The 54,377-nt window shown below is 72.6% G+C and carries 51 protein-coding genes and 2 tRNA genes (1 of these 53 running past the window's edge); 18 read left to right on the forward strand and 35 right to left on the reverse strand.

What is annotated here, in order from left to right:
• Positions 1–213: 213 nt before the first annotated feature.
• Positions 214–2,436, forward strand: a complete 2,223-nt coding sequence (locus BCF33_RS14420) for a mechanosensitive ion channel domain-containing protein (protein WP_106158916.1) — start codon at positions 214–216, stop codon at positions 2,434–2,436.
• Positions 2,437–2,481: 45 nt separating this feature from the next.
• Here BCF33_RS14420 and BCF33_RS00015 read toward each other — a convergent pair whose 3' ends face one another.
• The 3 genes from BCF33_RS00015 to BCF33_RS00025 all read right to left on the reverse strand — a co-directional run bounded on the left by BCF33_RS00015 (position 2,482) and on the right by BCF33_RS00025 (position 5,619).
• On the reverse strand, positions 2,482–3,492 hold the full coding sequence (locus BCF33_RS00015; protein ID WP_106158917.1) for a cytochrome d ubiquinol oxidase subunit II: 1,011 nt from the start codon (positions 3,490–3,492) through the stop codon (positions 2,482–2,484).
• Between the two features lie 62 nt (positions 3,493–3,554).
• Positions 3,555–5,060, reverse strand: a complete 1,506-nt coding sequence (locus tag BCF33_RS00020; RefSeq protein ID WP_106158918.1) for a cytochrome ubiquinol oxidase subunit I — start codon at positions 5,058–5,060, stop codon at positions 3,555–3,557.
• A gap of 4 nt (positions 5,061–5,064) precedes the next feature.
• A complete protein-coding gene (locus BCF33_RS00025; RefSeq protein ID WP_245883665.1) occupies positions 5,065–5,619 on the reverse strand; it encodes a GbsR/MarR family transcriptional regulator in 555 nt (184 codons plus the stop codon).
• Between the two features lie 207 nt (positions 5,620–5,826).
• Here BCF33_RS00025 and BCF33_RS00030 point away from each other — a divergent pair, with 207 nt between their 5' ends.
• Both BCF33_RS00030 and BCF33_RS00035 read left to right on the forward strand, forming a co-directional pair.
• Entirely contained in the window at positions 5,827–6,498 is a 672-nt protein-coding gene (locus BCF33_RS00030; protein WP_106158919.1) for a molecular chaperone DjiA, read from the forward strand.
• A gap of 105 nt (positions 6,499–6,603) precedes the next feature.
• Positions 6,604–6,903 (forward strand): hypothetical protein, encoded by a 300-nt coding sequence (locus BCF33_RS00035; RefSeq protein WP_106158920.1) that lies wholly within the window; start codon positions 6,604–6,606, stop codon positions 6,901–6,903.
• A 33-nt stretch (positions 6,904–6,936) separates the two neighbouring features.
• Here BCF33_RS00035 and BCF33_RS00040 read toward each other — a convergent pair whose 3' ends face one another.
• Both BCF33_RS00040 and BCF33_RS00045 read right to left on the reverse strand, forming a co-directional pair.
• Positions 6,937–7,470 (reverse strand): adenine phosphoribosyltransferase, encoded by a 534-nt coding sequence (locus tag BCF33_RS00040; protein WP_106158921.1) that lies wholly within the window; start codon positions 7,468–7,470, stop codon positions 6,937–6,939.
• Positions 7,467–8,357, reverse strand: coding sequence for an S-methyl-5'-thioadenosine phosphorylase (locus tag BCF33_RS00045; RefSeq protein ID WP_106158922.1), 891 nt, complete (start codon positions 8,355–8,357; stop codon positions 7,467–7,469). The genes BCF33_RS00040 and BCF33_RS00045 overlap by 4 nt, the downstream gene beginning before the upstream one ends.
• A gap of 229 nt (positions 8,358–8,586) precedes the next feature.
• Here BCF33_RS00045 and BCF33_RS00050 point away from each other — a divergent pair, with 229 nt between their 5' ends.
• Complete coding sequence (locus tag BCF33_RS00050) at positions 8,587–10,254, forward strand: SulP family inorganic anion transporter (protein WP_106158923.1); 1,668 nt, start codon at positions 8,587–8,589, stop codon at positions 10,252–10,254.
• A 39-nt stretch (positions 10,255–10,293) separates the two neighbouring features.
• Here the strand turns inward: BCF33_RS00050 and BCF33_RS00055 are convergent, their stop codons facing one another.
• Positions 10,294–10,896 (reverse strand): flavin reductase family protein, encoded by a 603-nt coding sequence (locus BCF33_RS00055; RefSeq protein ID WP_106158924.1) that lies wholly within the window; start codon positions 10,894–10,896, stop codon positions 10,294–10,296.
• Positions 10,897–10,985: 89 nt separating this feature from the next.
• Between BCF33_RS00055 and BCF33_RS00060 the strand changes: the two genes are divergently transcribed.
• A complete protein-coding gene (locus BCF33_RS00060) occupies positions 10,986–11,495 on the forward strand; it encodes a GNAT family N-acetyltransferase (RefSeq protein ID WP_106158925.1) in 510 nt (169 codons plus the stop codon).
• A gap of 23 nt (positions 11,496–11,518) precedes the next feature.
• Positions 11,519–12,325, forward strand: coding sequence for an EcsC family protein (locus BCF33_RS00065; RefSeq protein WP_106158926.1), 807 nt, complete (start codon positions 11,519–11,521; stop codon positions 12,323–12,325).
• Between the two features lie 47 nt (positions 12,326–12,372).
• Here BCF33_RS00065 and ptsP read toward each other — a convergent pair whose 3' ends face one another.
• The 15 genes from ptsP to BCF33_RS00140 form a co-directional block, all read right to left on the reverse strand.
• On the reverse strand, positions 12,373–14,616 hold the full coding sequence (gene ptsP / locus BCF33_RS00070; RefSeq protein ID WP_106158927.1) for a phosphoenolpyruvate--protein phosphotransferase: 2,244 nt from the start codon (positions 14,614–14,616) through the stop codon (positions 12,373–12,375).
• Between the two features lie 111 nt (positions 14,617–14,727).
• Positions 14,728–14,931: a DUF202 domain-containing protein gene (locus BCF33_RS00075; RefSeq protein ID WP_106158928.1), complete on the reverse strand. Its 204-nt coding sequence runs from the start codon at positions 14,929–14,931 to the stop codon at positions 14,728–14,730.
• Positions 14,913–15,092 carry a cbb3-type cytochrome oxidase assembly protein CcoS gene (gene ccoS, locus BCF33_RS00080; RefSeq protein ID WP_106158929.1) on the reverse strand — a complete coding sequence of 60 codons (180 nt, stop codon included), beginning with the start codon at positions 15,090–15,092 and terminating at the stop codon, positions 14,913–14,915. Before ccoS ends, BCF33_RS00075 begins: the two co-directional genes overlap by 19 nt.
• Positions 15,089–17,206 (reverse strand): heavy metal translocating P-type ATPase, encoded by a 2,118-nt coding sequence (locus BCF33_RS00085; protein ID WP_106158930.1) that lies wholly within the window; start codon positions 17,204–17,206, stop codon positions 15,089–15,091. The genes ccoS and BCF33_RS00085 overlap by 4 nt, the downstream gene beginning before the upstream one ends.
• Positions 17,203–17,694 carry a FixH family protein gene (locus tag BCF33_RS00090; protein WP_106158931.1) on the reverse strand — a complete coding sequence of 164 codons (492 nt, stop codon included), beginning with the start codon at positions 17,692–17,694 and terminating at the stop codon, positions 17,203–17,205. Before BCF33_RS00090 ends, BCF33_RS00085 begins: the two co-directional genes overlap by 4 nt.
• Positions 17,691–19,346, reverse strand: coding sequence for a cytochrome c oxidase accessory protein CcoG (ccoG, locus tag BCF33_RS00095; RefSeq protein ID WP_106158932.1), 1,656 nt, complete (start codon positions 19,344–19,346; stop codon positions 17,691–17,693). Before ccoG ends, BCF33_RS00090 begins: the two co-directional genes overlap by 4 nt.
• A 95-nt stretch (positions 19,347–19,441) precedes the next feature.
• Complete coding sequence (gene ccoP / locus BCF33_RS00100) at positions 19,442–20,437, reverse strand: cytochrome-c oxidase, cbb3-type subunit III (RefSeq protein ID WP_106158933.1); 996 nt, start codon at positions 20,435–20,437, stop codon at positions 19,442–19,444.
• Positions 20,430–20,729: a cbb3-type cytochrome c oxidase subunit 3 gene (locus tag BCF33_RS14500; RefSeq protein WP_106158934.1), complete on the reverse strand. Its 300-nt coding sequence runs from the start codon at positions 20,727–20,729 to the stop codon at positions 20,430–20,432. The genes ccoP and BCF33_RS14500 overlap by 8 nt, the downstream gene beginning before the upstream one ends.
• Before the next feature lie 5 nt (positions 20,730–20,734).
• On the reverse strand, positions 20,735–21,592 hold the full coding sequence (gene ccoO, locus BCF33_RS00110) for a cytochrome-c oxidase, cbb3-type subunit II (RefSeq protein ID WP_106158935.1): 858 nt from the start codon (positions 21,590–21,592) through the stop codon (positions 20,735–20,737).
• 4 nt (positions 21,593–21,596) lie between these two features.
• A complete protein-coding gene (gene ccoN, locus BCF33_RS00115) occupies positions 21,597–23,207 on the reverse strand; it encodes a cytochrome-c oxidase, cbb3-type subunit I (protein ID WP_106158936.1) in 1,611 nt (536 codons plus the stop codon).
• A gap of 78 nt (positions 23,208–23,285) precedes the next feature.
• Positions 23,286–24,029: a transcriptional regulator FnrL gene (gene fnrL / locus BCF33_RS00120; RefSeq protein WP_106158937.1), complete on the reverse strand. Its 744-nt coding sequence runs from the start codon at positions 24,027–24,029 to the stop codon at positions 23,286–23,288.
• A 349-nt stretch (positions 24,030–24,378) separates the two neighbouring features.
• Entirely contained in the window at positions 24,379–25,617 is a 1,239-nt protein-coding gene (locus tag BCF33_RS00125) for an aspartate kinase (protein ID WP_106158938.1), read from the reverse strand.
• A gap of 44 nt (positions 25,618–25,661) precedes the next feature.
• Complete coding sequence (locus BCF33_RS00130) at positions 25,662–26,309, reverse strand: SDR family NAD(P)-dependent oxidoreductase (RefSeq protein ID WP_106158939.1); 648 nt, start codon at positions 26,307–26,309, stop codon at positions 25,662–25,664.
• Positions 26,306–26,770, reverse strand: coding sequence for a DUF1178 family protein (locus BCF33_RS00135; protein ID WP_106158940.1), 465 nt, complete (start codon positions 26,768–26,770; stop codon positions 26,306–26,308). The genes BCF33_RS00130 and BCF33_RS00135 overlap by 4 nt, the downstream gene beginning before the upstream one ends.
• Positions 26,771–26,810: 40 nt before the next feature.
• Positions 26,811–27,284, reverse strand: a complete 474-nt coding sequence (locus tag BCF33_RS00140) for an NUDIX hydrolase (protein ID WP_106158941.1) — start codon at positions 27,282–27,284, stop codon at positions 26,811–26,813.
• A 175-nt stretch (positions 27,285–27,459) separates the two neighbouring features.
• Here BCF33_RS00140 and BCF33_RS00145 point away from each other — a divergent pair, with 175 nt between their 5' ends.
• Positions 27,460–28,557 carry an arginase family protein gene (locus BCF33_RS00145; RefSeq protein WP_245883666.1) on the forward strand — a complete coding sequence of 366 codons (1,098 nt, stop codon included), beginning with the start codon at positions 27,460–27,462 and terminating at the stop codon, positions 28,555–28,557.
• Here the strand turns inward: BCF33_RS00145 and BCF33_RS00150 are convergent.
• Both BCF33_RS00150 and BCF33_RS00155 read right to left on the reverse strand, forming a co-directional pair.
• Complete coding sequence (locus BCF33_RS00150; RefSeq protein WP_158259319.1) at positions 28,554–29,771, reverse strand: 3-deoxy-D-manno-octulosonic acid transferase; 1,218 nt, start codon at positions 29,769–29,771, stop codon at positions 28,554–28,556. The two genes, BCF33_RS00145 and BCF33_RS00150, sit on opposite strands and share 4 nt — an antisense overlap.
• Positions 29,772–29,947: 176 nt before the next feature.
• Positions 29,948–30,021: transfer RNA gene (locus BCF33_RS00155), tRNA-Cys, on the reverse strand.
• A gap of 101 nt (positions 30,022–30,122) precedes the next feature.
• On the opposite strand from BCF33_RS00155, the gene BCF33_RS00160 reads away from it, so the two are divergent.
• The 3 genes from BCF33_RS00160 to BCF33_RS00170 all read left to right on the forward strand — a co-directional run bounded on the left by BCF33_RS00160 (position 30,123) and on the right by BCF33_RS00170 (position 32,926).
• Entirely contained in the window at positions 30,123–30,773 is a 651-nt protein-coding gene (locus BCF33_RS00160) for a protein-L-isoaspartate O-methyltransferase family protein (protein ID WP_106158943.1), read from the forward strand.
• A gap of 78 nt (positions 30,774–30,851) precedes the next feature.
• Positions 30,852–32,237: a TolC family outer membrane protein gene (locus tag BCF33_RS00165; RefSeq protein WP_245883667.1), complete on the forward strand. Its 1,386-nt coding sequence runs from the start codon at positions 30,852–30,854 to the stop codon at positions 32,235–32,237.
• Positions 32,238–32,368: 131 nt separating this feature from the next.
• Positions 32,369–32,926, forward strand: coding sequence for a hypothetical protein (locus BCF33_RS00170; RefSeq protein WP_106158945.1), 558 nt, complete (start codon positions 32,369–32,371; stop codon positions 32,924–32,926).
• 203 nt (positions 32,927–33,129) lie between these two features.
• Here the strand turns inward: BCF33_RS00170 and BCF33_RS00175 are convergent, their stop codons facing one another.
• On the reverse strand, positions 33,130–33,462 hold the full coding sequence (locus tag BCF33_RS00175) for a DUF6280 family protein (RefSeq protein WP_106158946.1): 333 nt from the start codon (positions 33,460–33,462) through the stop codon (positions 33,130–33,132).
• A gap of 297 nt (positions 33,463–33,759) precedes the next feature.
• Here BCF33_RS00175 and efp point away from each other — a divergent pair, with 297 nt between their 5' ends.
• Positions 33,760–34,323: an elongation factor P gene (gene efp, locus BCF33_RS00180; protein ID WP_106158947.1), complete on the forward strand. Its 564-nt coding sequence runs from the start codon at positions 33,760–33,762 to the stop codon at positions 34,321–34,323.
• 9 nt (positions 34,324–34,332) lie between these two features.
• On the opposite strand, the gene BCF33_RS00185 is transcribed toward efp, so the two are convergent.
• Complete coding sequence (locus tag BCF33_RS00185) at positions 34,333–34,644, reverse strand: NINE protein (RefSeq protein ID WP_106158948.1); 312 nt, start codon at positions 34,642–34,644, stop codon at positions 34,333–34,335.
• Between the two features lie 57 nt (positions 34,645–34,701).
• On the reverse strand, positions 34,702–35,427 hold the full coding sequence (ygfZ, locus tag BCF33_RS00190; RefSeq protein WP_106158949.1) for a CAF17-like 4Fe-4S cluster assembly/insertion protein YgfZ: 726 nt from the start codon (positions 35,425–35,427) through the stop codon (positions 34,702–34,704).
• Between the two features lie 41 nt (positions 35,428–35,468).
• On the opposite strand from ygfZ, the gene BCF33_RS00195 reads away from it, so the two are divergent.
• Positions 35,469–36,155: a glycosyltransferase gene (locus BCF33_RS00195; protein WP_106158950.1), complete on the forward strand. Its 687-nt coding sequence runs from the start codon at positions 35,469–35,471 to the stop codon at positions 36,153–36,155.
• A gap of 16 nt (positions 36,156–36,171) precedes the next feature.
• On the opposite strand, the gene BCF33_RS00200 is transcribed toward BCF33_RS00195, so the two are convergent.
• A complete protein-coding gene (locus BCF33_RS00200) occupies positions 36,172–37,938 on the reverse strand; it encodes an ABC transporter ATP-binding protein (protein WP_106158951.1) in 1,767 nt (588 codons plus the stop codon).
• A 97-nt stretch (positions 37,939–38,035) separates the two neighbouring features.
• Between BCF33_RS00200 and BCF33_RS00205 the strand changes: the two genes are divergently transcribed.
• Positions 38,036–39,223 (forward strand): pyridoxal-phosphate-dependent aminotransferase family protein, encoded by a 1,188-nt coding sequence (locus BCF33_RS00205; RefSeq protein ID WP_106158952.1) that lies wholly within the window; start codon positions 38,036–38,038, stop codon positions 39,221–39,223.
• Here the strand turns inward: BCF33_RS00205 and BCF33_RS00210 are convergent.
• The 4 genes from BCF33_RS00210 to BCF33_RS00225 form a co-directional block, all read right to left on the reverse strand.
• Positions 39,220–39,450 carry a hypothetical protein gene (locus BCF33_RS00210; RefSeq protein ID WP_106158953.1) on the reverse strand — a complete coding sequence of 77 codons (231 nt, stop codon included), beginning with the start codon at positions 39,448–39,450 and terminating at the stop codon, positions 39,220–39,222. The two genes, BCF33_RS00205 and BCF33_RS00210, sit on opposite strands and share 4 nt — an antisense overlap.
• Before the next feature lie 78 nt (positions 39,451–39,528).
• Positions 39,529–40,671 carry a pyridoxal phosphate-dependent aminotransferase gene (locus BCF33_RS00215; protein ID WP_245883668.1) on the reverse strand — a complete coding sequence of 381 codons (1,143 nt, stop codon included), beginning with the start codon at positions 40,669–40,671 and terminating at the stop codon, positions 39,529–39,531.
• Between the two features lie 55 nt (positions 40,672–40,726).
• Positions 40,727–43,885, reverse strand: coding sequence for a valine--tRNA ligase (locus BCF33_RS00220; protein WP_106158954.1), 3,159 nt, complete (start codon positions 43,883–43,885; stop codon positions 40,727–40,729).
• Positions 43,886–43,975: 90 nt separating this feature from the next.
• Positions 43,976–44,407 carry an Lrp/AsnC family transcriptional regulator gene (locus BCF33_RS00225; RefSeq protein ID WP_106158955.1) on the reverse strand — a complete coding sequence of 144 codons (432 nt, stop codon included), beginning with the start codon at positions 44,405–44,407 and terminating at the stop codon, positions 43,976–43,978.
• 129 nt (positions 44,408–44,536) lie between these two features.
• On the opposite strand from BCF33_RS00225, the gene BCF33_RS00230 reads away from it, so the two are divergent.
• Together BCF33_RS00230 and BCF33_RS00235 are read left to right on the forward strand one after the other, a co-directional pair.
• Complete coding sequence (locus tag BCF33_RS00230) at positions 44,537–45,655, forward strand: alanine racemase (RefSeq protein WP_106158956.1); 1,119 nt, start codon at positions 44,537–44,539, stop codon at positions 45,653–45,655.
• Between the two features lie 232 nt (positions 45,656–45,887).
• Positions 45,888–48,164: a xanthine dehydrogenase family protein molybdopterin-binding subunit gene (locus BCF33_RS00235; protein WP_106158957.1), complete on the forward strand. Its 2,277-nt coding sequence runs from the start codon at positions 45,888–45,890 to the stop codon at positions 48,162–48,164.
• 4 nt (positions 48,165–48,168) lie between these two features.
• On the opposite strand, the gene BCF33_RS00240 is transcribed toward BCF33_RS00235, so the two are convergent.
• Complete coding sequence (locus BCF33_RS00240) at positions 48,169–49,026, reverse strand: methylenetetrahydrofolate reductase (RefSeq protein ID WP_158259320.1); 858 nt, start codon at positions 49,024–49,026, stop codon at positions 48,169–48,171.
• A 106-nt stretch (positions 49,027–49,132) separates the two neighbouring features.
• Between BCF33_RS00240 and BCF33_RS00245 the strand changes: the two genes are divergently transcribed.
• A complete protein-coding gene (locus BCF33_RS00245) occupies positions 49,133–50,041 on the forward strand; it encodes a LysR family transcriptional regulator (protein WP_106158958.1) in 909 nt (302 codons plus the stop codon).
• Here BCF33_RS00245 and BCF33_RS00250 read toward each other — a convergent pair.
• Positions 50,038–50,589 (reverse strand): tetratricopeptide repeat protein, encoded by a 552-nt coding sequence (locus BCF33_RS00250; RefSeq protein ID WP_106158959.1) that lies wholly within the window; start codon positions 50,587–50,589, stop codon positions 50,038–50,040. The two genes, BCF33_RS00245 and BCF33_RS00250, sit on opposite strands and share 4 nt — an antisense overlap.
• 75 nt (positions 50,590–50,664) lie before the next feature.
• Here BCF33_RS00250 and BCF33_RS00255 point away from each other — a divergent pair, with 75 nt between their 5' ends.
• Positions 50,665–51,459 carry a rhomboid family intramembrane serine protease gene (locus BCF33_RS00255; protein WP_106158960.1) on the forward strand — a complete coding sequence of 265 codons (795 nt, stop codon included), beginning with the start codon at positions 50,665–50,667 and terminating at the stop codon, positions 51,457–51,459.
• Here the strand turns inward: BCF33_RS00255 and BCF33_RS00260 are convergent.
• Entirely contained in the window at positions 51,456–52,241 is a 786-nt protein-coding gene (locus BCF33_RS00260) for an inositol monophosphatase family protein (protein ID WP_106158961.1), read from the reverse strand. The two genes, BCF33_RS00255 and BCF33_RS00260, sit on opposite strands and share 4 nt — an antisense overlap.
• A gap of 246 nt (positions 52,242–52,487) precedes the next feature.
• Here BCF33_RS00260 and BCF33_RS00265 point away from each other — a divergent pair.
• Positions 52,488–52,572 (forward strand) — tRNA-Leu (locus BCF33_RS00265).
• Positions 52,573–52,798: 226 nt separating this feature from the next.
• Here BCF33_RS00265 and metG read toward each other — a convergent pair.
• On the reverse strand, positions 52,799–54,377 hold the 3' portion of the coding sequence (metG, locus tag BCF33_RS00270) for a methionine--tRNA ligase (protein ID WP_106158962.1). The gene runs 134 nt beyond the window's last position; only the last 1,579 of its 1,713 coding nucleotides appear in the window; the start codon falls outside the window, past its right edge — the gene reads right to left on this strand; it ends in the stop codon at positions 52,799–52,801.

Here is a 54,377-nt window from a genome sequence, read left to right on the forward strand (position 1 = left end):
ACCGAATACGCCTCCGTCAGCCGCGCACGGCCCGACAGAAGCTGCGACTGAGACGGCAAACCGCCATGCGGAGAGGAATAAGAGGTCATGGGCCGGGGCTAGGGCCCGGACGCCCCGGCGTCCAGCGCCGCATGTCCGGCGGGGGCTGACCGCGGGCCGCGGCCGGGCTAGGGCGTCGCGACAGGACATCGCCCCGAAGAGATCCCCCCCGCCGTGAAGCACGCCCTCCTCGCCTTTCTCGCCGTCATGCTGCCCTTGGGCGCGGCGGCGCAGATCCCCCTGGTGCCGCCCGCCGCGGAGGCCCCCGCCGAGACGGCCGCGCCCGAAGCGCCCGCCGCCGTCACGCTGGACGAGCTGATCGCCACCCTCTCGGACGACGCCTCGCGCGCGGACCTCCTGGCGCAGCTGGAGACGCTGCGCGAGGTGGAGACGGCGGACGAGGAGGTCGTCCCCGTGCCCCTCGCGCAGCGGCTGGCCGACCGGAGCGCCCGCGCCGTGGAGGAGGGCTGGCGCCGCGCCCGCATCCTCGCGGTGGAGGCGGCCCGCCTGCCGGGCCTGGCGGTCGGCTTCGGGCGCGCCCTGCTCGTGCCGGAGACGGCGGGGATGCTGTGGCGGCTGGTCGCGGTGATCGCGGCGACGCAGGTGGCGATGCGGCTGGCGCACCGGGGGATGCTGCGCTGGCTGGTGCGCCAGCCCCTGCGCCGGCAGGGCTTCGTGCTGCCCTTCCGCACGCGGCTGCGGCGGTTCGGGATGCGGATGCTGTCGGGCGTCCTGGCGGTGCTGCTGGGCTGGGTCGCGGGCTATGCCGTGGCGCTGGCGCTGGGCGGCGGCGACGTCCCGCAGGAGGCCGCGCTCTACCTCAATGCCTACGTCGTCGTCGGCCTCTTCGGGATCGGCCTGTCGGCGGTGGTCTCGCGGGTGCCGGGGACGATGACCCTCTCTGACCTTCCGCTCCACGCGCAGAAGATCATCGCGCGGCGGGTGCGGCTGGTCGTGGCGACGGCCGTGTACGGGATCATGGTCGCCGTGCCCGTGGCGCAGGCGCTGGGCGGGCTGCCGGCGCGCAACTCGGTCCGCACGCTGGTGATCGTCCTGTCGGCGGCGATCGCCCTCTACGCCGTGGCACGCATCCGGCGGGCGATGGGCGCGGTACTCGACCACGAGCAGGCCGAGGCCGAGGCCCGCCGCCGGCGCCGCAGGGGCGCCGAGGACGGCGACGTCGCCGCCGACATGGGCCGCGCCTCGGGGCGCGCCTGGCTCGCGATCTGGCCGTGGTTGGCCTACGCCTACGTGCTGGGCTGCTTCGTCATCGCGCTGACGCGCCCGGCGCTGATGGGCGCGCTGGTGATCCGGGGCACGGTGTTCACGGTGATCGCCCTCGTCCTCGTGACGGTGGGGCAGCGGCTGCTGCGGGGCGCGCGCTCGGCCGCCGCGCAGGCGCCTGCGCCGGAAGGGGCGGTGGGGTTCCGGGCGCGGCTGAAGGGCCTCGCGGGGCCGGCGCGGATCGTGCTGGCGCTGGTCGCCTTCGCCTCTGCCGTCCTCGTCCTGCTGGACGGGTGGCGGATCGTCGACCTGGGCGAGCTGCTCGAGCGGCCGGAGGTCGGCGCGCGGGTCTGGGGCCTCGTCAGCGCGGCGGCCATCGTCGTGGCCTTGGTGATCCTCTGGTCGGCGGTGTCGGTCTGGATCGACCGCAAGCTGGCGGGCACCGGGATGGTCACGTCGCGGCAGCGGACGCTGCTCGCGCTGTTCCGCAACGCGTTCACCGTGGCGCTGGTGATCTTCGGCGCGATGATCGCCCTGAGCGAGCTGGGCATCGACATCGCCCCCCTGATCGCGGGCGCGGGGGTCGTCGGCCTGGCCATCGGCTTTGGCGCGCAGAAGCTGGTGCAGGACATCATCACGGGCATCTTCATCCAGCTCGAGAACGCGATGGACGTGGGCGACGTCGTCACCGCGGGCCCCATCACCGGCGCGGTCGAGAAGCTGACCATCCGCTCGGTCGGGCTGCGGACCCTCGACGGGGTCTATCACATCGTGCCGTTCAGCGCGGTGGACGTGGTGTCGAACTTCATGCGCGGCTTCTCGTTCCACGTCCGCGAGATGGGCGTCGCCTACGGCGAGAACGTCCCGGCCGTGAAGGCCGCCATGCAGGAGGCGTTCGAGCGCCTGCGCCGCGACCCCGAGCAGGGCCCGAACGTCCTGGGGGAGTTCGACATGCAAGGCGTCACGGGCTTCGCGGACAGCGCGGTCCTCGTGCGGGCGCGGATCAAGACGCTTCCGGGCGCGCACTGGGGCGTCGGGCGCCTCTACGACGAGCTCCTGAAGGCCGTCTTCGACGAGCGCGGGATCGAGATCCCCTTCCCGCACCGCCAGATCATGCTGAGCGACGACGCGCTGAAGGCGTTGTCGCCGCGGCCGCAGGCGGCGGCCGAGTAGGGGCGGGAGGCCCCCGCCGGGGATGGGCGGGGGCCGTTCGGGCGCCTAGTCGTAGGTCAGGTCCTGGGCCTTGCCGCGGAAGATCCAGTAGGCCAGCGCGGTATAGGCCACGATGGTCGGCAGGACGACCAGCGTGCCGATGAAGATGATGAAGAGGGCCTCGGGCGCGGAGGCCGCCTCGTAGATCGTCAGCCGCTCGGGCACGACGTAGGGGTAGAAGCTGTAGGCGAGGCCGAGGAACGCGAGCGCGAAGATCGCCATGGCCGCCGCGAAGGGCGTCCAGTTCCAGCGGTCGTCGTCGTAGGGCATCCGGCGCAGCTTCCACCAGAGGAACGCGATCAGCGCGGCCGAGAGGACCGGCAGGGGCGCGAGGAGGAGCGACTCGGGCCAGCCGAGCCACTTGCCCCAGATCCGCGGGGAGACGAGGGGCGAGGCCGCCGAGATCGCGCCGATCCCGAGGATCACCCCCCAGATGCCGCCCCTGGCCCATTCGACGGCCTTCCGCTGCAGCGGGCCTTCGGTCTTGATGATGATCCAGCAGGCGCCGATGAAGCTGTAGCCCACGGTCAGGAACACCGCCGTCAGCGAGGCGAAGGCGACGGTCGCCCAGCTCCACTCCAGGCCCATCACGTAGAGGCCGAGCATGAAGCCCTGGGAGAGCGAGGCCATCAGCGAGCCGCCCCAGAAGGCGAGGTTCCAGCGCTCCTTGTAGCGCACGTGCGCCTTCACCCGGAACTCGAACGACACGCCGCGCAGGATGAGGCCGAGGAGGAGGAGGAAGACCGGCAGGTAGAGCGAGGTCAGGATCAGCCCGTGCGCCACCGGGAAGGCGACGAGGAGGATGCCGATGGCCAGCACGAGCCAAGTCTCGTTCGCGTCCCAGAACGGGCCGATGGACGCGATCATGCGATCCTTCTCGGCGTCGGAAGCGAAGGGGAAGAGGAGGCCGACCCCGAGGTCGAACCCGTCGAGGACGACGTAGACCAGGATCGAGAGGCCCATCAGTGCCGCGAAGGTCCAGGGCAGCCAGACCGCCGGATCGCCGAACCATTCCATTTGACCTGCCTTCCGTGGTGCGGGTGGGGGCCGGGGCGGCGCGGCGGCCGCCCCGGGCGATGTCATTCGGCCGGCTGGAGGCCGCCGCCGCGCGTGCCGCCACCGGGCGCATCGCGGCCACCCCGGCCACCCCGGGGGCCGGCGCCGGCGATCGCCTCGACCTCGGCCTGGCCGGAGCCGGGGCTCTCGAGCGTGCCGACCGGGTTCCCGCGCGCCGCGCGGCGGGCGAGGTAGAAGATGACGGAGACGTAGGCCAGCGTCAGGAACGCATAGACCGCGAGGTAGCCGAGCAAGGTGGACAGGACCATCCCGGCGGGCACTTGGGCCACGGCCTCGGCCGTGGTCAGCACCCCGGAGACGAGCCAGGGCTGGCGTCCGATCTCGGTCACGTACCAGCCGGCGAGGGTCGCCAGCCAGCCCGAGAAGGTCATCGCCACCATCGCCCAGAGAAGGGGCCTGGGCAGGGTCGAGATGACCCAGCGGCGGCGCACGCCGTTCGCGTCCTCGCGCTTGCGGGCAAAGTGGAGCACCGTGATCCACGAGAGGGCGAGCATCGCCATCCCGGTGCCGACCATGACGCGGAACGCCCAGAACACCTTCGCCACGGGGGGGTGCAGCATCTCGCCGTCCTCGGTCACAAACTCGTCCAGCGACGGCACGACGTGCTCGGGCTTGTGGCCGAGGATCAGCGAGGCGCCGTTCGGGATCGCCACCTCGAAGCGGTTCTCGCGCGCCTCGGGGTCGGGGATCGCGAAGAGGACGAGGGGCGTGCGCCCGTCGGTGTCGGACCAGTTGCCCTCCATCGCGGCGACCTTGGCGGGCTGGTATTCCTGCGTGTTCAGGCCGTGCATGTCGCCGGCGAAGATCTGCACCGGGATCAGGACGGCCGCCAGCACCGCGCCGAAGCGGATCTGCGATCGGACCTCCTCGCGCTGATCGCCGAGGAGGCGCCGGAAGGCCGCGATGCCGAGGATCAGGAACGCCACCGTCAGGCCCGAGGCCAGCAGCATGTGCGCCAGGCGGTAGGGCATGGAGGGGTTGAAGACGATCTCCATCCACGAGGTGGCGTGGACGACGCCGTCCCGCAGCTCAAACCCCTGGGGGGTGTGCATCCAGGAGTTCAGCACGAGGATCCAGAAGGCGGACATGGTGGTGCCGAAGGCCACGAGGAAGGTCGCAGTCGTGTGCAGCCAGCTCGGCACCTTGCGCCAGCCGAAGAGCATGATCCCGAGGAACACCGCCTCGAGGAAGAAGGCGGTCATCACCTCGTAGGCGAGGAGGGGCCCGGCGACGTTCCCGACCGTCTCCATGAAGCCGGGCCAGTTGGTGCCGAACTGGAAGGACATCGTGATTCCGGAGACGACGCCCATCGCGAAGGAGAGGGCGAAGACCTTTACCCAGAAGCGGTAGGCCTCCATCCACTTGGCGTCGCCGGTCCATTGGAAGCGCAGCTTGAAGAACAGCAGCGCCCAGCCGAGCGCGATGGTGATCGTCGGGAAGAGGATGTGGAACGAGATGTTCGCCGCGAACTGGATGCGGGAGAGGACGAGGGTGTCGAGTGCTTCCATCGGTCTAGGCGCCCTTGTTCCTGAGGGGGAGGATCCGCCCGGGGGCGGTGGCGAGGTGGCTGATCGAGCGGCCCATCTTCATGAGCCGGACGAGCGACTTCGTCTCGAGGCGGTCGAGCTCCTCGTAGAAGCGCATCATGCCTTCGATGTGCTCGCGCAGCGCGGCGATGCGGGCATGGGCATGGGCGTCGCCCTCCGCGGGGGTCCGCAGCTCGAGCTCCCGCAGGGTGGAGAGGGTCGGGTCGATCTCGCGCTTCTTGCGCTCGGCGATCAGGGTACGGACGATCTGCCAGATGTCCTCGGGGGTCTCGAAGTACTCGCGCCGGTCGCCCGCGACGTGCTTGCGGCGAACGAGGTTCCAGGACTCCAGCTCCTTGAGGCCCATGGAGACGTTCGAGCGGGAGACCCCGAGCGCCTGAACCAGCGCATCCGCGCAGAGCGGCCGCTCGGAGAGGAAGAGCACGGCGTAGATCTGCCCCACGGTCCGGGCGATCCCCCAGCGCGAGCCCATCTCGCCGAAGTGCATCACGAAGTCGCGTTCCAGATCGCTCAGCGCCACGGTCCCGTTCTACCTTTCATGTCTTTTCAGAAATTTCTGAAACTCATGTAGCGAGGCGGGCGGCGGGGCCAAGCGGGTTCGGGCGCCTTTCGGTGCGACATGGGGTCCCGCCGGGACGGCGCGCCCGCGCGGCGGGCGATCCCGGCCCCGGGCCCGCGCGGCCCGAAGCCCCGTGCCCCCGGCGCGGCGATGGGATAGGGGACGGGCATGTCGATCTGGTCCCGCATCGCGGAGGTCCTGCGTTCGCTCGCGTCGGGCGAGGCGCTCCTCGCGCTCTTCTCGCGCACCCCGCCCGAGCGGTCGGTCGCCTTCACCATCGCGGTGATCGCGCTCGGGGCGAAGATGGCCAAGGCCGACGGCGAGGTTTCGCGCGCGGAGGTGAGGGCCTTTCGCGAGGTGTTCCACATACCCGAGGAGGAGTTGGCGAACGCCGGGCGGGTCTTCGACCTCGCCAGGCAGGACGTCGCGGGCTTCGAGGCCTACGCGGAGCGGATCGGACGGATGTTCCCCGTCGGGGACCCGGCCCTGATCGACCTGATGGACTGCCTCTTCCACGTCGCGCTGGCGGACGGGGACTACCATCCGGCCGAGGACGAGTTCCTCTCGGAGGTCGCGGCCCGTCTCGGCCTGCCGCAGCGGGACTTCGTGCGCCTGCGCGCCGCGCACGTCCCCGGGGCCGAGCCCGACCCCTGGGAGGTCCTGGGCGTCGCGCCGGAGGAGGGCGTCGAGGCCGCGCGCCGGGCCTGGCGCGCCCAAGTCCGCGAGTCCCATCCCGACCGGATGATCGGGCGGGGGCTTCCCGAGGAGGCCGTGCGCCTCGCGGAGCGGCGGATGCAGACGGTGAACCGCGCATGGGAGGCCATCCGCGAGGCGGCGTGAGCCGCGCCGGCCCGAATGGCCGGTGAAGGACGGAACCGCGGGCCGTCCGGGCGCTTGTGGGATCGAGCGCCCCCTCGAGCCCGGGGGCCCCCGTCCGGAGGTCCCATGATCCGCGCGCTGGCCCTGTCGATGCTGCTCGCCGTTCCAGCGGCGGCGCAGGAGAACGAGACCACCCGCGAGGGGGTGAACCTCATGGCGCGCGCCTTCGGCCTGATCCTGCAGGGCGTGGCGGAGGACATCGCCGAGGCGCCGCCCGAGGGCATGCCCGCGCCGATGGCGGAGCTCGCGACCCTGGGCGCGCGGCTCTTCGGGTTGATCGACGAGGTCGGCAACTACGGCGAGCCGCGGCTGCTGGAGAACGGGGACATCCTGATCCCCCGTCTGCAGAGGGCGACGGACCTCTGACGGGCGGGGCGCCGCGCGGGGCCTATGCCCCGGTCAGGTCCCCTCGAAGGACGTGAGCGCGTGGACGTCCATCCCCAGCGCCTCGAGCCGCTTGCGGCCGCCGAGCTCCGGAAGGTCGATCACGAAGGCGCACCCCGCGACCTCGCCGCCGAGACGCTCGATCAGCTTGATCCCGGCCTCGGCGGTGCCGCCCGTCGCGAGGAGGTCGTCGACGAGGAGGATGCGCTGGCCCGGCTCGACCGCGTCCTCGTGCACCTCCATCACCGCCTCGCCGTATTCGAGGACGTAGGCCTCCTCGATCCGGGGTCCGGGCAGCTTGCCCTTCTTGCGGATCGGCACGAACCCGGTGCCGAGCTGGTGGGCGATCGCACCCCCGAGGATGAAGCCCCGCGCCTCGAGCCCCGCGACGCGGTCGATCCGCGTGCCGGCATAGGGGTCGAGCAGCTGATCGACGCAGATCCGCATTCCGCGCGCGTCGGCGAACAGCGTCGTCACGTCGCGGAAGAGGATGCCCTCGTGCGGGAAGTCGGGGATGGTGCGGATGTAGTCGCGGACGCTGCGGCTCATGTCCCGGCCCCCTTGTGCAGGACCCGCCCCGCCACCGCGTCGAGCTTGGCGACGAGCGCGGGATCGCGGCGTTCGGGCGCGGTGAGGATGGCGTGATCGAGCGCCCGGTCGCAGCCGTGCGGGCAGGGCGCGCGCCCCGGCCCGAGAAGCCCGGGCAGGCGCGCGACCATGGCCCGGCCCCTGTCGGCGTTGCCCGACAGGACGGCGATGATCTCGGTCACGTCGACCTCGCCGTGGTTCGGGTGCCAGCTGTCGTAGTCCGTCACCATGGCGACGGAGGCGTAGCAGATCTCCGCCTCGCGGGCGAGCTTCGCCTCGGGCATGCCTGTCATGCCGATCACGTCGCATCCCCAGACGTCGCGGTAGAGCCTCGACTCGGCCAGGGTGCTGAACTGGGGGCCCTCCATCGCGAGATAGGTGCCGCCCCGGTGCACGGTCACGCCGGTGGCGCGCGCGGCCTCCTCGCAGGCGTCCGTCAGGCGCGGGCAGGTCGGATGAGCGACGGAGACGTGCGCGACGCAGCCCCGGCCGAAGAACGTGCCCTCGCGGGCGACGGTGCGGTCCACGAACTGGTCCACGAGGACGAAGTCGCCGGGGGCGTAGTCCTCGCGGAAGGAGCCCACGGCCGAGACGGAGACGATGTCGGTGACGCCGAGGCGCTTCAGCGCGTCGACGTTGGCACGGTAGGGCACGGAGGTCGGCGTGTGGACGTGGCCGCGCCCGTGCCGGGGAAGGAAGGCGAAGCGCACGCCCCCCAGCCGCCCCGTCATGATCTTGTCCGACGGGTCCCCCCAGGGCGATCGGACCTCGCGCCACTTCGCGTCCTCGAGCCCGTCTATCTCGTAGATGCCTGACCCGCCGATCACGCCGATCATCGTCTCGGCCATGCGCGGCCCTCCGTTCGCCGCCGGACCCCGCGCCGGCCGCGACAGGGTTAGGGCAGGCCGCGGGGGAGGGGAAGCGGGATGGCGCCCCCGCAGCCGGGACCGGAGGCGCGATCGCCGCCCTTGCGCCCCGCGCATGGCGGCCCGGCCGCGCCTGCCCTTCCCATGCCGCGCGATCCCGGCTAAGGGCCCCCTCCATCAAGCGACATTTCCCGCACGTTCCGGAGGGCTCATGGCCTCGACCGACCTGGCCGCCATGGCCAAGCGATTCTCGTTCACCGACTTCCGCGCCGAGATGACCCCGACCCGCCTGCGCACCGAGGTGCTTGCGGGGCTCACCGTCGCGCTGGCGCTGGTGCCCGAGGCGGTGGCCTTCGCCTTCGTCGCGGGGGTTCATCCGCTCGTCGGCCTCTACGCCGCGTTCATCGTCGGGCTGATCACGGCCTGCATCGGCGGCCGGCCCGGGATGATCTCGGGCGCGACGGGCGCGCTGGCGGTGGTGATGGTCGCGCTCGTCGCGCAGCACGGGGTCGAGTACCTGTTCCTGACCGTGATCCTCATGGGCCTGATCCAGATCGCGGTGGGCGCGCTGCGCTGGGGCAAGTTCATCCGCCTCGTGCCGCACCCGGTCATGCTGGGCTTCGTGAACGGGCTGGCCATCGTCATCTTCCTGGCCCAGCTCGGCCAGTTCCAGGTGCCGGGCACCGCCCATGCGGACGGGCACGGCTTCCTGCCCAACGGCGAGTGGCTTTGGGGGGCGCCCCTTCTCCTCATGCTGGGGCTCGTGGCGCTGACCATGGCGGTGATCTGGCTGCTGCCGCGCGTCACGACCGCCCTGCCGGCGCCCCTGGTCGGCATCGGGGTGACGGCCGCGCTGGTGATCGCGCTGGGGCTGGACGTGCTGACCGTGGGGGACCTGGCCTCGATCGAGGGCGGGCTGCCGGCCTTCCACGTCCCCTTCACCACCGCCGGTGTGCCCGTGCCGGGCCTCTACGGCGATTTCCTGGCGCCCATGACGCTGGAGACGCTCTGGATCGTGCTGCCCTATGCGGTGATCCTCGCCGCGATCGGCCTGATCGAGAGCCTGCTGACCCTGAACCTCGTCGGGGAGATCAAGGGCGAGCGGGGCGGCGCCTCGCAGGAGTGCATCGCCCAGGGCGCGGCCAACACCGTGACGGGCTTCTTCGGCGGCATGGGCGGCTGCGCGATGATCGGGCAGTCCATGATCAACGTGAAGTCCGGCGGGCGCACGCGGCTGTCGGGCATCTCGGCCGCCCTCTTCCTCCTCGCGTTCATCCTGTTCCTCGCCCCCCTGATCGAGCGCATCCCGCTGGCCGCCCTCGTCGGGGTGATGTTCATGGTCGTGATCGGCACCTTCGCCTGGAACAGCTTCCGCATCATGCGCCGGGTGCCGCGGGCCGACGCCTTCGTGATCGTCCTCGTCACCGCGGTCACGGTCTGGCAGGATCTCGCCGTGGCGGTGGTGGTCGGCGTCGTCGTCTCCGCCCTCGTCTATGCGTGGAAGAACGCGACCCGCATCCACGCCCGCGCCCACACCACGCCGGAGGGCACGAAGGTCTACGAGATCGACGGGCCGCTCTTCTTCGGCTCGTCCGAAGGGTTCACGGAGCTCTTCGACGTGGAGAACGACCCCGGGCTGGTGGTGATCGACTTCGAGACCAGCCGCGTGGCCGATCAGTCGGCGCTGAACGCCATCGAGGCCGTGGCCGCGAGGTATCAGGCGGCGGGCAAGACGGTCCAGCTGCGCCACCTGACGCGCGAGTGCCACCGCCTGCTGACCCAGGCGGGGCAGCTCATGGTCGATTCGGACGACGATCCCGACTACGAGATCGCGACCGACTACGGCGTGCGCACCGGGCGCATCGCGGCCGGGCACTAGGCCGGCGCGGCATTCCCGCGCCCGGGGGCGGGCCTTCGGTCACTCCCCCGGGCGCGTGAGCTCGAACACCTCGTCCACGACCGCGTAGTCGCGGTAGCCGCAACGGGCGAGGAGGCGGGCGCCGGCGGTGTCGAACCGGCCGTCCACCAGGAACTCCTCGCGGATGTGCACGCCGACCACTTCGCCGAAGGCGACGAGGTTGGTCTCGCCCGGCAGGCGCACGATCCGGGTCAGGCGGCATTCCAGCGAAGCGGGCGCGTCGGCCACGCGGGGGCAGGCGATCGCCTCGCATTCGGCCTTGGCGAGGTTCGCGTCGGCGAACTCGTCCACCTCGCGGGGCCATGGGCCCGAGGTGCGGTTCATCGCCTCGCGCAGGGCGTGGCCAACGAGGTTGACGCAGAAGACGCCGCTCTCGCGGATGTTGGACATGCTGTCCTTCGTGCCGTCGCGATCCTCCTTCGCCGACGTGCTGGCGAACATGACCTGCGGGGGCACGTAGGCGACGGCGTTGAAGAAGCTGTAGGGGGCGAGGTTGTCGCCCCCCGCCGCCCGGGTCGAGATCCAGCCGATCGGCCGGGGCGCGACGATGGCGCTGAACGGGTTGTGAGGCAGGCCGTGCCCCTTCTCTGGACGATAGAACATCCGTGCGCTCCCAAGGTTGCCATGCCCCTTGCGCTTGCTCCCAGGGGTCCGGGTTCGCCATATCGGCTGCGACGGGCGGGGGAAAAGGCTTGCGGCTTCGGCAGGAGGAGGAGGGCGACGGCGCGGCCGTCGAGACGCTCTACGACCTGGCCTTCGGGCCGGGGCGGCGGGCGCTCTCGTCCTATCGGCTGCGGCGGGGACCGCCCGTCCGGGGATGCGGGCACGTAGTGGACGCGGGCGAGGCGGCGGCCGGCCTGGCGGGCGCGATCCGGGCCTGGCCGGTCGCGGTCGGCGGGGCGCCCGCCTTGCTGGTCGGGCCGGTCGCGGTCCACCCCGCGCACCAGGGCGAGGGTTGGGGCGGCGCGCTGATGGCGGCGGCGCTGGGCGCCGCGGCCGCCGGTTGGAGGCGGGCGCTGCTTGTGGGGGATGCGCCCTACTACGCACGCTTCGGCTTCGCGCCGCTCGCCGGCGTGCTGATGCCGCCGCCGACCGATCCCGCGCGCGTCCTGGGGCTGGCCTTGGCGCCGGGCGCCTGGGAGGGCGTGGCGGGCCCGGTCCTTCCCGCGCCCCTGGCAAGCGGATGCGCCGACACCATCTGAGTGGGGCAACGAGGAGGAGCACCATGCCCGACGCCGCCACCGAAGCCGCCGCCCCCGAGCCGAACGGGACCGATCACCCCGCGGACCAGCCCTTCGCGCCGCATGTCGAGGCCGAGATCGCGCAGCTCGCGCAGGTGCATCGCGATGCGGCGGGGGCGGGCATGTCGCTCCTCTCGTCGCTGGGGGCGCAGGCGGAGGGCCTGCTCGACCGTCTGCCGGCGGCCGTGCGCGGCCAGCTCAACGGGGCGACGCGGCAGGCGCTGCAGCTGGCCTATTCCGGCGCGTCGATGACGCGCGGCGGCCGCCTGCCGGACACGGGCGAGCGGATGACGACCGCGCTGTCCACCGCGATGGGCGCGGCGGGGGGCTTCGGCGGCCTGCCCACCGCGCTGGCGGAGGTGCCGGTGACGACCGCCTTCCTGATGCGCGCGATGCAGGGCATCGCCGCCGAGCACGGGTTCGACCCGGCGGACGAGCAGACGCGGCTGGCCTGCGTGCAGACCTTCGCCGCGGCGGGCCCGCTTGCGGGGGACGACGGCGGCACGGCGGCCTTCCTGACGCTGCGGTTCGGCACGACAGGGGCCGGCCTGAAGGCGGTGATCGGGCAGGTCGTGCCGGTGTTCAGCCTGGTCCTGGGCCGGAAGGTCGCCGCGCAGGCGGTGCCGGTGCTGGGCGGCGCGCTGGGGGCGGCGGTCAACTGGACCTACACGAGCTACTACCAGGACATGGCGCGGGTGCAGTTCGGCCTGATGAAGCTGGCCCGCGACGAGGGGTTGGACCCCGAGGCCGTGATCGCCCGGTTCCGCGACGTGGTGCAGCCCCAGACGTGACCGCGGATCGCCCCGCGCCCGGGGCGGGGCGGGGCGGGGCGGGCGCTTCAGGCGGCCCGGTCCTGTACCCGAAGCCAGTCGCGGAGCGCGGAACGGACGGACTGGGCGCCCGACCCTCGCGCCTCGTCGATGCAGGCGCGTGCCTCGTCGAGGTTCACCCGGCGCAGGAGCGACTTCACCGGACCGATGCTCGCCGGACGCATGGAGAGGGCCCGCAGCCCCATCGCCGCGAAGGCCAGCGCCTCGACCGGGCGGCCGGCGTCCTCGCCGCAGAAGGAGAGGGGGGTTCCGGTGTCGGCGCAGCGTTCGACGATATGCTCGAGGAAGGTGAGGTAGGAGACGTTGAGCGTGTCGTAGCGCCTGCGCACGCGCTCGTTCTCACGGTCGGCGGCGAAGAAGAACTGCTTGAGGTCGTTGCCGCCGATCGAGATGAAGTCCGCCATCTCGTAGAACTGGCGCGGCGCGTAGGCAAGCGACGGCGTCTCGAGCATCGCGCCGATCTCGAGCCGGGCGGGGACGGCGCTGCCGCGCCTCTCCTCCAGGGCGACCTCGTCGAGGAGGCGTTGGCGGGCTTCCTTGAACTCCTCGAACTGGGCGATGAAGGGGAACATCACCGCGAGCGGGCGCCCCGCAGCCGCGCGGATCAGCGCCTGTAGCTGCATCCGCATGACGCCTTTCTTGTCCAGGCCGACCCGGATCGCCCGCCAGCCGAGGGCGGGGTTCGGCTCGACCTCGCGCTTCATGAAGGGAAGCACCTTGTCCGAGCCGATGTCGAGCGTGCGGAACACGACGCGCCGCCCTTCCGCGCTGTCCATCACCCGCGAGTATAGCGACGCGAGCTCGCCCCGGCGGGGCACGGCGTTGCGGGCGAGGAACTGCAGCTCGGTCCGGAAGAGGCCCACGCCCTCGGCGCCGGAGGGCCCGAGCGACGGCAGGTCCGCCAGAAGGCCCGCGTTCATGTGCAGGCCGACCACAGAGCCGCAGAGCGCCTTGGCCGGCAGGTCACGGATGGAGGCATAGCGTTCCTGCGCGGCGGCCTGCATGGCCAGCTTGTCGCGGAACGCCCCCTCGACGGTGTCGCTGGGGCGCAGGTGGACGGCGCCCTGCTCGCCGTCGACGAGGATGCGGTCGCCGTTGAGCGCGGCCTGCACCACGCCCTTCGCCTGGATCACGAGCGGGATCGCCAGCGCCCGCGCGACGATGGCGGCGTGGGAGCCGACCGATCCCTCCTCCAGCACGATGCCCTTGAGCTTGCGGTCGTATTCCAGAAGGTCGCCCGGCCCGATGTTGCGCGCGACGAGGATCGGCGCGGCGGGCATCTCGGCCCCCGTGTCCTGGCCTTGGCCGGTGAGGATCCGCAGCAGGCGGTTCGAGAGGTCGTCGAGGTCCTGCAGCCGCTCGCGCAGGTAGAGATCGGGCACCTCCTGCATCTTCGTGCGCGCGCCGGCCTGCTCCTTCTCGGCGGCGGCCTCGGCGGAGAGGCCGCCCTCGATGTCCTCCTCCATCCGGCGCATCCACGAGCGCGAGCGCGCGAAGGAGCGGTAGGCCTCGAGCACGGCGCGCTGGTCGGTGGCGCCGGGGGGCAGGCGGTCGATCATCGCGTCGACCTGCTGGCGAAGCTCGGCGGCGGCGGCGCGCAGGCGCTTCAGCTCGGCCTCGGGGTCCTCGGCGATGGGGGCGGTGACGACGACGCGTGGCTCGTGCAGCCAGACGGCGCCGGCAGCGGTCCCCTCCTGCGCCACGGCGCCGCGGAAGAGGGCGGGCTGGTCGTGGCGGGCCGCGCCGGCGGCCCCGGCGAAGGCGCCGAGCTCGGTCATCTCGGCGAGGACCATCGCCACCACCTCGAGGGCATGGATCTCGTCGTCGGTGAACTCGCGCGCCTCGCGGGATTGGACGACGAGGACGCCCAGACGTTCGCCCAGGCGGCGGATGGGAACGCCGAGGAAGCTGCTGAACCGCTCCTCGCCTGTCTCGGGCATGTAGCGGAAGCCCCGCTCGGCGGGCGCGTCGGCGGCGTTCACGTTGCGCCCGAAGCGGGCAACGCGGCCGACCAGCCCCTCGCCCAACCGCATCCGGGTCTTGTGCACCGCGTCGGGGTTCAGCCCCTCGGTCGCGCAGAGCTCGAGCGTGCCCTCGTCGCGGAAGAGGTAGATCGAGCAGACCTCCGTGCGCATGGAGTCCGCGACGAGGTCCACGACCTTGTCCAAGCGCGCCTGTCCGTCACCGGCATCGGCCAGCGCCCCGCGCAGGCGGCCCAGCAGCTTCCGGCTCTCGCTGACCCTCCGGGCCATCGCGCACCCCCCTTCGCGCCCCGGCGGGGCGCCCCGCCACACAAGTCCCACGCGGCGGGGCGCGGGGCAAGCGCCGGGCCGGGGTCCCCGGGACCGGGAAGGCGGCGCGCGCTAACGTCTCGGATGCGCCGCCTTCCAGCGAAGCCAGCCGACGAACAGCACGCCCGAGCCGGCGAGCGCGACGAAGTAGCCTACGGGCACCGCCCAGGGGGGCAGGCCAAAGGCGCCGGCGACGGCCGTGACGGCGAAGCCGCCGAGGAGCAGGGCGATGCCCAGCCAGGCGAGGCGGGAGCGGGTCAGGTAGCTGGGGGCCATGGGACGTCTCCTTCGTCCTGGGGTTCGTCGTCGAGAAGGATCCGTGCGGCGTCGCCCTCGAGATCGTCGTACTGGCCCGAGCGGAGCGTCCAGAGGCAGGCGGCGAGGCCGGCCGAGCCGAGAAGGACCGAGACCGGGATCAGGATCACCAGGACGTTCACCGCCGCACCGCGTTCAGGACCACCGTGACGGAGGAGAGCGACATCGCCAGCGCCGCGATCAGGGGGGTCGCGATGCCCGCGAAGGCGATCGGGATCGCCACGACGTTGTAAGCCGACGAGATCCAAAGGTTCTGCGCGATCCGCCGATGCGCCGTCCGCGCCCATGCCAGGGTGCGGGGCACCGCCCGCAGGTCCGCCGCGAGGATCACCGCGTCCGACGCCACGCGCGCCGCGTCGAGCGCGGAGGCCGGCGCCATGGAGGCTCGGGCCGCCGCCAGGGGGGCTGCGTCGTTGATCCCGTCGCCCACCATCAGCACCTGCCGCCCCTCCCGCTGCAGCATCGTGACGAGCGCGGCCTTCTCCTCCGGCCGGAGGGAGTGGTGGACCCGGTCGATCCCCAGGCGCGCGGCCAGCGTGCGGGCGCGCGCCTCGCCGTCGCCGGTGGCCATCCGCACCTCGCAGCCCGCGGCGCGCAGCGCCTCCACGGCCTCGGCGGCGCCGGGGCGCAGCTTTTCCCGCAGCGGCAGGGCGATCTGTCGTCCGTCCACCCGCAGCACCGTCCCGTCCGCGCCGCGCCCGAGGAACACGGGCCGCCCCCGCCAGAGGCCCGAGACGCCCATTCCCGCCCGTTCGCGGATCGCCTCGACCGGCTCGGCCCGGCGCCCGGCCAGCGCCGCCGCCAGAGCGCGCGAGACGGGGTGGCCGGAGGACCGCGCCAGCGCCAGCACGATCCCCGCCGTCTGGTCGCCCAGAGCAGGCAGGGCGGCCGCGCCCTCCGTCAGGGTGCCCGTCTTGTCGAAGAGGACGCAGTCCACCTCGGCCATCCGTTCGAGCGCGGTGCCCGACTTCACGAGGACGCCGTCCCGGAAGAGGCGCCCGGTGACGCTGGCGGTGACGGCCGGAACGGCGAGGCCGAGCGCGCAGGGGCAGGTGATGATCAGCACGGCCGTCGCCACGCCGATCGCGGTGTGGAGGTCCCGCGTCGCCAGCCACCAGAGGCCGAAGGCGATCGCGGCGAGCGCGTGGACGAAGGGCGCGTAGAGCGCGGCGGCCCGCTCGGCCGCGCCCGAGTAGCGGTGGCGACCGGTCTCGGCGACCTCGATCAGGGCGGCGAGGCGGCGCAGGGTGCTGTCCTCGGCCCGCGCGGTCGCCCGGACCACCAGGGGGGCGCCGAGCACCGCCTCGCCTGCGCAGACGGGGGCGCCGGCGGGCACTGATGCGGGCTCGGCCTCGCCCGTGAGGGCGGAGCGGTCCAGGATCGCGGCCGACTCGGCCGTCCCGTCCACGGGCGCCCGCGCTCCGGCGCAGAGGATCACGCGGTCCCCGGGGCGGATCGCCGCGACGTCGACCGTCCGCCGGCCGGCCCCGTCCAGCACGGTGGCCCGCGGCAGCTCCAGCGCGGCGAGCTCAGCGGCGGCGGAGCGCGCGGCCGTCCGCGCCCGGTGGTCGAGATAGCGCCCCACGAGGAGGAACAGCGTCAGCATCAGCGCCGCCTCGAACCAGGTGTGCGCCCCGGTCGCATGGGCCGTCTCGTACAGCGAGCTGGCCGTGGCCAGGACGATCGCCAAGGCGATGGGCACGTCCATGTTCACCCGCCCGCCCCTGAGCGCGCCCCAGGCCGAGCCGAAGAACGGCGCCGCCGAGAAGAGGAGCGCGGGCACCGCGATCCCGGCGGCGATCCAGTGGAAGAGGGCGCCGGTCGTCTCGCCCGCGCCGGCCCAGACCGCCACCGCGAGGGCCATGACGTTCATCATGCCGAACCCCGCCACAGCGATCCGCGCGAGCAGGGCCCGGCCCGCGGCGTCGCCTTCCGTCGCGGCGGCCGCCCCCTCGTCCAGCTCGTGCGCCTCGAAGCCCGCGCGCTCCAGGGCCGCGAGGGCCGGGGCGGCGCCCCGGCCCGGCGCGGCGACCACGCGTACCCGCCTGCGGCCGAGGTTCACCCGCGCCGCCCGCACGCCCGGCACGCGGGCGAGCGTGCCCTCGACCCCCCGGATGCAGGCGGCGCAGTGGATGCCCGGCAGGGCAATGTGGTGCACCTCGCCCGCGCCTTCCGCCGCCACCCCCGCCGCGGCCGGGGCGGCCGTGCAGGCCGGGCAGGCGGCATGGGACGTCATCGCGGCACCCGGATCGGGATGCGGCGTCGGAAGGCGGTTCCGTCCGGGGCGCGCAGCTCCAGCCGCAGGTTCCAGTTGCCGGGCGCCAGCTCGGCCGGCGCGACGAGGGCGGCGCCGTCCCAGGCGAAGGCCGGCACGCGGTCGCCCGCCACGGTCGTCGCGCGTCCCAGCACCGCCGAGACCACCTCGGGGCGGACGGGCGCGCCGTCCGGCCCCGTCACGGCGAGGCGCAGCGTCCCGGGGGCGTAGGCGGGCGAGAGCGTCCAGCCCAGCCCGTCCTGGGCCGCGCGGTCGGCGTCGAAGTTCTGCGATGCGACGTAGGAGCTGTCGACCTCCGTGCCGGGGAAGGTGCGGACGGCGCTCGCCGCGAGGACGAGGTTCACGGACACGATGATCCCGAAGCCGCCCGCGAACATCGCCGCGACGTGCCGTCCGCCGAGCCCGCCCCCGCCGGGGGCCCGCTCGGCCTGCGTGGTCGGCTCGCTCATCGAAGCTCTCCCCTTCCGTTGAATACCGTGTCGCCATGCGCCCGCTCGCCCGAGAGGGCGTCCTCGACCCAGAGGCGCACGGGCGTCCGCCCGCCCAAGGCGGCGGGATCGCCCGGGGCGGCGGTGACGTAGACCCGCTGCAGGCGCGTCGAGTCGGCCGGGACCGGCGCGGCGAGTCCCTCCTCGCCTTCCAACGCGATGCTCAGGGCGCCCGGCGCGGCGAGCGAGAACAGGAACGGGCGCTCCTCGCCGTGCTTGTTGCGCAGCCGCACGTCGTAGGCGTTGCGGACCGATCCGTCCGAGAGAGTCACGAAGGTCGGGTTCCGCACCGGCGCGACGGTCATGTCGATCTCGGGCCGCACGAAGAGGGCGACGAGGAGGCCGATCCCGATCAGCGCCCAGAGGGTGGTGTAGACCAGCGTGCGCGGGCGCAGGACGTGCTTCCAGAGTGGCTTGGGCGTCCAGTCCCGCAGCTCCGGCACCGTGACGGCCGGGCGCGGGGCGGCGTTCGGCGCGGGCGCGGGGGCGCCGTCGACCGGGATGGTCTCGACGGGTGCGCCGGCGGCGGCCGTGCCCATGGGGCGGACGGCCGCATGCTCGCCCGGGAGGGTCGGGGGGTGGTCGTCGAGCGCGAGATAGTCGATCAGGCCGCGCGGGCGGCCGATCCGGGCCATGACCTCGTCGCAGGCGTCGATGCAGAGCGCGCAGGTGATGCATTCCATCTGCTGGCCTTCGCGGATGTCGATGCCCATCGGGCAGACCGCTACGCAGGCCATACAGTCGATGCAGTCGCCCAGCACCTCGCCGTCGCGCGAGGTCCGCGGCGCGGCCACGTCCTTCGAGGCCGCCGCGCCGTAGCGGGCCCGCGCCTCGCCGCCGCCCACCGCATGCGCCGCGGCCCGCTGGCGCTTGACGCCGCCCTTGCCGCGCGGCTCTCCGCGCCAGTCGCGGTAGCCGACGGTCAGGGTGCCGGGGTCCATCATCGCGCCCTGGATGCGCGGCCAGGGGCACATGTAGATGCACACCTGCTCGCGCAGGAAGCCGCCCAGGGTGAAGGTGGTGGCCGTCAGCACGGCCATGGTGACGTAGGCGACGGGGGGCGCCGTGCCGGTCGCCAGCTCCCGCAGGAGGTTCGGCGCGTCGGCGAAGTAGAACACCCACGCGCCCCCCGTGGCGAGGGCGATCAGCAGCCAGGCGCCCCATTTCGTGAGCCGCAGCCGGGCCTTCCGCACGCTCCAAGGCGCCTTCTGAAGGCGGATGCGGGCGTTGCGGTCGCCCTCGAACCGGCGTTCGACCCAGAGGAAGAGGTCCGTCCACACGGTCTGCGGGCAGCTGTAGCCGCACCAGACCCGTCCGAGCGCGGAGGTGAAGAGGAAGAGGCCCAGCCCCGCCATGATGAGGAGGCCGGCGACGAAGTAGAACTCGTGCGGCCAGATCTCGATCCAGAAGAAGTAGAAGCGACGGTTAGCGAGATCGACCAGCACGGCCTGGTCCGGCAGGTTCGGCCCGCGGTCCCAGCGGACCCAGGGCGTGACGTAGTAGATCCCGAGGGTGATCCAGAGGATCGCCCATTTCAGGCGCCGGAACGTGCCCGAGACGCGGCGGGGGAAGATCGGCTCTCGCGCCGCGAAGAGCTGTGGGGCATCGGTCATGGGGACCGTCTCGCAGGATGGGGGCGCCCGTGCCTTGATCCAGGTCAACGGCGCCGCCCGCCGCGAAGGCGCGGCGGCGCCGATGCCGGCCCGCGCTAGTCGGCGACCGGCGCGACGGGCGGCTCGCCCGCCTCGCGCGGCGTCTCCTCGGCGGAGGCGGGGAAGCTGGCGTCCGGCACGTCCGGGCCCGCCTCGACCTCGTCGCCGATCATGGCCTCTTCCTCGCCGCCGCCCAGGCCGTGGACATAGGCCGCGACGGCCCGCACCTGCGCCTCGCCCAGGCGCGCGCCCCAGGGGGGCATGACGCCGAAGCGCGCGTGGCGGATCGTGCGGTCCAGCGCCTCGCGGTCGCCGCCGTAGAGCCAGATCGCGTCCGTCAGGTTGGGCGCGCCGATCTCGCGGTCGCCCGTCCCCTCGTCGCCGTGGCACGAGGCGCAGTTGTCGTAGAACAGCTCGGCCCCCACCACCGCGAGGTCGGGGTCGTGCTCCAGCCCGCCAAGGGCGCGGACGTGCTCGACCGTGGCGGCGATCTCATCGTCGGTCCAGAACTCGCCGAAGGCGGGCATCTGCGACCAGCGCGCGTCGGGGTCGTCCTCGTTGCGGATGCCGTGGCGCACCGTCGTGGCAATGTCGCGGATCGTGCCGCCCCAGAGCCAGTCGTCGTCGAGGAGGTTCGGGTAGCCCGCCGCCTGCACGCCCGCCGCCCCCGCGCCGTGGCACTGCGAGCAGTTGGCCGCGAAGACGCTCCGCCCGGCCTGCACGGCGAAGCGGTGCAGGTCCTCGTTCCTATCCAGCACGCCGAGATCGACGGTGACGAGGCTTTCCATGAGGTCCGCGCGCGAGAGGTCGACCCGCTCGATCTCCGCGGCCACCTCGCCGCGCGAGGACCAGCCGAGCGCGCCGGCCGTCGCGCCGGAGATCATCGGCCAGGCGGGGAAGAGGATGGTGTAGATCACGCCCCACACGGTCGTGGCGTAGAAGGTCCAGAGCCACCAGCGGGGCAGGGGGGTGTTCAGCTCCTCGATGCCGTCCCACTGATGCCCGGTGGTCTCGGTGCCGGTCTCGGCGTCGATGCGCTTCTCGTCAGACATCGCCATACCTCTCCAGGAAGTCGAGCGGGCGGCAGTCGCAGCCCGGACAGCCCTTGCCGCAGCCGGTGGCGGGCGGGCCGCGATCCCGCCGCCGGGCGGGGGCCGCGTCCTCGTCGCGCCTGACGGGCGCGCCTCCCGCGCCGTCGTGCCTGAAGGGCACGTTCGCCGCGTCGTCGTGGAGGGGCCGTGATCCGGGGCGGAATGCCCAGAGGATCACGAAGACGAACACCGCGAAGAGGGCGAGCAGCACCCAGCTGTCGGCGATCGCCCGGAGGAGGGAGTAAGTGTCCATCGGCTTCACTCCTGCACGGCGGCCTCGAGGACCGGCTCGGATTCGAAGGTGGAGAAGTCGACCAGCGTGCCGAGCATCTGGAGATAGGCGATCAAGGCGTCCATCTCGGTCAGCCCGGGCCGGCCATCGAAGTTGCGCACCTGGACGGCCTCGCCGTAGCGCTCGACCAAGCCGCCCCAGTCGCCCTCGGGGTCGGCCTGGACGCGGAAGTCCGCGCGGGCCGCGGCGACCATCTCGTCCGTGTAGGGCACGCCCACGAAGCGGTGGGTCCGGAGGAGGTCGTCCACGTGCTCGCCCGTGACCGGCGTCTCGCCGAGGAAGGCGTAGACGGGCATCACGCTCTCGGGGACGACGGACTGGGGGTCGGTCAGGTGGTCGACGTGCCACTCGTCCGAGTAGCGGCCCCCCACCCGCGCGAGATCCGGCCCCGTGCGCTTCGAGCCCCACTGGAACGGATGGTCCCACATGGATTCCGCCGCGAGGGAGTAGTGGCCGTAGCGCTCCACTTCGTCGCGCATGGGGCGGATCATTTGGGAGTGGCAGACGTAGCAGCCCTCGCGGACGTAGATCTCGCGGCCCGCCAGCTCGAGCGGAGTGTAGGGGCGCATGCCCTCCACCTCCTCGATGGTGTTCTCCAGCCAGAAGAGGGGCGCGATCTCGACGATGCCGCCTATCGTGACCACCGCGAAGGACGCCGCGAGAAGCAGGGTCGCGTTGCGTTCCAGCCGCTGGTGGAAGGTGATGGTCGCCGTCTCGGGCGGCAGCTCGTTGGGGATGTCGCCCTTCGCGGCCGCCTCGGAGGCGGTGGTGACCTTCGGGTCGTCCTTCGGGTCGTAGCGGGGGCTTTCGGGATCCTTGGTCATCTCGTCACTCCGCGGGGGTGGCGGCGGCGATCCGGCGGCCCCGGGGGGCGCGGATCGTCATCCACATGTTCCAGACCATCACGGCGCCGCCGGCGAGGTAGAGCACCCCGCCCAGGGCCCGCACGACGTACATCGGGAACTTCGCCTCGACCGTGTCGGCGAAGGAGTTCACGAGGAAGCCGCTCGCATCGACCTCGCGCCACATGAGCCCCTCCATGATCCCGGAGACCCACATAGAGGCCGCGTAGAGGACGATGCCGATCGTCGCGAGCCAGAAGTGCCAGTTGATCGCGGCGACCGAGTGCATCCGCCGGCGGCCCCAGAGGCGCGGAGTCAGGAAGTAGAGCGCCGCGAAGGTGATGAGCCCGTTCCAGCCCAGCGCGCCCGAATGCACGTGCCCGATGGTCCAGTCCGTGTAGTGCGAGAGCGAGTTGACCGCCCGGATCGACATCATCGGCCCCTCGAAGGTCGACATGCCGTAGAAGGCGAGGGAGGCGACCATCATGCGGATGATCGGGTCGGTCCGGATCTTGTCCCAGGCGCCCTGCAGGGTCATCAGCCCGTTGATCATGCCGCCCCAGCTCGGCATCCAGAGGACGATCGAGAACACCATGCCCAGCGTCGCGGCCCAGTCGGGCAGCGCGGTGTAGTGCAGGTGGTGCGGCCCCGCCCAGATGTAGAGGAAGATCAGCGCCCAGAAGTGGATGATCGACAGCTTGTAGGAATAGATGGGCCGCTCGGCCTGCTTTGGGACGAAGTAGTACATCATCCCGAGGAAGCCGGCCGTCAGGAAGAAGCCCACCGCGTTGTGTCCGTACCACCATTGGGTCATCGCGTCCTGCACGCCCGCGAAGACCTGCACCGAGCGCGAGCCCCAGATCGAGACCGGCACGCTCAGGTTGTTGACCACGTGGAGCATCGCCACGGTCACGATGAAGGCGAGGTAGAACCAGTTGGCGACGTAGATGTGCCGTTCCCTGCGGCGCAGGATCGTGCCCATGAACACCGCGAGATAGACGAGCCAGACGATCGTCAGCCAGATGTCCACGTACCACTCGGGCTCGGCGTACTCCTTCGACTGGGTCGCCCCGAGAAGGTAGCCCGTCGCCGCCAGCACGACGAAGAGGTTGTAGCCCCAGAACACGAACCATCCCGCGTTGCCGCCCCAGAGGCGGGCCGCGCAGGTGCGCTGGACGACGTAGAAGCTGGTGGCGATCAGCGCGTTGCCCCCGAAGGCGAAGATCACGGCCGAGGTGTGCAGCGGCCGCAGCCGCCCGAAGTTCGCGTATGGCTGTGCCCATTCGAAGTTCAGCCCCGGAAAGGCGAGCTGGAAGGCGATCCAGGTGCCCGCGAGGAAGCCCACGACGCCCCAGAAGGCGGTCGCGATCACGCCTGCGCGGATGGGTCCGTCCATGTAGCCGGTGGGCGCGGGGCGCGCGTCGGGCGGGCTGCCCTCGACGGGGATCGTCCGCAGCGTCCAGAGGAACATCCCCGCCGCGATCCCCATGACGAGCAGCGCGTGCAGCATGTAGGCCGCGTCGCGCGCGTAGTTCGCGGCGATCGCGGCGAAGAGCGCGACGAGGCCGAAGGCCGCCAATCTGAGATATCCGAGCATGCCAGTCCCTTCCGGTCGTGGCATCCCGCTAGCCGCCCCGGCAGGGGCTTTCCTTGACTCAGGTCAACCGCGGGACAGTCAGCCCGGCGACGTTCCGTCCCCGTCCTCGCCCGCCGCTTCCAGAAGGGCCGAGAGATCGTCGCAGAGGATCACGCGCGCCCCCTCCAGCCGGATCGTGCCGTCCTTGCGCAGCCTCGTGATCTGACGGCTCACCGTCTCGATGGTCAGGCCCAGGTAGCTCGCCATCGCCTCGCGCGTCAGGGGCAGCTCGGCCCACAGCGGGCGGTCGGCGGCCGCTGCCCGGTGCAGGATGTTCGCCAGAAGGCTCGCGACCTTCTCGCGCGCGGTCTTGCGGCCGAGAACGAGCATCCAGTCCCGCGCGGCGTCGAGCTCGTCCAGCGACATCTCCAGAAGGCGCGAGGAGAGGTTCGGCACCTCGCCGAGCATCCGCTCGAACGGCTTTCGCTCGAAGAGGCAGAGCGTCACGTCGGTCGCGGCGACCACTTCGTAGGGCGTGACGGCCCGCCCCGGCCGGCCGAGGAAGTCCGAAGGCAGCAGGAGGCCCACCATCTGCATGCGCCCATCCTCGAGCGAGCGGGTGAGCGTCGCGCATCCCGTCACCACCGAGCCCACATGCGCCAGCGCGTCCCCCTCAAGGGCGATCGTCTCGCCCGCCTTCCAGCTGCGGTAGCTCTTCATCGAGGCGAGGCGCTCCAGCTCCGCCCCCTCGCAGGATGCGCAGACCGCGCGATGCCGGATCGGGCAGGCGGCGCAGTCCGCACGCGCGAGTGACAGGGACAGGGCCGGGTCGAAATGCGACATGAGGGAGGTTCCGAGTAATTCGAGGGCGGCTTGACCTGCATCAAGGTGCGTCGCGCGGGATTGGCAAGGGCCGACTGCACGGGGGCCGGCGTCGGGGGCCGCCCGTCGCGACCGGTCGCGCCTTGGGCTCACGCTCCCCTCGGCCGGCGCCTGCTGTGCCGGCACTGCGCCTGCCGCACGCGTGGACGGATACGCGCCGCGCCACCATCCCACGATACGTTCGAAGCCGGGTCCGCGCGGCGCGGGTGGATCGTCGCCGGGCTTCCCGGCACGGCCGGCGATCGCGAGCGGCCCCCCGGCGCGGCGGGCGTCCCGTCGCCCGCGCCAGAGGGGCGGCACGGGCGGGCGGCTAGGACGCCCGCTCGAGCTCGAACGCGTCGTGAAGGGCCTGGACGGCCAGCTCCATGTACTTGCGGTCGATCAGGACGCTGATCTTGATCTCGGAGGTGGTGATGACCCTGATGTTCACCCCTTCGCGCGCCAGCGCGTCGAACATCTGGCTCGCCACCCCCGCGTGCGATCGCATCCCGATCCCCACGACGGACACCTTCGCCACGCTGTCCTCGACGTCGATGGCGCGGAACTCGATCTCGGCCTCCTCCATCGCCTTGCGGGCGCGGGCGACCTGCCCCTCCGGGCAGGAGAAGGTCATGTCCGTCCGCCCCTCCTCGGAGATATTCTGAACGATCATGTCGACGTTCACCCCCGCCCCCGCGAGCGGGCCGAAGATGGCCGCCGCGATGCCGGGCCGGTCCTCGACGTCGAGAAGCGTCACCTTCGCCTCGTCGCGGCTGTAGGCGATGCCGGAAACCAATGCGCTCTCCACGATGTCCTCCTCGGCGCAGACCAGCGTGCCGGCCTCGCCCCCGTTGTCCTCGAAGCTGCTGAGCACCCGCAGCGTGACCCCGTAGCGCATCGCCAGCTCGACCGAGCGGGTCTGCAGAACCTTCGCGCCGAGCGAGGCCAGCTCCAGCATCTCCTCGAAGGCGATGCGGTCCAGCTTGCGGGCCTTCTGCGCGATGCGCGGGTCGGTCGTGTAGACGCCGTCCACGTCCGTGTAGATGTCGCAGCGCACCGCGTCGAAGGCCGCGGCGAAGGCGACGGCGGTGGTGTCGGACCCGCCCCGGCCCAGCGTCGTGGTCCGCCCCTCGGGCGACACGCCCTGAAAGCCCGCGACCACGGCGACGCGGAAGCCTTCGGCAAACTTCCGGTCGATGGCCTCGCGCGGGATCTCCAAGATCCGGGCGCTGCCATGCGCCCCGTCGGTCCTGAGCGGCACCTGCCAGCCCTGCCAGGAGCGGGCCGGTACATCCATTTCCTGCAGCGTGAGGGCCATGAGCCCGGCGGTCACGTTCTCCCCCGAGGAGACCACCGCGTCGTGTTCCCGCGCGTCGTAGAGGGGCCCCGAGCCCTGGCCCGCCTCGCCCACGAGGTCGACGAGTCTGTTGGTCTCGCCCGCCATGGCGGAGACGATGACGATGACGTCGTGCCCGTTCGCGACCTCGCGGCCGACGCGCTTTGCGGCGCGGCGGATGCGGTCGAGCGTGGCCACGGAGGTGCCGCCGAACTTCATCACCAGGATGGACATCGCGGGCGGCCCCTAGCGGGGCGGCGCGCGAGGGGCAAGCTTCCTCAGAAGGGGTGGGGGCGCCCGTCCCAGGTGTAGAAGCCGCCGGATGTCTCGGGCCCCAGCTCGGCCGCGCGGTCCAGCAGACCGGCCGCGCTCTCACCCGCGGCGATGTCGGCCCGCGTTCCGCCCATGTCGGTCCGTACCCAGCCGGGGTGGTAGGCGGCGACCGCGACCTCGCCCGCCAGCATCTGCGACAGGGTCACGGCCAGGTTCGAGGCCGCCGCCTTCGACGCGCGGTAGATCGGGCGCCCGGCATGGCGGACCTCCGAGGAGCCGAGCTGCGAGGAGATGATCATCACCCTGCCGCGGGCCGCGCGCAGCGCCGGCAGGCAGGCCTGCACGCAGAGGAACGCCCCCGTGACGTTGATCCGGAAGGTCCGGTCCCAAAGGGCCGCGTGGAACCCGTCCTCCAGCCGCTCGCCGTCCTCCTCGAGGAGGACGCCCGCGTTGCAGACGAGAAGGTCCAGCCGGTCGCCCGCCGCGTCGCGCAAGGGGCCGGGGTCCGGGTCCAGAAGGTCCAGCGGGATCAGCCCTGCGCCGCCCCGCGTGGACGTGCCCGCGGCCTCCCAGCCATCGCCCTGCAGCGCCTTCAGCAGAGCGGCGCCCACCCCGCGCGAGGCACCGGTGACGACCGCGCGACCGGCGCTCACGTCATCTTCTTGCGCGAGGGGAAGGGCAGGGGCAGCGCGGGCACGCCGTCCTCGAGGAGGGAACGGGCCTCGTCGGCCGTGGCCTCGCCCCGGATCGGGCGGTCCTCGATCTCGCCCTCGTGCATGGCGCGGGCCTGCCGGGCGAAGTCCTTGCCGACGTCGTCGGTGCCGGCCTCGACATGGGCGCGCAGCTCGGCCATCGCCCTGACCAGCTTGTCCGGCATCCCCGCGCCCATCGGCTTCGCCGGGGCCTTCGCCCCCACGGAGGTCTCGACGGGGGCCTCCGCGGCCTTGCGTGCCGGGCGGACCTTCGGCGCCATCAGCGATTTCTCGACCCCGCCGCCGCCGCAGGTCGCGCAGGCCAGCGCGCCGGAGAGGGCCAAGCGGTCGTAGGCGGCCGCATCCTGGAACCAGGATTCGAACACATGCCCTTCGGCGCATCGGAGCGTGTAGCGGATCATTCCGGCCAGATGGGCGCGACCGCCCGCGCGCGCAAGCGCGCTAGCGCCGCAAGGCGCGGGGATCGAAGCCCCGGATGATCGCCGCCAGCTCGGGCTCGGCCACCTTTCCGGCGGCCTTCTTGCGCGAGAACCAGCGCGGCTTGCGCTCGCCCGCCTCGGGGAAGTCCCGGCGGGTCCGGCGGACCTCGAGCGGGAAGAGCGCCACGGCGACCGGCAGGTCGGGCGTGGACGGCATGTCCTTGATGTAGGTGTAGAGGCCGAGGCAGAAATCGTCGGCCCGCCCCTCGACCCCGGCTTCTTCCCAAGCCTCGGCTGCGGCGGCCTCGGCGGGGGTGCGGCCGTCCATCGGCCAGCCCTTCGGCACGATCCACCGCCCCGTCCCGCGCGAGGTGACGAGCAGGACCTGGACCTTGCCGTCCCGCACCCGCCAGGGAAGGGCGGCGAACTGCGTCCGCATGTCCGACTTGCGCCCCGGCGCGTTGATGGGGAATTGCCGGGTTCGAAGAAGGCTCATGGATCGTCCCTGCCCGGTGCGGGGAACCCTGGTCACGATGCGCCCGCCCTTGAAATGCCCGGACCCGCGGCCCGATGTTCCGAACGTGAAAGATACGGCCCCACGCGCGCAAGGCCACCCCGGCGGCAAACAGGGCCGAACCGTCGCTGTTGCGCCCGTGCAACGGCGGCCCGTCTTGCTCGCGGCGCCGATCTTCCGCCACTCCTCCTACGGGAAGTGGCATCCGCTGCGCATCCCGCGCGTCTCGACCGTGGTCGACCTGTCCCGCGCGCTGGGCTGGATCGATCCCGGCGGCTACCGGACGGCGCCGCGCGCCAAGGCCGCGGCTCTGACCGGGTTCCACGATCCGGCCTACCTCGCCACGCTGCAGGCTGCCGAGGACGCCCAGGCCGTGACGGCGCAGGTGCGCGCGGCGCACGGCCTCGGCACCCCGTCGAACCCCGTCTTCCCGGAGATGTGGCGCCGTCCCGCGACCGGGGCGGGCGGCTCGCTCCTGGCGGCGGACCTCCTGGCGGAGGCGCCGGGACGCATCCACAACCCGGCGGGCGGGACCCATCACGGCATGCCGTCCCGCGCGGCGGGGTTCTGCTACCTCAACGACCCGGCGCTTGCGATCCTGCGGATGCGGGCGCTGGGCCTCTCGCGGATCGCCTATGTCGACATCGACGCGCACCATCCGGACGGCGTGGCCCATGCAGTGCGGGGCGACCCCGGCGTCCTGCTGATTTCCACCCACGAGGAAGGGCGCTGGCCCCGCACCGGCGCGCTGGACGACGCGGGCCCCGGCACGTGGTTCAACCTGCCCTTGCCCAAGGGCGCCGGGGACGCCGACCTGATGGCGGCGCTGCACGAGCTGATCCTTCCCCGCGTCGCCGCGCACCGGCCCGACGCGATCGTCCTGCAGTGCGGCGCGGACTCCGTCGCCGAGGACCCGCAGGCGGGCATGGCCACGGGCAACGGCCCCCACGTGGCGGCGGTGCGGGCGCTGGCCGGGACGACGGACCGGATGCTGCTGCTGGGGGGCGGCGGCTACAACCCCTGGACGGTGGGACGCCTGTGGACCGCGGCCTGGGGCGCGCTCTCGGGGCGGGAGATGCCGGACGGCCTGCCCCCGGAGGCCGAAGGCGTGCTGCGCGCGATCCGCTGGAGCGGCAGCCGCCACGCGCGCGACCCGGACCCGCGCCTCTTCACGACGCTCATGGATCCGCCGACCGGCGGGAAGGTGCACCCCGAGACCCGGGTGCGGCTGAACCTCCTGAAGCGCCGCCTCTAGACCGCCAGCACGGGGGCGAGCGCGTCCAGCACCGCCTCGCGCACCTTGGCCGCGCCGCCGGACAGCCGCTCGCGCGCGAGGGCGCCGAGGCTCGCGGCCTCCTCCGGGGGGAGGGCGAAGGCCCGCGCGAGGTCCTCCGGCGAGGCGACCCCGATCGCGGCGTCCCCCAACGCCTCGTAGCCTTCGGCGGCGTTCGACACGTCTGGTCCGTGCGCGATGGCGCAACCCTCCGCCGCCGGCTCGTAGGGGGTGTGCCCGCCCAATGGGGCGATCGAGCCGCCCACGAAGGCCAGTCGGGCGAGCGAGTAGAGGAACCGCAGCTCGCCCAGCGTGTCCGCGACGTAGAGCGAGCCGGGCACGTCCCCGCGCGAGCGGACGGTCGCCTCCGGGCCCGCCGCCTCCAGCACCTCCGAAAGGCGGCGGGGATGGCGCGGGGCGAGGATCAGGCGCAGGCCCGGCTCGACCTCCCTCGCGCGGCGCCAGGCGGCGAGGGCGAACGCCTCCTCCCCCTCGTGGGTCGAGGCTGCGAGGACGGTCCCCGCCCGCGGGAACGCCTTCAGCAGCGCGTCCGCGTCCGCTGGGGGGCGCATCGGCGGCAGGTCTGCCTTCAGCGTGCCGACGGGACCGATGCGCCGGGCGCCGAGGCCGCGGAGCGCGTCGGCCGTCGCCCGATCCTGCGGGCAGATCAGTTCCGGCACCGCCAGGAGGCGCTTCGCCGCCCCTGGGGCGATCCGGCCCCAGCGGCGGGCGCTGCGCGCGGAAAGGCGGACGGAGGCCCCGACGACCGGCACCCCCGCCGCCTCGAGCGCGAGGAGGCGGTTGGGCCAGATCTCCGACTCGGCGAAGAGATAGGCGGCGGGACCCCAGCCCTGCACCATCCGCCGTTGCGCCGCCGGCGCGTCCCACGGCGAGAGGCGGACGCTCGTCCGGTCCAGCCTCCATCCTTCGGCCAGCGTCCTGCCCGTCGCAGTGCCCGAGGTGACCAGCAGCCGCATCGCCGGGAAGCGTTCGAGCGCGGCGCGCAGCAAGGCCTCCGTCGAGGCGAGCTCCCCGTTCGAGGCCCCGTGCGCCCAGAGGAGCGGCCCGTCCCCCCGGGCGCCGCCGCGGCCCGCCCGCTCGGCCCGGTCCTCGCCCGTCCTGCGGGGCGAAGCCGCCAGCAGCGCAGGCACGACAGGCCCCAAGGCCGCGGTCAGAAGGCGATACAGGCCGAGCACGCGCCCCCTATGATAGCCCCGCCACGCTGCGGCAATGACGTGGAGCTCTTCCGACCCAAGGGCGGGTGTCGAGAGGGGGCCCCGCCGCCGCTCCGCACGGCAGCGCCGGCGTGCGGAGCGCATTGCGACCCGGCGACGGGCTTCCGACGCGAATGCCGGCCGAGGCGGGGCCAGGTTGGAGGCGAGTACCGGAATCGAACCGGTGTGCACGGATTTGCAATCCGCTGCGTAACCACTCCGCCAACTCGCCGCCGGCCGCGTGTCGTTACGCGCGGGGGCGGGGGGCCGCAAGCCCCGTTGCCCCCGGCGGAGGCGCGTGGCACTGCGGCGCGCGACCGCTGGAGACCCCCGATGACCGACTTCGCCACCCGCCGCCGCATCATGGTGGACACGCAGGTCCGACCCCAGGACGTGACCCGCTTTCCGATCATCGAAGCCTTCCTCGACGTCCCGCGCGAGCGGTTCCTTCCCGCCTCGCTCGCGGAGGCCGCCTATGTCGGCGAGAACCTGGAGCTGCCGGACGGCGGGGTGGTGCTCGAGCCGCGGACCCTCGCCAAGATGCTGGAGGGCGTCGCGCCGCGCCCGTTCGAGCTGGCGCTCGATATCGCTCCGGCGGGCGGCTACTCGACCGCCGTGCTCGCGAGGATGACGGAGGCGGTCGTCGCCGTGGAGGAGCCTGCCCGTGCGGCCGAGACCGAGGCGACCCTTCTCTCCGAGGGGGTGGACAACGCCGCCGTCCACGCCGGCCCCCTCGTCGAGGGCGCGCCGAAGTTCGGCCCCTACGACGTCATCCTCGTGCAGGGCGCGGTCGAGGTCTTTCCCGCCGCCCTTGAGGAGCAGCTGAAGGACGGCGGGCGCGCCGCCGCCGTCTTCCTGGATGGGCGACTCGGGACCGTGCGGATCGGGCTGAAGGCGGATGGCCGCGTCAACTGGCGCGATGCGTTCAATGCCGGCGCTCCGCTCCTCCCGGGGTTCGAGCGGCCGAGCGCCTTCGTGCTCTGATCCCCCCCTCGCCATTTCGAACGGGCTGGGCCAGTCTGCCATCCGAGGCATGAACCCGAGCGGAAGAGGATGACCGACATGCGCTTACTGATCCGGGCGGCCGCGGTCGCCGCGCTGATCCTGCCTGCCGTCCCGGCGTCGGCGCAGTCGCTGACGGACACCTTGATCTTCGCCTACCGCAACTCCGGCCTCCTGGATCAGAACCGCGCGCTCCTGCGCGCCGCCGACGAGGACGTGGCCCAGGCCGTCGCCGCCCTCGGCCCGGTCCTGAACTACACCGCGTCGCTCGATTACCGCAGCCCTTCACAGACGGAGGTGACCGCCACCTTCGGCCTCGCCGCGCAGATCACCCTCTGGGACGGCGGGCAGAGCGAGCTGGCCATCGACGCCGCCAAGGAAGCCGTCCTCGTCCTTCGCGAGCAGCTCGTCGGCGCCGAGCAGGAGGTCCTTCTCGCGGCGGTCGACGCGCACATGAACGTGCTCTCCGCGCGCGAGTTCGTCGCCCTGCGCGAGGCCAACGTCCGCGTCGTCACCCGCGAGCTCCGCGCCGCCGAGGACCGTTTCGAGGTGGGCGAGATCACGCGCACCGACGTCTCCGTCGCCGAGGCGCGGCTCGCGCTGACCCGCAGCCAGATCACCGCCGCGCAGGGCACCCTCGCCGCCGCGCGCGAAGGCTACCGCGCCGTCACCGGCCAGTACCCCACGAACCTGACGCAGCCCCCGGCACCCCCGGTTCCCTCGACGACGCTCGACGGCGCGCGCGGCGTCGCGGTCATCTCGCACCCCGCCATCCGCGAGGCGCAGCGCAACGTCACCCTGGCGGAGCTGAACGTCGAGCGCGCCCGCGCCACCCGCCGCCCGACCCTCTCGGCCAGCGGCGTCGTTTCCTACACCGAATCCCCCGACATTCCCGGCCCGTTCGGGCAATCGATCGGAACGGGCGGCACCAGCCGCTCCCTCGGGGTGGAGCTTTCCGGACCGCTCTATTCCTCCGGGCGGATCGACAGCCGGGAGCGGCAGTCCGTCGCCCGCTCGGAGGCGGCGCGGGCCGGGCTGCTGACGACCGTGCGGCAGATCGAGCAGCAGGTAGGGATCGCCTTCGCGAACCTAGCCACCACCCGCGCCATCGTCGAGAGCGGGCAGCGCCAGGTCCGCGCCCAGGAGCAGGCCTTCGAAGGCATCCGCGAGGAGGCCACGTTGGGCGCGCGCACGACGCTCGACGTGCTCAACGCCGAACAGGAGCTTCTCAACGCCCGCGTCGACGTGGTCGATGCGCTGGCGCAGCAATACATCGCCGCCTATCAGCTTCTGTCGGCGCAAGGCCTGTTGACGGTCGATTACCTGAACCTCGGCATCGTCACCTACGACCCGTCGGCGTACTATCGGTCCGTCTCGGACGCGCCCGTCACCTCGTCGGAGCAGGGGGCGGCGCTGGACCGGGTGCTGGAGGCACTGGGCCGCTAGCCCCCGCCTCCCGTAGCGAGAGGGCCGCGTCCGCCGCGCCGCCTCGGTCCATGGCGCGCCCGCCGCGTTGCTCCCGCGGGCCTCTCCACCCTAAGGTCGGCGCGAGCGTCACGGAGTTAGCCGGAGCAAGCATGTCCGAGAGAACCGATCCCGAGATCGAGCCCGAGATCGAGGACGTCCTCGCGTCCATCCGGCGGATGGTGTCGGAGGACGCGAAGGGCGGCGATCCGGATCCCGGATCCGGCGAGCGGCCGCCTGTCACCCCGCTCGGACCTTCCCCGGCGGCGCCCGGCGCGCTGGTGCTGACACCAGATTTCCGCGTGCACGGCGGGCAGGCGGGACGTGAAGATCCCAGGGCCGGGATCACCGAGGAAGAGCCGCGAGCCGGGCGAACCCCCTCCGCGGAAGCGGCCGGAGAGCGTGAGGCGACCGCGGGCGCGGAGGAGGCGGAAAGTGCCGACCCCGCCAAGAGAGCGGAAGAGGGCGCGCCGCTCGACGAAGACGCGTTGCGCGACGTCGTGAGGGAGCTCCTCCGTGAGGAACTCGCCGGCGGTGACTTGCGCCTTCTGATCGCGGACGTCCTCCGAGAGGAGTTGCAGGGCGCCCTCGGCGAGCGCATCACCCGCAACGTCCGCAAGCTGGTGCGCCGCGAGATCGGCCAGGCCCTCGCGGCGCGGGATATCGAGTAGAATCCACAGTGAAAACGGCGGCGGCCCGTGCCGCCGAAGCTTGCTGGGTGGGCCGGATCCTACGCGCCGACCGGCGGCGTCGTATTAAGGGAAAGGACCGGTGGCCCCGCGTCCCCGATCGCCGCGCCGACCGGGTTTTCCGGCACGCCAAGGGCGCGCCCCGGGCCAGGGCGCGCCCTTGGCGGCAGGTCATGGCTTGTGGTTCAGGCCGCGCGCTTGGCTTCCGCCTCAGCGAGGGCGGCGTTGCGACGCTCGCTCTCCTCGCGGGACAGGGCCACGGAGGTCCGCACGCCCTTGCCCACGAATTCCATCAGGCCCTGGACCACCCTCTCGTTCGGATCGATGCCCGCGCATGTCAGCACCTCGCGCCCGTCCTTCGAGCGGGCCCAGCGGGCGATCTGCTCGGGGCCGTTGCCGTACTTCTTGTCGTCGGCGATCGCGTCGTCGAGAGCCGCCAGCACCACGGCGGCGAAGAGCTTGCGCGCGCGGTTGCCCTGCTCGTGGTTGTAGGCGGTGGCGTCCATGTTCTCGGGCATGGTGGTCCTTTCCACGTCTATTCTATCGGGGGCTCCCGGCGAGAGCGCCCCCCAATCCTATGCTCGCAGCCCGGCCTCGACCCCGGTCGGGCCGGCGCGCGGGTCGCGGATGTGTCGGCATGACGGCGCTTATGACATATTCAAAACACTCGTGCTATGCTTTGAGCGCATATCTGGTATGCAGCAATCGCGAAACTCCGGCATCACGTGGCCGGAGCTGAGCGTCTTGCCGGCTGCCCAGCCTCCGGATATAGCCGCCGCACCGAAGAAAATCAACGTTCTACAAGGTTTCGCTCGATGCCCAGGATCAACGGAAACGAGATCAAGCCCGGCAACGTGCTCGAGCACGACGGCGGCCTCTGGTCCGCCGTGAAGGTCGATCACGTCAAGCCGGGCAAGGGCGGCGCCTTCGCGCAGGTCGAACTGCGCAACCTGCGCAACGGCTCGAAGCTGAACGAGCGGTTCCGTTCCGCCGACAAGGTCGAGCGCGTGCGACTCGAGCAGAAGGATCAGCAGTTCCTCTACGAGTCGGACGGGCAGCTTCACTTCATGGACCAGCAGACCTTCGACCAGGTCGCGCTGCCTTCGGACATCCTCGGCGACCGGCGGCCCTTCCTGCAGGACGGCATGGTCGTGCAGGTCGAGTACTACGAGGACGAGCCCCTGAACGCCACGCTGCCCCAGAAGGTCACCTGCGAGATCGTCGAGACCGAGCCCGTGGTGAAGGGGCAGACGGCTGCCAACTCCTTCAAGCCGGCGGTCCTCGACAACGGCGTGCGGATCACGATCCCGCCCTTCGTCGGCCAGGGCGAGAAGGTCGTCGTGAATACGGAGACGATGGAGTACTCCGAGCGCGCCTGAACTCCGCCGCTATGCGCCGGCGATCCCCTGCTCGGCCGTGAATCGATCGCGCAGCGCCCGCTTGCCGCGCATGATCGTGCCCGGGATCAGGAAGAGGTCGACGGCAAGCCAGATCAGCGTGACCAGGAAGAGCGGCGGCATCAGGAACCCTGCCAGCGTCACCCCTAGAAGGACGACCGTCGAGAGGGTGCGCCCCATGTAGAACCGGTGCAGCCCGAGGCCGCCGAAGAGGAACAGGAGGAGGTAGGCCACGCCTGCGGACTTCGCCTCGTTCGTGACCTTCTGCTCGACCAGGATCTGCTGTTCCGTCGTGATCGTCATGCCGTCGTTCTCCTCAGGGATTGAGGGGACGATGTGACGACAATGCTTAAGGAAGCGTTACGCCTCGCGCCGGGCGGGTGCGCCGTTCACGGTCAGCCCTTCGCGGTCGTAGCGCAGCATCGCGAGCGCCCGCCCTCCTGCCACGGTCGTCAGCCGGCCCGCCTCTCGGCCGGCGGCGTCGAGGACCGCGTCCCCAGCCGCGCCGGGGCCGCCAAGGCCGAGCCGCGCGATGCCCTTCCTCAGCTCCGTCTTGTGCTTCATCCTTGCGACGACCTCCTGCCCGACGAAGCAGCCCTTGCGGAAATCGACGCCGTGCAGCCGTTCGAACCCCTGTTCGAGCACGTAGCTCTCCCCCGGGATCAGCTCCGCCCCCTGGGCTGGGACGAGGTGCTCCACGCGGACGGCATCGGACAGCTCGCCCGGCCCTTCCGCCCCGTAGAGGCGCCAGGCCCCAGCGAGGCGCGGGTCGGGCAGGGCGCCCTCGGGCGGATCGCCGATGCCGACCGTGACGGACAGCGGCGTCGCCTCCAGCGTCACCTCGCGGCGCAGCCGGTATATGGTGAGCCGCTGTAGGAGGCTGGCCGCGGCCTCCTCCGGGACGTCGAGCAGGATCGTGTCCCCCTGCGCGAGGAGGAAGAAGTCCGAGACCAGCTTGCCCTGCGGCGTCAGAAGGGCGGCGTAGACCGGCCCTTTCGCCGCCCGCCGGACGTCGTTCGTCACGAGATCCTGAAGGAATTCCTCGCGCTCACCCCCGCCGATCCTGATGCCCGATCGTCCCGTCATCCGCTCGCCTCCCGCGTCCCCGGGGCGATATAGGGGGCGGCATGAAGGATGACGACCGCGCGCCCATCTCCGTCGTGATACCCACGCTGAACGCCGCAGGGGCGCTGCCCGGGCTTCTGGGCGATCTCGTGACCGGCGCCGTGCAGGGCCTCGTGCGCGAAGTGGTAGTCTCCGATGGCGGATCCTCCGACGCGACGGCCGCCATCGCGGCCGCCGCGGGGGCGCGGACCCTCGAAGGTCCCCCCGGGCGGGGGGGGCAGCTCCGCCGCGGTTGCGCGGCGGCACGGGGGGCATGGCTCTGGTCGCTCCATGCGGACACGCGCCTGCCGCCGGGCTGGACCGGCCCGGCCGAGCGTTTCCTTGCGCGCGGGACGGGGGCCGGTTGGGCGCGCCTCTCCTTCCGGGCCGGGGGTCTCCCCCCCCGATGGGTCGCCGGATGGGCGAACCTGCGGTCGCGCGCGGGCCTGCCCTACGGGGACCAGGGCCTGCTCCTGCCCCGCGCCCTCTACGACGCGTCGGGCGGCTATCCCGACCAGCCTCTGATGGAGGACGTCGTCCTCGCGAGGAATCTCCGCGGCCACCTCGCGCCGCTCGACCTCGTCCTCAGCACCGACGCCGCCCGCTATGAGGGGCGCTGGCTGCGGCGCGGCGCGGCGAACCTCGTGACGCTCGCGCGGTGGCGGGCCGGCACGTCCCCCGACCGTCTCGCGGAACGCTACCGGCGGTGAGGCGGCGGGCGCCCGGTCATCCGCGCCCGGCCGATGCCGCCTGCCCCGCCGCCGCTTCCTCGCGGAACTGCATCCGCCAGAGGGCGGCATAGGCCCCGCCGCGCGCCAGGAGCTCGTCATGCGTGCCCGTCTCCGCGACGCGCCCGGCCTCCATCAGGACGATCCGATCGGCGTCCCGAACGGTCGACAGCCTATGCGCGATGACCAGCGTCGTCCGTCCCACGGACAGGCGGTCCAGGGCGTCCTGGACCAGGGCCTCGGACCGGGTGTCGAGCGCGCTCGTCGCCTCGTCCAGCAGGAGGATCGGCGCCCCCTTCAGCAGCGCCCGCGCGATGGCGATGCGCTGTCGCTGGCCGCCCGAGAGGTTCCCGCCGCGCAGCCCCGCAGGGCTGTCGAGGCCGAGCGGCAGCCGGGGCAGGAACTCGGGGACCTGCGCGGCCTCCAGCGCCGCCGTCACCGCGCTTTCGTCGGGATCGCGCCCCAGAAGCAGGTTCTCGCGCAGCGTCTCGTCGAAGAGGAGGGTGTCCTGGGCGACGACGCTGATGCTCCTGCGCAGCTCGGCGAGCCCCATCTCCGAGATGTCCGTGTCCCCGACCAGCACCCGGCCGGCATCCGGCACCGTCCGGCGGGTCAGCAGGTGGAACAGCGTCGATTTGCCCGCGCCCGAGGGTCCCACCAGCGCCGTCGTCCTTCCCGCGGGCGCGGTCAGGCTCGCGCCGCGCAGCACCTCCGTCTCGCCGTAGGAGAGGTGGACGTCCTCGAACACGATGTCGGGCGCCTCCGCCGGCGGGGCCTTCGGCAACGCGGGCGAGGTGATGGACGGGCGCGCGTCGAGCAGCTCGAACAGCCGCTCGAGCGAGGCGTTCGCCTGCTGCCAGAGGCCGGCGAGCCCGCCGAGCTTGCGCAGCGGCTGGAAGGCCATCGCCATGGCCGTGAAGAAGGCCATGAACTGCCCCACCGTCTTGTCCCCCGAGGCGACGGCCGCCCCCCCGGTCGCGAGGACCGCGACGAAGCCGATGCCGGTCACCACGTCGACCATGCCCGGGATCAGGGCCTGCCCCGTCGCGACCCGCGTCTCGGTCCTGACGATGCGGTCGGCGAGGGCGCGGAAGCGTCCGGCCTGATACTCCTCCATCCCTTCCAGCCGGACGGTGTCGAGGCCGTTCAGGACCTCCGACAGCCGCACGGTCCGCTCGCCGGCGGTGGCGCGCAGGGCGCGGGTCTTCTTGCGGACGTAGCGCTGCAGGACCAGCATGGGCAGGATGAGGACGGGCACCCCGACCAGCGCGACCGCCGTCCAGAGCGGATCGATGCTGATCGCCACGGCCATCAGCGAAGCGAGGGCGACTGCGTCCCGCGCGCCCCCTAGGAGGAAGGATTTCCAGACGTTCTGGATGGCGAGCGCGTCGCCGACGACGCGCTCCATCACCGATCCCGGCGGGTGCCGTTCGAACCAAGCGGCGTCCAGCGTCATCAGGTGCCGCAGCAGGTCGGTCTGAAGGTCGGCGATCGAGCGCTGCGAGACCTGCGTGAGAAGCCAGCGCTGGACGACCACCGCCACCCCCCGGAAGAGGAAGAGGCCGAATATCACCCCGCCGATCCAGCCCAGCGCCCCGACGTCGCCGCCGACGAAGACCCTGTCGAACATCGGCTGGAGCATCCACGAGAAGAGGCCGAGCGCCGCCCCTTCGGTCAGCATCAGCACCGCCGCGACGGCGATGCGCGGTTTGTGGCGCGAGAGGTAGCCGGACCAGAGCCGGCCGAAGAGGCTGCGCGTCTTCATCGCGCCGCCCTATCGTGCGGGGCCCGCGGCGGGCAAGCGCGGCTGGACGCGGGGGCCGGGCGGCCCTAGCCCGTCCGGGTCAGCGCAAGGATCGACCATGCCATCATTCGGCCGCGAGCATCTCGCCATTCCCGGACCCTCGACCATGCCCGACCGCGTGCTGCGCGCCATGCACCGCGCCAGCCCCAACATCTACTCGGGCGAGCTGCCGGACATGATGCCCGGGATCCGGCGCGACCTGAAGGCGGTCGCGCGCACCGAAGGCGACGTCGCGATCTACATCGGGAACGGCCATGCCGCCTGGGAGGCCGCGCTCGCCAACACCTGCGCGCCGGGGGGGCGGGTGCTCGTGCCGGCCACGGGCCTCTTCGGGCACGGCTGGGGCGAGATGGCCCGCCGCGCGGGCGCCGAGGCGACGGTGCTGGAGTTCGGCAAGCGGACGCCTGTCGACCCCGCCCGGATCGAGGAGGCCCTACGCGCGGACCCGTCGATACGTTCGGTCCTTCTGGTGCAGACCGACACTTCTACCTCCGTCCTCTCGGACGTGCGTGCCGTTCGCGCGGCGATGGACGCGGCGAGGTCGGACGCGCTCCTGCAGGTCGACGCGATCGCATGCCTGGGCGTCGATCGGCTGGAGATGGACGAATGGGGCGCGGACGTCGTGGTCACCGGCTCGCAGAAAGGGCTGATGACGCCGCCGGGCCTGTGCTTCGTCTTCTTCGGCCCCCGCGCCGTCCGGGCGCGCGAGGGGCTGGACCGTGTCAGCCTCTACTGGGACTGGGTCCCCCGCACCGCGCCCGGGGCCTTCTGGCAGAACTTCTGCGGCACCGCGCCGACGCACCACCTCTACGGATTGCGCGAGGCGCTCGACATCCTCGTGCACGAAGAGGGCGTCGAGGAGGCGTGGGCGAGGCATGACCGTCTCGCCCGTGCGGTCTGGTCCGCCTGCGAGGCATGGTCGGCCGGGGGTGGCCCGACGCTGAACGTGGCGGACCCCGACCACCGCTCGCGCGCGACGACAACCTGCGCGCTGGATGGGGCCGAACGGCTGCGCGCCTGGTGCGAGGAACGGGCCGGCGTCACCCTTGGAATCGGCCTCGGCATGCAGGTGGAGGGGGCGCAGCAACGCAGCAGCCCCGACCACTTCCGCATTGGGCACATGGGGCACCTCAACGCCCAGATGATCCTGGGGACGCTGGGCGCGATCGATGCCGGGCTGAAGGCCCTCCGAATGCCCCACGGACCCGGCGCCCTCGAAGGGGCGAGCGCGGCGCTCGCCACCTAGCGGCGGTGGTCCTCGTCGGTGCGGACGGGGATCAGCTCGGCGGCGGCCGCGTCGGCCCGGGCGGCTTCGGCGAGGCCGACGATCGTGCGGTCCATCGCCCAGGCGAGCAGCATGGCGACCACGATGCCGGCCACGGCCCAGACCATCGAGAGGGCGCAGAAGGTCAGCACGAAGGCGCTGACGAGGAAAGGGTTGGTGTAGTCGGGGGCGGATCCGGGCGTGCGCATGGGGGTGTCTCCTGGGGCGAAGCGTCACGATCTTCGGAGGGGAAACCGCCTCGGGGGGGGCTGCTGTTCCCTTCGAAATTAATCCACCCGGCGGGAACCCGCATCGACGAGCGCTGGACCCAGGGCCGCGTCCAGCCTGTCGAGATCCTGGGAGTTCCCAGCGCTAACGCGGATGCACCGGTCGAGGGGCGGCACGGCCGGCATCCGCACGAACACCCCCCGCGCGGCGAGGCCGTCCAGAACCGCGCGGGCGAAGGCGCCGTCGCTTCCGCAATCGACCGCGACGAAGTTCGTCGCCGAAGGAAGGGCGCGCAACCCGTGCCGCTCCACGATGGTGGCGATCCTCTCTCGCGCGCCGGCGATCCGCGTGACCGTCGCCGCGAGATGCGCTCCGTCCCGCAGGGAGGCGAGGGCGGCGGCCTGCGCGGGGCGCGAGACGCCGAAATGGTTCCGCACCCGGTCGAAGGCCCCGATCAGCGTCTCGGGCCCGATCGCGTAGCCGATCCGTATCCCCGCCAGCCCGTGCGCCTTCGAGAAGGTCCGCATCCGCACCACCGGCTTGGCGAGGTCGACGCGCGGGACCGCCCCCGGCGGCGCGGTGTCGGCGTAGGCCTCGTCCAGAACGAGGATGCAGCCGCGCGGCAACCTTTCGATCATCGCCTCCACGGCGGCGGCATCGTGCCAGGAGCCCATGGGGTTGTCTGGGTTGGCGAGGTAGATCAGCCGCGCGCCCACCTCGCCGGCGCAGGCCAGCAGCGCCTCGGGATCCTCGCGGTCGCCCCGGTAGGGAACCGTCCGAAGAACGCCCCCGAACCCCCTTACGTGGTAGGAGAAGGTCGGGTAGGCGCCCGCCGAGGTGACGACGGAGACGCCGGGTTCGACCGTCAGACGAACGAGCGTGCCGAGCAGCCCGTCGATCCCCTCGCCGACCACGACGTTCCCTATGCCCGCCCCATGCCGTTCGGCCAAGGCGCGGCGCAGGTCGTGCGCCTCGGGATCGCCGTACATCCAGACGCCGCACCCGGCGATGGCCTCCAGCGCCCTGGGGGAGGGGCCGAACACGCTCTCGTTCGCGCCGAGGCGGGCGTCGAAACGCCGGCCCATGCTCCGTTCCTGCGCCTCGGGACCGACGAAGGGCACGGTAGCTGGAAGCGACGCCGCAAGCGCGGCGAGCGGCGTGTCCGCGCCCGCATCGGCCTTCGGCCTCATCGGCCGCGCCATGCCGACGGCTTCGTGCCCAGCCCGCCGGAACATCTCCTCCCCGCCGGAAGGGGGGTCATCCCATCGCCTCCAGCCGCTCGCGCGCGGTCTTCAGGCGCGCCTCCTCGGCCTCGCGTGCGGCGAGGTTCCCTTCCGTCTCGGCGACGACCTCCTCCGGCGCGCTCTCCCGGAACTTGGGGTTCCCCAGTCGGCCCCGCAGGCCGCCCAGTTCCTTGGCGAGCTTGCCGAGGGACTTGTCCAGCCGCGCCTTCTCGGCGCCGACGTCGATCACGCCCTCAAGCGGGACCGCCAGCGTCGCGCCCGGCAGGGCCATGGTCGCGGCGCCCTTGGGCAGCGTGGCCGCGTCCTCGACCCGCTCGACCCGCGCCATCCGCTCGAGCTGCGGCGCGAAACGGGCGAGCCGCTGGCGCGCGTCCGCATCCGCCTCCTGCACGAGGAGGGGCAGCTTCGCCCCCCCCGGCACGCCCATCTCCCCCCGGAGGGAGCGGACCTCCTCGATCAGGGCGACGATCCAGGCGGTGTCCGCCTCCTCCTCCGCCTCGGCGCCCTCCGGCCACGGGGCCAGCGCCAGCATCCCCTCCCGCTCCGCAAGGTCGCCCCACAGCGCTTCCGTCGCGAAGGGCATGAACGGATGAAGCAGCTTCAGGGTCCCGTCCAGCGCGCGCCGCAGCGCGGCCCGCGTCTCCTCCCGCTCGGCCGCGCCCTCCTGCAGGAGGGGCTTGGCCAGCTCGAGATACCAGTCGCAGAGGACGTTCCAGGTGAAGGCGTAGGCCGCGCGCGCCGCGTCGTCGAAGCGGTAGGCGGTGAGGGCGGCGTCCACCTCGGCCACCGCCGCGGCCAGCCGCCCCTCGATCCAGCGGTTCACGGGGTGGGCGGCCGGGGCGTCCGCGCCCTCGTAGGCGCCGTTGGCTTCCGCGAACCGGGCCGCGTTCCAGAGCTTCGTGACGAAGTTGCGGTTCCCCTCCACCCGCGATTCCGCCAGCTTCAGGTCGCGTCCCATCGAGGCCATCGAGGCCAGGGTGAACCGCAGGGCGTCCGCCCCGTAGCGCTCGATCAGGTCGAGGGGATCGACCACGTTGCCGAGCGACTTGGACATCTTCCGCCCCTTCTCGTCCCGGACGAGGGAGTGGACGTAGACCGTCTCGAACGGGGTGCGCTCCTCCATGGGGCGGTCGGTCAGGACGGCGTGCTGCATCATCATCATCCGGGCGACCCAGAAGAAGATGATGTCGAAGCCCGTGACGAGGACGGAGGTGGGGTAGTAGCGGCGCATCTCCTCGGTGTCCGCGGGCCAGCCCAGCGTGCCGATGGGCCAGAGGCCGGACGAGAACCATGTGTCGAGGACGTCAGGGTCTTGGGCGATTGTTATCTGAACGTGGATGAAGTGCTCGTCACGAGACATTGACCAGCCTTCGTCGCTGGTTGGGTCCGCCCTTTTACGGCCATCTGCATCACGGACAGTTCCGGCGTCTTCAGTCGAAGCGAACACTTCAACGCCGTCGAACGCTCCGCTGGTAGAATAAGCATGCGCGCCGATCGCATCGGCTAGTGCGGCATCTTCATTCAGAGCCCGGTAATGCTGCTCTGCCTTCTCTATCGCCAGTTCGTAGTTTTCAGCACAGAAAGTCTCGCCATCCGGCCCATACCAAACCGGGATCCTGTGCCCCCACCAGAGCTGGCGGGAGATGGTCCAGGGCTCGATGTTCTCCAGCCAGTTGAAGTAGACCTTGCGGTCCTGCTCGGGGATGATCTGGGTCCGCCCCTCGCGCACCGCGTCCAGCGCCGGACCGACGATCTTGGCCGAGTCCACGAACCACTGGTCCGTCAGCATCGGCTCGATCACGACCTTCGAGCGGTCGCCGTAGGGCTGCATGATCGGCCGCGACTCGACCAGCGGGACAAGGGCGTCCGTCCGCATCTCGCCGCCTTCGGAGGCGTCGGGGGGCGGGGCGTCCGTCACCTCGGTGGGGTTGGCCGAGGCCGCGCCGGCGCCCAGCCGGGGATCGGTCGGCGGGACCATCACCGCCAGCCCCTCGGCCGTGATCTGCTCGACCACCCGCTCCCGCGCCTCGAACCGGTCCAGCCCGCGCAGCTCCTCGGGGACCAGGTTCACCGCGTCCACGTCCACCGTGGCCGGGTCCACCTCGCCCCGCGCGATCTGGCCCGCGACCTCCGCCGCTTCCTCGTAAGGCATCCCGTCCGCGCGCATCGCGGCCTTCGTGTCCATCAGCCGGTAGAGCGGGATGCCCTGACGCTGCGCCACCGCGTAGTCGTTGAAGTCGTGCGCCCCCGTGATCTTCACCGCGCCCGAGCCGAAGAGGGGGTCGGGATACTCGTCCGTCACGATGGGGATCAGGCGGCGATGTTCCTTCGGGCCGACGGGGATCTCGCAGAGCTTGCCGACGATGGGGGCGTAGCGCTCATCGTCCGGGTGCACCGCCACGGCGCCATCGCCCAGCATCGTCTCGGGACGCGTCGTCGCGATCGAGATGTAGTCGCGCGTCTCGCGGAACAGCTCCTCTCCGTCCTCGCCGCGCTCGACGTACTCGTAGGTGGCGTCGCCGGCGAGCGGGTACTTGAAGTGCCACATGTGCCCGGGCGTCTCGAGGTTCTCGACCTCCAGGTCGCTGATCGCCGTCTCGAACTTCGGGTCCCAGTTCACCAGGCGCTTGCCGCGGTAGATCAGCCCCTTCTCGTACATGTCGACGAAGACCCGGATCACCGCGTCGTGGAAGTCCTGGCCGCCCGCCGACCCCTCCGGGTCGCCCGGCGCGCCGGTCATGGTGAAGGCGGACCGCGACCAGTCCATCGAGCAGCCCAGCCGCTTGTCCTGATCGACGATGGCGCCGCCGGATTTGCTCTTCCACTCCCAGACCTTCTCCAGGAACGCCTCGCGCGTGAAATCGGTGCGCCCCTTCCCCTCCTTCGCCAGCTCCCGTTCGACGACCATCTGCGTGGCTATGCCCGCATGGTCGAGGCCCGGCTGCCAGAGCGTGTCGAAGCCTCGCATCCGGTGCCAGCGCGTCAGGACGTCCTGCAGCGTGTGGTTGAAGGCGTGCCCGATATGCAGCGTGCCCGTGACGTTGGGCGGGGGCAGGAGGGTGCTGAACGTCTCCTCCCGCCGCTTGCCGGCGCCGGCGCGGAAGCAGCCCTTCGCCTCCCACTCGGCGTAGATCGCGCCTTCGCGCTCGGCGGCGTCGAAATGCTTGTCCATGCTGGGCCCCGTGATGTGTCGGCGGGGGACTAGCCCGGCGGCGCGGAGGGGTGAAGAGGGATGGTCCCGCCGCGCCGGGCGAGGGCCCCGTCAGAGCGCCCGGTCGATCCGGGTGGACAGGTGCACGAGGCTCTCGGTGTCCTCCACGCCGGGTATGCGGCCGATCGCGTCCAGCGCCTCGTCCAGCTCGGCGGTGCTGCCGGCGGCGACCTGAAGGGAAAGGTCGAACCGGCCAGAGGTCGTGTGCGCCACCTCGACCGCCGGCATCGCCTGCAGCCTCGGCATGACCTGCGCCAGCGCCTTGGGCTGCACGCCGACCAGGACCGTGGCCCGGATGCGCCGCGCGGTGGCCGCGTCGCCCAGGCGCACGGTGTAGCCCGCGATCGCGCCGGAGGTCTCGAGCCGCTCCAGCCGCGCCTGGACGGTGGTTCGCGCCGTGCCGAGCCGGCGGGCCAAGGCGGCGGCCGGCGCGCGGGCATCCTTGGCGAGCGCGGCGATCAGCTTGCGGTCGAGTTCGTCCATGTGATGCCTTCCCCGGTCGTTCCGCCCTGATGATGCCGGCGGATCGCCGGGATGACGAGGGAAATCGACACCCGCTGGGGTCATCATGGACTTCGACGCCGCCCCCGAGCCGGAGCCTTCCCGAACCCGATGCAGCAGCCCGCCCTCCACGAGACGCCCGCCCGCCATCTGCGCGCCGCGCGGCCCGCGCGACCCGTCCTCTACTTCGCGCCGAAGGCCCTCGCCGAACGCGCGGCCGCCTTCCGGGCCGGCTTTCCGGGCGAGGTGACCTTCGCCGTGAAGGCCAACCCGGACCCCGCCGTGATCGAGAACCTCGCGCGGGCCGGGATCGCCGGCTTCGACGTCGCCTCGCCCGCCGAGATGGCCCTCGTCCGGGGGATCGCGCCCGCGGCCCGCCTGCACTATCACAACCCGATCCGCTCGGATGCCGAGATCGCGGAGGGCGTGCGAAGGGGCTGCGCGTCCTGGTCGGTCGACGACCCGCTCCAACTCGAGAAGCTCCTGGCGGCCCGGGTGCCCGGGTTGATCCTCGTCCGGCTCAAGCTGCCCGTGAAGGGCGCCCGCTACGATTTCGGATCGAAGTTCGGCGCGGATCCCGCTGCGGCGGCGGCCCTCCTGCGCCGCGTGGCGCGTGCGGGGCGCAAGGCCGGCGTCACCTTCCACCCCGGCACCCAGTGCCCCGATCCCGCCGCCTGGACCGCCTACATCCGCGCCGCGGCGGATGCCGCCCGTGCGGCGGGCGTCCCGCTGGCGCACCTCAACGTCGGAGGGGGGTTCCCGTCCGCGTCGGCCGGCCCGCTCGCGCCCATCTTCGACGCGATCCGCGACGCCGTGGCGGCGGCCTTCGACGCGCCGCCCCCGCCGCTCTCCTGCGAGCCGGGGCGCGCGATGGTCGCGGACTGCTTCGCCCTCGCCGCCCGCGTCAAGGCGGTTCGGGCGGACGGCGCGGCGTTCCTCGACGACGGCATCTACGGCCATCTCTCCGAAGCCCCGCTGATCGGCACGCCGCGCTTCGCCGTCCTCTCCCCGGAAGGGGAGGAGCGGTCCGCACCCGCCATCCCCCGCACCGTCTTCGGCCCGACCTGCGACAGCCTCGACCGCCTGCCCGAGCCGGCGGCCCTGCCCGCCGACACCCGCGAGGGCGACTGGATGCTCTTCCACGGGGTGGGGGCCTACGGGCAGTCCAACATGACGCGCTTCAACGGGTACGGGCTCGCGGACACGGTCAACGTCGCCCGTCTGCTCTAACCTCTCCTTAACCTCTCGCGGTGCAGGAGGGGGCCATGATCCTTCTGGCCCTCTCCGCGCTCCTCACCCTCCTCGCGCTGCCTTCCGCGACGCCCGGCGCGCCCCGCTCCGGCGCCCGCCGCCCATGGCCCCCGCCGGCACCCGCGCCGACGCCCCCCGATCGACGCGGGTTGGCCAGAGCGTGCCGCAGGCGTAGGATGGGGCCCTCGGAGCACAGGGCGGGTGGCACGCCATGCAGGCATTCGGAAGCGGCCGTTCCCGCCGCCGCCGCGAGGATCCGCGCCTCCTGACCGGCGGGGGCCGCTTCGTCGACGACGCGGCTCCCGCCGGCGCGCTCCACGCCGCGTTCCTCCGCTCGCCCGTCGCCCATGCGCGGATCGCGGCGCTGGACGTCCGCGCCTGCCGCGCGATGCCCGGTGTCGCCCTCGCGCTGACGGCGCAGGACGTGCGCGCGGCGGGGTTCGACGGCGCGATCGGGGCCGCGCGCATCGCCACCGCCACGGGCCCGGGCGCGGCGCCTCGCCGGCCCTGGCTCGCCGAGGACCGCGTCCGCTTCGTCGGCGAAGCCGTCGCCATGGTCCTGGCCGAGACGCTCCAGCAGGCCCACGACGCCATCGAGGCGATCGAGCTCGAGACCGAGGATCTTCCCGTCTCCATGCTGAACGCGCCCGGCGGTCCCGCCATCCACGACGAGGCGTCCGGCAACCTCGCCTTCGACTGGTCCATCGGCGACCCGGACGCCACGAAGGCCGCCTTCGCCGCCGCGGCGCACGTGGTCGAGGCCGAGATCGCCCAGCCCCGCATCATGGCCGCCTCGCTCGAGCCGCGGGGCGCGATCGCCGAATGGAACGGCGGCGCGCTGCGCCTCGACTACAACGGCCAGGGCGTCTGGGGCGTCCAGCGCAAGCTCGCCGCGGCCTTCCGCCTCCAGCCGGAGATGGTCCGCGTCACCACGCCCGACGTGGGCGGGGGCTTCGGCATGAAGGCCTTCACCTATCCCGAGCATTACGCCCTCGCCCTGGGCGCGCGGCTCGCCGGCCGTCCGGCTCGCTGGATGTCCGGACGGGGCGAGGCGATGCTCTCGGACAACGGCGCCCGCGCCCTCGTGTCCCGCGCCGCGATGGCCTTCGACGCGGACCACCGCCTCATGGCATATCGGGTCGAGACCGACAGCGACCTCGGCGCCTACAACGGCGAGAACGCCCAGTTCATCCAGTCCGAGCTCTTCGCCAAGGTGCTGACGGGCGTCTACGACGTGCCAGCCGCTCATCTGCGCGTGCGCGGCGTCTACACCAACGCCGCCCCCGTGGACGCCTATCGCGGCGCGGGCCGCCCCGAGGCGCAGTACGTGCTGGAGCGGACGATGGGCCTAGCCGCGCGCCGCCTCGGCGTGGACCCGGCCGATCTGCGGCGCCGCAACTTCATCCGCCGCTTCCCCCACCGGACCCCCACGGGCGAGACCTACGACGTCGGGGACTTCCCCCGGGTCCTGGACGGCGCCCTCGCCGCCTCCGGCGGGTTCGAGGCGCGCCGCGCGGCGGCCGAGGCGCGGGGCCTCCGCCTCGGCAGGGGCCTCGCCTTCTACATCGAGTCGATCCTCGGCGACCCCGTCGAGGGCGCGCGCGTCGTCTTCGAGGAAGGCGGGACCGTCGCCCTCCATGTCGGCACGCAATCGAACGGGCAGGGGCACGAGACGGCCTATGCCGGCTTCCTCGCCGACCATCTCGCCTTGCCGGACGGCGCGATCCGGATCGTCCAGGGCGACAGCGCGCTGATCCCGAAGGGCGGCGGCACGGGGGGCAGCCGTTCGATGACCGCGCAGGGAACGGCGACCCTCGCCGCCGCCCGCGCCGTGATCGAGGGGTTCGAGGCCTTCCTGGCCGAGCTCGAGGGCGCCGAGACCGCCTTCGACGGCGAGCGGTTCCGGACCGCCGGCTCGAACCGCGCGCCCGACATGCTGGAGGCGGCGGCCATGGCGCGCGCCGCCGGGCGCGAAGACCTCCTCGACCTGTGGCGCGAGGGGCGGCTGCCGGCCCGGTCCTTCCCCAACGGCTGCCACGTGGCCGAGGTCGAGATCGACCCCGAGACGGGCCTGACCCGCGTCAGCCGCTACGACGTGATCGACGATTTCGGAAACATGGTGAACCCCATGCTGGTCGAGGGGCAGGTCCATGGCGGCGTCGCCCAGGGCATCGGCCAGGCCATCGGCGAGTTCGCCGCCCATGACGGGGACGGTCAGCTCCTGACGGCGAGCTTCATGGACTACGCCATGCCGCGCGCGCACGACGTGCCCCCCATCTCCTTCGGCACCAGGCCGACGCCGTGCCCGGCCAACCCGCTCGGCATCAAGGGCTGTGGCGAGGCGGGCACCGTCGGCGCGCTCGCGGCGATGGCGAACGCGGTGACGGACGCGCTCGCGCCCTGGGGGATCGAGACGCTGCAGATGCCTTTCACACCCCAGCGCGTCTGGAACGCCATCCAGGGCGCCGGAAGGGCCGCGGCGGGATAGCGGCTCAGGCCACGGCCGCCAGCGCCGGGATCCAGCCCATCGCCTCGGCCACGCGCAGCGTAGGCCCGGCGCGGTTCATCGCGTAGAGGTGTATATGCTCGATCCCGCCGCCCATCAGCGCGTCGGCCTGCTCGGTTCCGATGGCGGTCGCGTAGAGGTCGGCGCGCCCGTCCCGCGCGGCGGCGCGGAAGCCTTCGTCCATCTCGGGCGGCGGCGCCAGCCCGCAGGCCCGGGCGAAGCGGGCGACCTTCGCCCAGTCGTGGATCGGCAGCAGCCCCGCGTGCAGCTCCAGGGGGATGCCGGCGGCGGCGATGCGGTCGCGAAGGCGCAGGATCGGCTCGGCCTCGAAGGCGAACTGGGTCACGGCGATCCTTGCGCCGGCGTCCGCCTTGGCCCGCAGATGGTCGAGGTCGGCTTCCCGGCCCCGGCTGTCGGGGTGAGGGTTGGGATAGGCGGCGACGCGGATGTCCGTCTCGCCCGCCTCGCGCAGCGCCCGGATCAGCGAGAGGCTGCCCCCGTGACCCTCGGGGTGCGGCTCGAACGGGCCTTCCATGTCCTCCGCGTCGCCGCGCAGGGCCAGGAAGGCGCTCGCCCCGGCATCCCGCAGCGCGCCGATCGCCTCGGCGGTCTCGGCCTTGGACTGGCCGCCGCAGGTCAGGTGCGCCAGCACGTCGTGCCCGCGTCCCGCGATACGGCGCACGGTCTCGACCGAGGCCTCCGAGGTCGAGCCGCCAGCGCCCCAAGTCACGCTGACATGGCCTAGGGGGATCGCCTCGAGCCTGTCCATGGCGCCGTCCAGCCGCCGCACGGCGCCCGCGCCGCGGGGCGGGAACACCTCAAGGGAGAGGGTGGGGCTGGGCATCGACGCTCTCCTGCCGGGACGGGGTTTCCGGGACGGGGTTTCGCCCTTGTCGTCCGGGCGGGGAGTTGAGACAAGCTCACAAGTTCGAACCTCAACATGAGTTCCGATGCATATCGAGCTGCGCCACCTCCGCACGGTCCGCGCCATCCACGAGGAGGGCGGCCTCGCGCGGGCGGCCGACGCGCTGAACCTCACGCAGTCGGCGCTCTCGCACCAGCTCAAGGGGATCGAGGCGCAGGTCGGCCAGCCCCTGTTCGTGCGCCGCGCCCGGCCCATGCGCCTCTCCGCCGCGGGGGAGCGGTTCCTGCGCGCAGCCGAGCGGATCCTGCCCGAGATCGACGCCCTTCGGGACGAGTTCGAGCGTCTGGGCGCCGGCGCCGCCGGGCGCCTGCACATCGCGATCGAATGCCACGCCTGCTACGAATGGCTCTTTCCCGTGCTCGACGGCTTCCGCCGCGCCTTCCCGGAGGTCGATGTCGACATCCGCCCGGGCCTCGCCTTCGAAGGGCTTCCCGCGCTTCAGCGCGAGGAGGTCGACCTCGTCATCACCTCCGACCCGGAAGAGGCGCCCGGCCTCTCCTTCGCGCCGCTCTTCGACTACGCCCCCGTCTTCGTCGCCGCGGAGGGGCACCCCCTGGCCGAAAGGCCCTTCATCGAGGCGGTGGACCTCGCCGGCGAGACGCTCATCACCTATCCGGTGCCCGAGGCGCGCCTCGACGTGTTCTCGCAACTCCTGACGCCGGCGGGCGTGCGGCCCGCAGCCCGCCGCGAGGTCGAGCTGACGGCCGTCATCCTCCTTCTCGTCGCGTCCGGAAGGGGGGTGGCGGTGCTGCCCGACTGGGTGGTGCGCGGCACGCGGGGCACCGGCGGCACCGTAGCCCGCCCCATCGCCCGTCCCGGCGGCGTGACCCGCCGCCTCTACGCCGCCACCCGGGGCGAGGACGCGGCGCGTCCCTTCATGGCCCATTTCCTCCGCCTCGCCCGGACCGAGCCGGTGAAGCTCCAGCGCCTCTAGAGATCGACATCCGGCGCGGGCGCCTCGCCCTTCAGGAGGGCGCGCTCAGGCAGCCAGGGGTTCAGGCGCAGCGCGGCCCGCAGGTCCTCCTGCGCCTCGGCGTCCCGGCCCAGCGCGATCAGCGTCAGCGCCCGGCCCGTCAGCGCGCCCGTATGCCTCGGTCGCAGCGCCAGCGCCCGGTCGAGGTCGGGCAGCGCGGCCGCGAAGTCCCGCGCGAGGAAGCGCGCGAAGCCGCGCTGGTTCCAGCCCTCGGCATAATCGGGGCAATAGCCCACCAACCGGTCGAGGACGTCGATCGCCCCCAGGAGGTCGCCGACCCGGATCGCCTCCGCGCCCCGGTCCAGCATCGCCTGCGCCCGCGCGTCCGGCGCCCGCAGCCACAGATCCCATAGCCCGGCGGCGGTCCGCTGCCCGATGGCGCGGCTCGGCGCGGCCTGCACCTGCCGAATGATCTCGGCCTTCTCGGCGCGGGTGTCGGGCACGGGGGGGCAGGCATCCTGCGCGCCCGCCGGCGCGGCGAGGCACGAAAGGAGGGCGAGCGTCCGCATCCCCCCGAGGCTGGCGCGCGCGGGCCTCGCGTCAAGCGGTTGACAGGCGGCCCGGCCGGGCGACGTTCCAAGCCCATGTTCCCGATCCGCGACCACAACCCGTCCGAGGGCACGCCCTTCGTCACCTGGGCGCTGATCGCGCTGAACGTCGTCGTCTTCCTCGGCTACGTGCCGCGCCTCGGCGACCCGGTCCTCCTCATGGCGTTCTGGCAGGACTGGGCGCTCGTCCCGCGGGAGGTCACCGGCGGGGAGGGGTACGGGACCATCCTCACCTCCATGTTCCTCCACGGCGGCTGGCTGCACCTTGGGGGGAACATGCTCTTCCTCTGGATCTTCGGCGACAACCTCGAGGCCGAGTTCGGGCATCTGGGCTTCCTCGCCTTCTACCTTTTCGCCGGCGCGGCGGCGGGGCTGGCGCAGGTCGCGTCCGCGCCCCTCTCGCCCGTGCCGATGGTGGGCGCGTCCGGGGCCATCGCGGGGGTGATGGGGGGCTACCTGCTGCTGTTCCCGAAGGCGCGGGTGGACGTCCTCTTCATCATCGTCGTGATCGTCCGGATCATCCCGCTGCCGGCTTGGATCGTGCTCGGCGCGTGGTTCGCGATCCAGGTCGGCTCGGGCGCCATGACGCCGACCGCCGGGGGCGGGGTGGCCTACTGGGCGCATACGGGCGGCTTCGCGGCGGGCCTCGCGATGACCGTGCCGCTCTTCCTGCGCCGGGGCGGCACGGCGTTCTGGGCCCGCACGGACGGCCACCCGCCGCACCCGCCGGCGAAGGAGGGGCGCGCGGGCGGCCCGGTAGCCGCCCGCATGACGGGCTTGCCGCGCGTGCCGCGCCGGGGACGCCGCCCGAAGGGCCCCTGGGACCGCTAGCCCTCGCGGATCAGCTTGGCGAAGGCGTCGAACGTGCCCTCGCCGGCGGCGAGGACCGTGCCCGATTCCAGCACCCGCTCCTCCGGCAGGATCGCCTCGACCAGCGCGCCCGCCTCGCGCGCGATCACGAGGCCGGCGGCCAGGTCCCAGGCCTTCAGCCGCCGCTCCCAGAAGCCCTCGTAGCGACCCGCCGCCACGTAGGCGAGGTCGAGGGACGCCGCCCCCCAACGCCGCACCCCCGCACAGGTCGGCAGCACGCGCGCCAGCTCCCGCAGGGTGACGGGCAGGTCGGCGCGGCCCGCGAAGGGCAGTCCGGTGGCGAAGACGCTCTCGATCAGGCGGGTCCGGCCCGAGACGCGCAGGCGCCGCTCGTTCACGAAGGCGCCGCCGCCCTTCTCGGCGACGAAGGTCTCGTCCTTCACCGGGTCGTGGACGACGCCCGCGACCACCTCGCCCTTGTGCTCGAGCGCGATCGAGACGGCCCAGTGCGGCATCCCGTGAAGGAAGTTCGTCGTCCCGTCCAACGGATCGACGATCCAGCGCCGGGTCGGGTCCGCGCCCCGGATCTCGTCCTCCTCCTCGGCGAGCCAGCCGTAGTTCGGGCGGGTGCCGAGCAGCTCCTCCTTCAGGACGGCCTGGGCGCGGGTGTCGGCCTTCGAGACGAAGTCGCCGGGACCCTTCACGCCGACCTGCAGCTGCTCGACCTCGCCGAAGTCGCGCAGAAGGCCGCGGCCCGCCTTGCGGGCGGCCTTCACCATGACGTTGAGATTGGCTGACTGCATCGCGCGCTCTCCCGGATCAGGGCGCGCCTCTAGGCCGGGGGGCTGCGAAGCGCCAGCCCCGCGTGGGGCCTTGCCCGGCCAGGCATCGGGCCCTTGTCCGGACGACCGCGGGCGCGCCGCCCCCCGGACCCTCGGGGGGGAGGGTTTCAGCCGGTAGGGAGGGGGCCGCCTCGGAAGGCCCGGGCGGATGCGCCGGGGCGGCAGGCGGCTTGCCGCGGCCCGCGCGAGGCGGCAGTCAGGCGCCGGGCGCCCGTGGCGGAACTGGCAGACGCACCGGACTTAAAATCCGGCGCCTTCGGGCATCCGGGTTCGATCCCCGGCGGGCGCACCAACCCAGGCACCGATCGTCTCCGCGATCTCGCCCCCCGCCTGGGGGATCGGGGCGAGGCGCTCCCGCTCCTCCTCGCCCGTGTCGCCCTCCGTCGGAAGGGCGCCGCGGCCGGGGACCACCTCCAGCGGCGTGCGCAGCCCGTGCGCGAGGTCGGGCGAGAGGACGGGGCGGGCTTGGAGGATCGGCGACATGGCTTTGGCCGTGCGACGCGGCGGCGGAGGAACCGTTAAGCCCGCGTGCCTGCGAACCGCGCCTGCCAACCCTCCCGCTCCTCGTCGGTGATCTTGGCGAAGAGGTTCTCGGGCACCGCGAACCCGTGCCCCGCAGGCAGGGCGCGCAGCGCCTCCGCCACGTCCCCGGGCCACTCGGCCTGCGCCCCCAGCGCGCCCAGCAGCCGCTCGGCGGCGAAGGGCAGGAACGGCGCGGACAGCACCGCGAAGAGCCGGGCGAGGTTCAGCCCAACCGCCACCTGCGCCGCGGCGCGGGCGGGGTCCTCCTTGTAGGCGGCCCAGGGCGCGGCCTCCTGCAGGTACTCGTTGCCGGCCACCCAGATCGCGCGCAGCGCCCGGGCCGAACGGCGGACCTCGATCGCGTCCATCGCAGCCTCGTACTCGCGTACGAGGCCCTCCAGGCGCGCGGCCAGCGCCTCCTCCTGCGGGCCCCAGGCGCCGCCCTCGGGCACCGCCTCGCCGAACTTCGAGCGGCAGAACTTCGTCACGCGGGAGACGAAGTTGCCCAGGACGTCCGCGAGGTCCTTGTTCACGCCCTGCTGGAACCCCTCCCACGTGAACTCCGAATCCGACGATTCGGGACAGTTCGACAGCAGCCACCAGCGCCAGACGTCCGCAGGCAGGATCTCCAGCGCCTGGTCCTGGAACACGCCCCGGCCCTTCGACGTGCTGAACTGCCCCCCGTCATAGTTGAGGTAGTTGAAGGATTTGAGATAATCGACCTTCTTCCACGGCTCGCCCGACCCGATCAGCGTCGCGGGGAAGCTCAAGGTATGGAAGGGCACGTTGTCCTTGCCCATGAACTGGACGTAGCGGACGTCCCCGGCCCCTTCGTCCGTGCGCCACCAGCGGCGCCAGCCGGCCTCGCCGAGGCCGTGCGCCCCGGCCCATTCGCCGGCGCAGGCGATGTACTCGATGGGTGCGTCGAACCAGACGTAGAAGACCTTGCCCTCCATTCCCGGCCACGGCTCCGACCCCTTGCGCACGGGTATGCCCCAGTCGAGGTCGCGGGTGATGCCCCGGTCCTGCAGCCCCTCTCCGTCATGCAGCCACTTCTTCGCGATGGACGTCGTCAGGACCGGCCATCCGTCCTGCCCGTCGATCCAGGCGTCCAGCTCGCCCCGCAGCCTCGACTGGAGGAGGTGCAGGTGCTTCGTCTCCCGCACCTCGAGATCCGTGGACCCCGACAGCGCCGAGCGCGGCTCGATCAGGTCCGTCGGGTCGAGCTGCTTGGTGCAGTTCTCGCACTGGTCGCCGCGCGCGGCCTCGTAGCCGCAGTTGGGGCAGGTCCCCTCGACGTAGCGGTCGGGAAGGAAGCGGCCGTCGGCTTCGGACCAGACCTGCCGCTCGATGATCTCCTCGATCAGGCCGTTCTCGTCGAGCCGGCCGGCGAAGTGCTGCGTCAGCGCGTGGTTCTCTGGGCTTGAGGAGCGGCCGTAATGGTCGAAGCTCAACCCGAACCCCTTCGCCAGCTCCGCCTGCACCGCGTGCATCTCGGCGCAGTACTCGGCGACGGGCTTGCCGGCCTTGCCGGCGGCGATCTCGGCGGGGGTGCCATGCTCGTCCGTGGCGCAG

Source organism: Hasllibacter halocynthiae, assembly GCF_003003095.1.
Classification (GTDB): domain Bacteria; phylum Pseudomonadota; class Alphaproteobacteria; order Rhodobacterales; family Rhodobacteraceae; genus Hasllibacter; species Hasllibacter halocynthiae.

What these genes read in the sequence shown, in the direction of transcription:
- BCF33_RS00015 (WP_106158917.1), bottom strand. Translation starts at nt 3,492, where the DNA reads ATGGAATGGTTCGGCGATCCGGCGGTCTGGCTGCCCTGGACCTTCGCG.
- BCF33_RS00020 (WP_106158918.1), bottom strand. Translation starts at nt 5,060, where the DNA reads ATGGAAGCACTCGACACCCTCGTCCTCTCCCGCATCCAGTTCGCGGCG.
- BCF33_RS00030 (WP_106158919.1), top strand. Translation starts at nt 5,827, where the DNA reads ATGTCGATCTGGTCCCGCATCGCGGAGGTCCTGCGTTCGCTCGCGTCG.
- BCF33_RS00035 (WP_106158920.1), top strand. Translation starts at nt 6,604, where the DNA reads ATGATCCGCGCGCTGGCCCTGTCGATGCTGCTCGCCGTTCCAGCGGCG.
- BCF33_RS00040 (WP_106158921.1), bottom strand. Translation starts at nt 7,470, where the DNA reads ATGAGCCGCAGCGTCCGCGACTACATCCGCACCATCCCCGACTTCCCG.
- BCF33_RS00045 (WP_106158922.1), bottom strand. Translation starts at nt 8,357, where the DNA reads ATGGCCGAGACGATGATCGGCGTGATCGGCGGGTCAGGCATCTACGAG.
- BCF33_RS00050 (WP_106158923.1), top strand. Translation starts at nt 8,587, where the DNA reads ATGGCCTCGACCGACCTGGCCGCCATGGCCAAGCGATTCTCGTTCACC.
- BCF33_RS00055 (WP_106158924.1), bottom strand. Translation starts at nt 10,896, where the DNA reads ATGTTCTATCGTCCAGAGAAGGGGCACGGCCTGCCTCACAACCCGTTC.
- BCF33_RS00065 (WP_106158926.1), top strand. Translation starts at nt 11,519, where the DNA reads ATGCCCGACGCCGCCACCGAAGCCGCCGCCCCCGAGCCGAACGGGACC.
- ptsP (WP_106158927.1), bottom strand. Translation starts at nt 14,616, where the DNA reads ATGGCCCGGAGGGTCAGCGAGAGCCGGAAGCTGCTGGGCCGCCTGCGC.
- BCF33_RS00075 (WP_106158928.1), bottom strand. Translation starts at nt 14,931, where the DNA reads ATGGCCCCCAGCTACCTGACCCGCTCCCGCCTCGCCTGGCTGGGCATC.
- BCF33_RS00085 (WP_106158930.1), bottom strand. Translation starts at nt 17,206, where the DNA reads ATGACGTCCCATGCCGCCTGCCCGGCCTGCACGGCCGCCCCGGCCGCG.
- BCF33_RS00090 (WP_106158931.1), bottom strand. Translation starts at nt 17,694, where the DNA reads ATGAGCGAGCCGACCACGCAGGCCGAGCGGGCCCCCGGCGGGGGCGGG.
- ccoG (WP_106158932.1), bottom strand. Translation starts at nt 19,346, where the DNA reads ATGACCGATGCCCCACAGCTCTTCGCGGCGCGAGAGCCGATCTTCCCC.
- ccoP (WP_106158933.1), bottom strand. Translation starts at nt 20,437, where the DNA reads ATGTCTGACGAGAAGCGCATCGACGCCGAGACCGGCACCGAGACCACC.
- BCF33_RS14500 (WP_106158934.1), bottom strand. Translation starts at nt 20,729, where the DNA reads ATGGACACTTACTCCCTCCTCCGGGCGATCGCCGACAGCTGGGTGCTG.
- ccoO (WP_106158935.1), bottom strand. Translation starts at nt 21,592, where the DNA reads ATGACCAAGGATCCCGAAAGCCCCCGCTACGACCCGAAGGACGACCCG.
- ccoN (WP_106158936.1), bottom strand. Translation starts at nt 23,207, where the DNA reads ATGCTCGGATATCTCAGATTGGCGGCCTTCGGCCTCGTCGCGCTCTTC.
- fnrL (WP_106158937.1), bottom strand. Translation starts at nt 24,029, where the DNA reads ATGTCGCATTTCGACCCGGCCCTGTCCCTGTCACTCGCGCGTGCGGAC.
- BCF33_RS00125 (WP_106158938.1), bottom strand. Translation starts at nt 25,617, where the DNA reads ATGTCCATCCTGGTGATGAAGTTCGGCGGCACCTCCGTGGCCACGCTC.
- BCF33_RS00135 (WP_106158940.1), bottom strand. Translation starts at nt 26,770, where the DNA reads ATGATCCGCTACACGCTCCGATGCGCCGAAGGGCATGTGTTCGAATCC.
- BCF33_RS00140 (WP_106158941.1), bottom strand. Translation starts at nt 27,284, where the DNA reads ATGAGCCTTCTTCGAACCCGGCAATTCCCCATCAACGCGCCGGGGCGC.
- BCF33_RS00160 (WP_106158943.1), top strand. Translation starts at nt 30,123, where the DNA reads ATGACCGACTTCGCCACCCGCCGCCGCATCATGGTGGACACGCAGGTC.
- BCF33_RS00165 (WP_245883667.1), top strand. Translation starts at nt 30,852, where the DNA reads ATGCGCTTACTGATCCGGGCGGCCGCGGTCGCCGCGCTGATCCTGCCT.
- BCF33_RS00170 (WP_106158945.1), top strand. Translation starts at nt 32,369, where the DNA reads ATGTCCGAGAGAACCGATCCCGAGATCGAGCCCGAGATCGAGGACGTC.
- BCF33_RS00175 (WP_106158946.1), bottom strand. Translation starts at nt 33,462, where the DNA reads ATGCCCGAGAACATGGACGCCACCGCCTACAACCACGAGCAGGGCAAC.
- efp (WP_106158947.1), top strand. Translation starts at nt 33,760, where the DNA reads ATGCCCAGGATCAACGGAAACGAGATCAAGCCCGGCAACGTGCTCGAG.
- BCF33_RS00185 (WP_106158948.1), bottom strand. Translation starts at nt 34,644, where the DNA reads ATGACGATCACGACGGAACAGCAGATCCTGGTCGAGCAGAAGGTCACG.
- ygfZ (WP_106158949.1), bottom strand. Translation starts at nt 35,427, where the DNA reads ATGACGGGACGATCGGGCATCAGGATCGGCGGGGGTGAGCGCGAGGAA.
- BCF33_RS00195 (WP_106158950.1), top strand. Translation starts at nt 35,469, where the DNA reads ATGAAGGATGACGACCGCGCGCCCATCTCCGTCGTGATACCCACGCTG.
- BCF33_RS00200 (WP_106158951.1), bottom strand. Translation starts at nt 37,938, where the DNA reads ATGAAGACGCGCAGCCTCTTCGGCCGGCTCTGGTCCGGCTACCTCTCG.
- BCF33_RS00205 (WP_106158952.1), top strand. Translation starts at nt 38,036, where the DNA reads ATGCCATCATTCGGCCGCGAGCATCTCGCCATTCCCGGACCCTCGACC.
- BCF33_RS00210 (WP_106158953.1), bottom strand. Translation starts at nt 39,450, where the DNA reads ATGCGCACGCCCGGATCCGCCCCCGACTACACCAACCCTTTCCTCGTC.
- BCF33_RS00215 (WP_245883668.1), bottom strand. Translation starts at nt 40,671, where the DNA reads ATGGCGCGGCCGATGAGGCCGAAGGCCGATGCGGGCGCGGACACGCCG.
- BCF33_RS00220 (WP_106158954.1), bottom strand. Translation starts at nt 43,885, where the DNA reads ATGGACAAGCATTTCGACGCCGCCGAGCGCGAAGGCGCGATCTACGCC.
- BCF33_RS00225 (WP_106158955.1), bottom strand. Translation starts at nt 44,407, where the DNA reads ATGGACGAACTCGACCGCAAGCTGATCGCCGCGCTCGCCAAGGATGCC.
- BCF33_RS00230 (WP_106158956.1), top strand. Translation starts at nt 44,537, where the DNA reads ATGCAGCAGCCCGCCCTCCACGAGACGCCCGCCCGCCATCTGCGCGCC.
- BCF33_RS00235 (WP_106158957.1), top strand. Translation starts at nt 45,888, where the DNA reads ATGCAGGCATTCGGAAGCGGCCGTTCCCGCCGCCGCCGCGAGGATCCG.
- BCF33_RS00240 (WP_158259320.1), bottom strand. Translation starts at nt 49,026, where the DNA reads ATGCCCAGCCCCACCCTCTCCCTTGAGGTGTTCCCGCCCCGCGGCGCG.
- BCF33_RS00245 (WP_106158958.1), top strand. Translation starts at nt 49,133, where the DNA reads ATGCATATCGAGCTGCGCCACCTCCGCACGGTCCGCGCCATCCACGAG.
- BCF33_RS00250 (WP_106158959.1), bottom strand. Translation starts at nt 50,589, where the DNA reads ATGCGGACGCTCGCCCTCCTTTCGTGCCTCGCCGCGCCGGCGGGCGCG.
- BCF33_RS00255 (WP_106158960.1), top strand. Translation starts at nt 50,665, where the DNA reads ATGTTCCCGATCCGCGACCACAACCCGTCCGAGGGCACGCCCTTCGTC.
- BCF33_RS00260 (WP_106158961.1), bottom strand. Translation starts at nt 52,241, where the DNA reads ATGCAGTCAGCCAATCTCAACGTCATGGTGAAGGCCGCCCGCAAGGCG.